This is a genomic window from Pseudomonas sp. VS40 (assembly GCF_018587885.1).
Taxonomy (GTDB): Bacteria; Pseudomonadota; Gammaproteobacteria; order Pseudomonadales; family Pseudomonadaceae; genus Aquipseudomonas; species Aquipseudomonas pergaminensis.
Map to the genome: position 1 here is coordinate 1 of NZ_JAGYWD010000009.1, position 55,198 is coordinate 55,198.

At 60.3% G+C, this 55,198-nt stretch carries 55 protein-coding genes (1 of these 55 cut by a window edge); 27 read left to right on the top strand and 28 right to left on the bottom strand.

Translation table 11 applies throughout. From position 1 onward, the window contains the following. The 3 genes from KHP07_RS23700 to KHP07_RS23710 all read right to left on the bottom strand — a co-directional run. A partial coding sequence (locus KHP07_RS23700; RefSeq protein WP_250883710.1) for a DUF6531 domain-containing protein occupies positions 1–1,411 on the bottom strand: 1,411 nt, incomplete at its 3' end. 198 nt (positions 1,412–1,609) lie between these two features. After that, on the bottom strand, positions 1,610–3,091 hold the full coding sequence (locus KHP07_RS23705) for a methyl-accepting chemotaxis protein (protein WP_214498127.1): 1,482 nt from the start codon (positions 3,089–3,091) through the stop codon (positions 1,610–1,612). A 96-nt stretch (positions 3,092–3,187) separates the two neighbouring features. Continuing rightward, a complete protein-coding gene (locus KHP07_RS23710) occupies positions 3,188–3,994 on the bottom strand; it encodes a TatD family hydrolase (RefSeq protein ID WP_214498128.1) in 807 nt (268 codons plus the stop codon). 237 nt (positions 3,995–4,231) lie between these two features. Here KHP07_RS23710 and KHP07_RS23715 point away from each other — a divergent pair, with 237 nt between their 5' ends. The 3 genes from KHP07_RS23715 to KHP07_RS23725 all read left to right on the top strand — a co-directional run bounded on the left by KHP07_RS23715 (position 4,232) and on the right by KHP07_RS23725 (position 6,750). After that, complete coding sequence (locus KHP07_RS23715; RefSeq protein WP_100491223.1) at positions 4,232–5,653, top strand: MltF family protein; 1,422 nt, start codon at positions 4,232–4,234, stop codon at positions 5,651–5,653. Positions 5,654–5,756: 103 nt separating this feature from the next. After that, entirely contained in the window at positions 5,757–6,191 is a 435-nt protein-coding gene (locus tag KHP07_RS23720; protein ID WP_078047539.1) for a DoxX family protein, read from the top strand. Between the two features lie 250 nt (positions 6,192–6,441). Beyond that, on the top strand, positions 6,442–6,750 hold the full coding sequence (locus KHP07_RS23725) for a hypothetical protein (RefSeq protein ID WP_025859183.1): 309 nt from the start codon (positions 6,442–6,444) through the stop codon (positions 6,748–6,750). A 4-nt stretch (positions 6,751–6,754) separates the two neighbouring features. On the opposite strand, the gene KHP07_RS23730 is transcribed toward KHP07_RS23725, so the two are convergent. Genes KHP07_RS23730 through KHP07_RS23740 form a run of 3 tightly spaced genes read right to left on the bottom strand, consistent with a single transcriptional unit; the run spans position 6,755 to position 10,148 of the window. Further along, positions 6,755–8,485, bottom strand: a complete 1,731-nt coding sequence (locus KHP07_RS23730; RefSeq protein ID WP_214498129.1) for a Gldg family protein — start codon at positions 8,483–8,485, stop codon at positions 6,755–6,757. 14 nt (positions 8,486–8,499) lie between these two features. Continuing rightward, the gene (locus KHP07_RS23735; RefSeq protein WP_214498130.1) at positions 8,500–9,225 is read right to left on the bottom strand and encodes an ABC-2 transporter permease; all 726 of its coding nucleotides are present in this window, start codon (positions 9,223–9,225) and stop codon (positions 8,500–8,502) included. Further along, positions 9,222–10,148, bottom strand: a complete 927-nt coding sequence (locus KHP07_RS23740) for an ABC transporter ATP-binding protein (protein WP_214498181.1) — start codon at positions 10,146–10,148, stop codon at positions 9,222–9,224. The genes KHP07_RS23735 and KHP07_RS23740 overlap by 4 nt, the downstream gene beginning before the upstream one ends. A gap of 220 nt (positions 10,149–10,368) precedes the next feature. Here KHP07_RS23740 and KHP07_RS23745 point away from each other — a divergent pair, with 220 nt between their 5' ends. Then, positions 10,369–11,355 (top strand): hypothetical protein, encoded by a 987-nt coding sequence (locus KHP07_RS23745; protein WP_214498131.1) that lies wholly within the window; start codon positions 10,369–10,371, stop codon positions 11,353–11,355. Between the two features lie 113 nt (positions 11,356–11,468). Beyond that, a complete protein-coding gene (greB, locus tag KHP07_RS23750) occupies positions 11,469–11,942 on the top strand; it encodes a transcription elongation factor GreB (protein WP_078047544.1) in 474 nt (157 codons plus the stop codon). Positions 11,943–11,987: 45 nt separating this feature from the next. Here the strand turns inward: greB and KHP07_RS23755 are convergent, their stop codons facing one another. Both KHP07_RS23755 and KHP07_RS23760 read right to left on the bottom strand, forming a co-directional pair. Continuing rightward, on the bottom strand, positions 11,988–14,498 hold the full coding sequence (locus KHP07_RS23755) for an ABC transporter permease (protein ID WP_099492391.1): 2,511 nt from the start codon (positions 14,496–14,498) through the stop codon (positions 11,988–11,990). Continuing rightward, a complete protein-coding gene (locus KHP07_RS23760) occupies positions 14,498–15,181 on the bottom strand; it encodes an ABC transporter ATP-binding protein (RefSeq protein WP_005786391.1) in 684 nt (227 codons plus the stop codon). Before KHP07_RS23760 ends, KHP07_RS23755 begins: the two co-directional genes overlap by 1 nt. A 10-nt stretch (positions 15,182–15,191) precedes the next feature. Between KHP07_RS23760 and KHP07_RS23765 the strand changes: the two genes are divergently transcribed. The 3 genes from KHP07_RS23765 (at position 15,192) to KHP07_RS23775 (ending at position 17,191) form a co-directional block, all read left to right on the top strand. Continuing rightward, entirely contained in the window at positions 15,192–15,797 is a 606-nt protein-coding gene (locus KHP07_RS23765) for an arylesterase (protein WP_016975368.1), read from the top strand. Between the two features lie 58 nt (positions 15,798–15,855). Beyond that, a complete protein-coding gene (locus tag KHP07_RS23770) occupies positions 15,856–16,149 on the top strand; it encodes a hypothetical protein (protein ID WP_010211879.1) in 294 nt (97 codons plus the stop codon). 73 nt (positions 16,150–16,222) lie between these two features. Continuing rightward, positions 16,223–17,191: a L,D-transpeptidase family protein gene (locus KHP07_RS23775; protein WP_078047546.1), complete on the top strand. Its 969-nt coding sequence runs from the start codon at positions 16,223–16,225 to the stop codon at positions 17,189–17,191. A gap of 122 nt (positions 17,192–17,313) precedes the next feature. On the opposite strand, the gene oprI is transcribed toward KHP07_RS23775, so the two are convergent. After that, positions 17,314–17,565: an outer membrane lipoprotei OprI gene (gene oprI, locus KHP07_RS23780; protein ID WP_003172710.1), complete on the bottom strand. Its 252-nt coding sequence runs from the start codon at positions 17,563–17,565 to the stop codon at positions 17,314–17,316. Between the two features lie 613 nt (positions 17,566–18,178). Here oprI and KHP07_RS23785 point away from each other — a divergent pair. Further along, a complete protein-coding gene (locus tag KHP07_RS23785; protein ID WP_003189869.1) occupies positions 18,179–18,460 on the top strand; it encodes a GNAT family N-acetyltransferase in 282 nt (93 codons plus the stop codon). A gap of 64 nt (positions 18,461–18,524) precedes the next feature. Here the strand turns inward: KHP07_RS23785 and KHP07_RS23790 are convergent, their stop codons facing one another. Then, positions 18,525–19,601 (bottom strand): 3-deoxy-7-phosphoheptulonate synthase, encoded by a 1,077-nt coding sequence (locus tag KHP07_RS23790; protein WP_016975370.1) that lies wholly within the window; start codon positions 19,599–19,601, stop codon positions 18,525–18,527. A gap of 131 nt (positions 19,602–19,732) precedes the next feature. After that, complete coding sequence (locus tag KHP07_RS23795; RefSeq protein ID WP_214498132.1) at positions 19,733–20,167, bottom strand: PilZ domain-containing protein; 435 nt, start codon at positions 20,165–20,167, stop codon at positions 19,733–19,735. Here KHP07_RS23795 and KHP07_RS23800 point away from each other — a divergent pair. The 5 genes from KHP07_RS23800 to cysB all read left to right on the top strand — a co-directional run bounded on the left by KHP07_RS23800 (position 20,166) and on the right by cysB (position 24,080). Further along, complete coding sequence (locus tag KHP07_RS23800) at positions 20,166–20,552, top strand: YbbN family protein (RefSeq protein ID WP_214498133.1); 387 nt, start codon at positions 20,166–20,168, stop codon at positions 20,550–20,552. The two genes, KHP07_RS23795 and KHP07_RS23800, sit on opposite strands and share 2 nt — an antisense overlap. Continuing rightward, a complete protein-coding gene (locus KHP07_RS23805; protein WP_214498134.1) occupies positions 20,549–21,511 on the top strand; it encodes a putative 2-dehydropantoate 2-reductase in 963 nt (320 codons plus the stop codon). Before KHP07_RS23800 ends, KHP07_RS23805 begins: the two co-directional genes overlap by 4 nt. 14 nt (positions 21,512–21,525) lie before the next feature. Next, positions 21,526–22,431: a 5'-nucleotidase gene (locus KHP07_RS23810; RefSeq protein ID WP_099492394.1), complete on the top strand. Its 906-nt coding sequence runs from the start codon at positions 21,526–21,528 to the stop codon at positions 22,429–22,431. Positions 22,432–22,501: 70 nt separating this feature from the next. Continuing rightward, on the top strand, positions 22,502–23,002 hold the full coding sequence (locus KHP07_RS23815) for a universal stress protein (protein WP_214498135.1): 501 nt from the start codon (positions 22,502–22,504) through the stop codon (positions 23,000–23,002). A 103-nt stretch (positions 23,003–23,105) separates the two neighbouring features. Then, entirely contained in the window at positions 23,106–24,080 is a 975-nt protein-coding gene (cysB, locus tag KHP07_RS23820; RefSeq protein WP_012722988.1) for an HTH-type transcriptional regulator CysB, read from the top strand. A 121-nt stretch (positions 24,081–24,201) separates the two neighbouring features. Here the strand turns inward: cysB and KHP07_RS23825 are convergent, their stop codons facing one another. Further along, positions 24,202–24,684, bottom strand: coding sequence for a GreA/GreB family elongation factor (locus KHP07_RS23825; protein WP_214498136.1), 483 nt, complete (start codon positions 24,682–24,684; stop codon positions 24,202–24,204). A gap of 6 nt (positions 24,685–24,690) precedes the next feature. Continuing rightward, entirely contained in the window at positions 24,691–25,059 is a 369-nt protein-coding gene (locus tag KHP07_RS23830; protein ID WP_078047553.1) for a hypothetical protein, read from the bottom strand. Positions 25,060–25,191: 132 nt separating this feature from the next. Here KHP07_RS23830 and earP point away from each other — a divergent pair, with 132 nt between their 5' ends. Further along, complete coding sequence (gene earP / locus KHP07_RS23835) at positions 25,192–26,325, top strand: elongation factor P maturation arginine rhamnosyltransferase EarP (protein ID WP_214498137.1); 1,134 nt, start codon at positions 25,192–25,194, stop codon at positions 26,323–26,325. A 49-nt stretch (positions 26,326–26,374) separates the two neighbouring features. Then, positions 26,375–26,947, top strand: a complete 573-nt coding sequence (locus tag KHP07_RS23840) for an elongation factor P (protein ID WP_003172723.1) — start codon at positions 26,375–26,377, stop codon at positions 26,945–26,947. Positions 26,948–27,012: 65 nt separating this feature from the next. Here KHP07_RS23840 and KHP07_RS23845 read toward each other — a convergent pair whose 3' ends face one another. From KHP07_RS23845 to KHP07_RS23860, 4 genes are all read right to left on the bottom strand, one after another. Next, positions 27,013–28,029: an alpha/beta hydrolase gene (locus tag KHP07_RS23845; protein ID WP_214498138.1), complete on the bottom strand. Its 1,017-nt coding sequence runs from the start codon at positions 28,027–28,029 to the stop codon at positions 27,013–27,015. Between the two features lie 28 nt (positions 28,030–28,057). Continuing rightward, entirely contained in the window at positions 28,058–28,477 is a 420-nt protein-coding gene (locus KHP07_RS23850) for an organic hydroperoxide resistance protein (protein WP_010176159.1), read from the bottom strand. 264 nt (positions 28,478–28,741) lie between these two features. After that, positions 28,742–29,194 carry a MarR family winged helix-turn-helix transcriptional regulator gene (locus KHP07_RS23855; protein ID WP_078047556.1) on the bottom strand — a complete coding sequence of 151 codons (453 nt, stop codon included), beginning with the start codon at positions 29,192–29,194 and terminating at the stop codon, positions 28,742–28,744. Between the two features lie 80 nt (positions 29,195–29,274). Then, positions 29,275–30,225 (bottom strand): LysR family transcriptional regulator, encoded by a 951-nt coding sequence (locus tag KHP07_RS23860; RefSeq protein ID WP_078050885.1) that lies wholly within the window; start codon positions 30,223–30,225, stop codon positions 29,275–29,277. A 108-nt stretch (positions 30,226–30,333) separates the two neighbouring features. On the opposite strand from KHP07_RS23860, the gene KHP07_RS23865 reads away from it, so the two are divergent. Further along, positions 30,334–31,083 carry a sulfite exporter TauE/SafE family protein gene (locus KHP07_RS23865; protein WP_214498139.1) on the top strand — a complete coding sequence of 250 codons (750 nt, stop codon included), beginning with the start codon at positions 30,334–30,336 and terminating at the stop codon, positions 31,081–31,083. Here the strand turns inward: KHP07_RS23865 and KHP07_RS23870 are convergent. Further along, positions 31,073–31,954, bottom strand: coding sequence for a LysR family transcriptional regulator (locus tag KHP07_RS23870; protein ID WP_214498140.1), 882 nt, complete (start codon positions 31,952–31,954; stop codon positions 31,073–31,075). The genes KHP07_RS23865 and KHP07_RS23870 overlap by 11 nt on opposite strands. 70 nt (positions 31,955–32,024) lie before the next feature. On the opposite strand from KHP07_RS23870, the gene KHP07_RS23875 reads away from it, so the two are divergent. Together KHP07_RS23875 and KHP07_RS23880 are read left to right on the top strand one after the other, a co-directional pair. Beyond that, entirely contained in the window at positions 32,025–32,231 is a 207-nt protein-coding gene (locus KHP07_RS23875) for a DUF1127 domain-containing protein (protein ID WP_177409465.1), read from the top strand. A gap of 45 nt (positions 32,232–32,276) precedes the next feature. Further along, the gene (locus tag KHP07_RS23880) at positions 32,277–33,506 is read left to right on the top strand and encodes a winged helix-turn-helix domain-containing protein (protein WP_078047559.1); all 1,230 of its coding nucleotides are present in this window, start codon (positions 32,277–32,279) and stop codon (positions 33,504–33,506) included. Positions 33,507–33,604: 98 nt separating this feature from the next. Here KHP07_RS23880 and KHP07_RS23885 read toward each other — a convergent pair whose 3' ends face one another. Then, positions 33,605–34,951: a class II 3-deoxy-7-phosphoheptulonate synthase gene (locus tag KHP07_RS23885; RefSeq protein WP_078047560.1), complete on the bottom strand. Its 1,347-nt coding sequence runs from the start codon at positions 34,949–34,951 to the stop codon at positions 33,605–33,607. Positions 34,952–35,075: 124 nt separating this feature from the next. Here KHP07_RS23885 and KHP07_RS23890 point away from each other — a divergent pair, with 124 nt between their 5' ends. Then, positions 35,076–35,831, top strand: coding sequence for a spermidine synthase (locus KHP07_RS23890; protein ID WP_078047561.1), 756 nt, complete (start codon positions 35,076–35,078; stop codon positions 35,829–35,831). Positions 35,832–35,932: 101 nt separating this feature from the next. Here the strand turns inward: KHP07_RS23890 and KHP07_RS23895 are convergent, their stop codons facing one another. After that, positions 35,933–36,724 (bottom strand): crotonase/enoyl-CoA hydratase family protein, encoded by a 792-nt coding sequence (locus KHP07_RS23895; protein WP_099492399.1) that lies wholly within the window; start codon positions 36,722–36,724, stop codon positions 35,933–35,935. Positions 36,725–37,147: 423 nt separating this feature from the next. On the opposite strand from KHP07_RS23895, the gene KHP07_RS23900 reads away from it, so the two are divergent. Further along, positions 37,148–38,821, top strand: coding sequence for a DEAD/DEAH box helicase (locus KHP07_RS23900; protein ID WP_078047563.1), 1,674 nt, complete (start codon positions 37,148–37,150; stop codon positions 38,819–38,821). Positions 38,822–38,979: 158 nt separating this feature from the next. Here the strand turns inward: KHP07_RS23900 and KHP07_RS23905 are convergent, their stop codons facing one another. After that, positions 38,980–39,747 (bottom strand): DODA-type extradiol aromatic ring-opening family dioxygenase, encoded by a 768-nt coding sequence (locus tag KHP07_RS23905; RefSeq protein WP_214498141.1) that lies wholly within the window; start codon positions 39,745–39,747, stop codon positions 38,980–38,982. 103 nt (positions 39,748–39,850) lie between these two features. Between KHP07_RS23905 and KHP07_RS23910 the strand changes: the two genes are divergently transcribed. After that, positions 39,851–40,507, top strand: a complete 657-nt coding sequence (locus tag KHP07_RS23910) for a thiopurine S-methyltransferase (RefSeq protein ID WP_100491211.1) — start codon at positions 39,851–39,853, stop codon at positions 40,505–40,507. A gap of 832 nt (positions 40,508–41,339) precedes the next feature. Here KHP07_RS23910 and htpX read toward each other — a convergent pair. Both htpX and KHP07_RS23920 read right to left on the bottom strand, forming a co-directional pair. Then, on the bottom strand, positions 41,340–42,227 hold the full coding sequence (gene htpX, locus KHP07_RS23915; RefSeq protein WP_099492402.1) for a protease HtpX: 888 nt from the start codon (positions 42,225–42,227) through the stop codon (positions 41,340–41,342). A 304-nt stretch (positions 42,228–42,531) separates the two neighbouring features. Continuing rightward, positions 42,532–43,743 (bottom strand): pyridoxal phosphate-dependent aminotransferase, encoded by a 1,212-nt coding sequence (locus KHP07_RS23920; RefSeq protein ID WP_016978462.1) that lies wholly within the window; start codon positions 43,741–43,743, stop codon positions 42,532–42,534. 202 nt (positions 43,744–43,945) lie between these two features. Here KHP07_RS23920 and msrB point away from each other — a divergent pair, with 202 nt between their 5' ends. The 3 genes from msrB (at position 43,946) to KHP07_RS23935 (ending at position 45,486) form a co-directional block, all read left to right on the top strand. After that, complete coding sequence (gene msrB / locus KHP07_RS23925; RefSeq protein ID WP_078047567.1) at positions 43,946–44,338, top strand: peptide-methionine (R)-S-oxide reductase MsrB; 393 nt, start codon at positions 43,946–43,948, stop codon at positions 44,336–44,338. A 186-nt stretch (positions 44,339–44,524) separates the two neighbouring features. After that, positions 44,525–45,010, top strand: a complete 486-nt coding sequence (locus tag KHP07_RS23930; RefSeq protein ID WP_078047568.1) for a glutathione peroxidase — start codon at positions 44,525–44,527, stop codon at positions 45,008–45,010. Further along, the gene (locus KHP07_RS23935) at positions 45,007–45,486 is read left to right on the top strand and encodes a MarR family winged helix-turn-helix transcriptional regulator (protein WP_078047569.1); all 480 of its coding nucleotides are present in this window, start codon (positions 45,007–45,009) and stop codon (positions 45,484–45,486) included. The genes KHP07_RS23930 and KHP07_RS23935 overlap by 4 nt, the downstream gene beginning before the upstream one ends. Here KHP07_RS23935 and KHP07_RS23940 read toward each other — a convergent pair. Beyond that, positions 45,440–47,749 (bottom strand): hybrid sensor histidine kinase/response regulator, encoded by a 2,310-nt coding sequence (locus KHP07_RS23940; RefSeq protein WP_078047570.1) that lies wholly within the window; start codon positions 47,747–47,749, stop codon positions 45,440–45,442. The two genes, KHP07_RS23935 and KHP07_RS23940, sit on opposite strands and share 47 nt — an antisense overlap. Before the next feature lie 163 nt (positions 47,750–47,912). Here KHP07_RS23940 and KHP07_RS23945 point away from each other — a divergent pair, with 163 nt between their 5' ends. After that, complete coding sequence (locus KHP07_RS23945) at positions 47,913–48,803, top strand: ATP-binding protein (RefSeq protein WP_078047571.1); 891 nt, start codon at positions 47,913–47,915, stop codon at positions 48,801–48,803. Continuing rightward, a complete protein-coding gene (gene msrC, locus KHP07_RS23950) occupies positions 48,800–49,282 on the top strand; it encodes a free L-methionine (R)-S-oxide reductase MsrC (RefSeq protein WP_099492405.1) in 483 nt (160 codons plus the stop codon). The genes KHP07_RS23945 and msrC overlap by 4 nt, the downstream gene beginning before the upstream one ends. Positions 49,283–49,307: 25 nt before the next feature. On the opposite strand, the gene KHP07_RS23955 is transcribed toward msrC, so the two are convergent. The 4 genes from KHP07_RS23955 to KHP07_RS23970 form a co-directional block, all read right to left on the bottom strand. Continuing rightward, positions 49,308–52,943 (bottom strand): transporter substrate-binding domain-containing protein, encoded by a 3,636-nt coding sequence (locus KHP07_RS23955; protein WP_100491209.1) that lies wholly within the window; start codon positions 52,941–52,943, stop codon positions 49,308–49,310. Between the two features lie 8 nt (positions 52,944–52,951). Beyond that, a complete protein-coding gene (locus tag KHP07_RS23960) occupies positions 52,952–53,578 on the bottom strand; it encodes a response regulator transcription factor (RefSeq protein ID WP_099492407.1) in 627 nt (208 codons plus the stop codon). 249 nt (positions 53,579–53,827) lie between these two features. Further along, positions 53,828–54,229 carry a response regulator gene (locus KHP07_RS23965; RefSeq protein ID WP_078047574.1) on the bottom strand — a complete coding sequence of 134 codons (402 nt, stop codon included), beginning with the start codon at positions 54,227–54,229 and terminating at the stop codon, positions 53,828–53,830. 172 nt (positions 54,230–54,401) lie between these two features. Next, a protein-coding gene (locus KHP07_RS23970) for a deoxyguanosinetriphosphate triphosphohydrolase (protein ID WP_099492409.1) crosses the window boundary here: on the bottom strand, positions 54,402–55,198 show its 3' portion. 535 nt of this gene lie beyond the right edge of the window; 797 of the gene's 1,332 nt are visible here — the last part of the coding sequence; its start codon lies beyond the right edge, outside the window; its stop codon occupies positions 54,402–54,404.

Below are 55,198 nucleotides of genomic sequence, written 5' to 3' on the forward strand. Positions count from 1 at the left end.
CAAACCCCAACCCGCAATCCATTTCCACCGCACTGGTGCGGTACAACCGGGTCCACTCAAACGGCAAAATCCCGTCCAGTGCACCGTCGGTGAGGGTCAGCAGTTCTTCGCCCGTGACCATCGACACCGGGCAGCCGTTAGTGGCTGTCTTATCAGAAGAGGCGGCCGCATCCCCAGCCGGGTTCTTAGCAACAGCCGGCACGTCATCCACGGGCTCTTGCCGCACCAACACCGTCTGTTGCGTGGCCTTGTCCCGAACCACCGGCACCGGGTTGGAAACCAACTGGTCCCCAGCCTTCAACGGCGCATCCGGAATCATCTTGATCGGTGTCCCCGCGCTCCCCAGCAACAACGGTTTGGCCGCTTCGACATGCGCTTCCAACCGAGGTCCGACCAGTTGATCGGCCAGCCTCTCCAGCCATTTGCGTGCTTGGCCAGACTTGATGGTCCCCAACACCTGCATACCCAGGCGAACCTGAACCCCCATGCCCCGCGTCGCCCAGACCAGGAATAGGTTGATCAGCACCTCGCCGGTAAGCTCGCCCAGCAATTCATACATCTGCGGCGGCGGCAGCATGCGTATCCAGGCGACCATGGCCGACAGATAGATAAACAGCAGCGGCTCATCGCTGAGCACAAGCAGACCCTGGGCGATGGTGTCTTTGCCCAGTTTCAGCAGTTCGGTGAGCTCGGCCTGCGAGAGGTAATGCAACAACTTCTGGCTATTAGCGTTGATATCCGCCAACAGCTCGTACAGTTGGGTGAAGTTGTCCCAAAGGTTGTAGAGCGCCTTGGCAATCCCGTTTGAAAGCGCCAGGCCTTGCATCGCGCTGCGCTCGAACGGCGTAGCGTTGGCGAAGTCGCGCCATTGCGGCTTGAAAGTCTTCTTCCACTCATCACGTAGGCCGACTTCCAGCCCCACGATGACCGACTGATAAGACGCATATAGCGCCTTGACATGATCCTTGGAGACATTGGGGTAGAAGGTGATTTGATAACGTTGATCGCGAGGGCAGTCTTTGATTTCAAGAATGCCGCTCGGCCCAATCGTTCGATGGATGGGCGGGCCCATGTGGCTGCCGTCTGCAGCAATGGCCTGCAGCATCACCGGTGTGTTGCCAATGGGCACAAACCGCGTGCTCTCGAACATGTGCACCAGGGTTAACGAGCCCTGGGCCTTGCAGGTGACAACCGCGCGACTGGGTTTTTTGGACGATGCGGCAGCGACGAGGGAAACCTCTTCCCCGACCTTGAACACCTGCTCGACTTCCAGTACCGAACCACTCCAGAAGTGCTCGGCCCACTCGTTAAAAGTATTCAGGCAATGTCGGAAGTCGTGAAACACGCTATCGACGTCCGGCTTGTTGCCATTCATGGGCGACAGGACGAACTTGGCGATAGCCGGCATCATGAGGCGGGCCCCTTGAGTGGGGCACTGAGTGAGAGGTGCATCGGCGGTCCCTCGCGCTGATTGATCAGGCGAGAGACTTTGGAGAGGTTGGTAGGGGAAAGAAGTCGGCTTTATTCGCTGGGATGGGTAGGAAGCTTCGCCAAAGCCTCGGGCTTACCGAGGCTTTGTTGTAGGAGGTGGATTACAGGTTGAACAGTCCTACAGCTTCAACTGCCCAATCGCCTTGCTCAGTTCCCCGGCCAGCGTTGCCAGTTCATTGCTGGTCGTCGCGGAGTCCACGGTCTGTTGCACGGTGTTCTCGGTAACGTCGCGAATGCTCACGACCGCGCGGTTCATTTCTTCGGCGACGTGGCTTTGCTGTTCGGCGGCGACGGCGATCTGGGTGTTGCTCTCGCGCATCTGCGCCACGGCGCCAGTGATTTCGGCAAGTGCGGCGCCGGCTTCCTGGGCTTGCTGCACGCAGTCGTCAGCCTTGAATGAGCTTTCCTGCATGAAGTCCACCGCGTCGCGGGTACCGGCTTGCAGCGCCGAGACCATGCGGGTGATTTCGTCAGTGGAGCTTTGCACGCGCTTGGCCAGGTTGCGCACTTCGTCGGCGACGACGGCGAACCCCCGGCCCATTTCTCCGGCGCGGGCGGCTTCGATGGCGGCGTTGAGGGCAAGCAGGTTGGTCTGCTCGGCGATGCTGTGGATCACGCTGACCACGCCGTTGATTTTCTGGCTGTCCTCGGCGAGTTTCTGGATCATCTCGGCCGTTTGTTGCACACCGGTGGACAGGCCGGCAATGGAGCGCTGGACGCGGCTGACCACTTCCCGACCGCTGCCGGCGAGGGTGTCGGCGGTCTGGGACAGATCCCGAGTGGCGCCGGCGTGTTGGGCGATGTGGTAGACGGTGGCGGTCATCTCGTTGATGGCGGTGGCCGCCTGGTCGGTTTCGCTCTGCTGGCCGAGCATGCCGTGCTGCACTTCGTTCATGCTGCTGGCCAGCCGCGCCGCGCCTTCATCGAGTTGCCTGGCGGTGTGTGCCACGGTGTTGACGACGCGCTGGTAGCCCGCTTGCATCGCGTTGAAGGCGCTGGCCATCTGGCCGACTTCATCCTTGCACGCCAAGGGGACGCGGGCTGACAGGTCGCCGGTTTTTTCCACGTGCAGCATGACGTCCTTGAGGGTATTGAGTTGGCTGAGCAGGAAGCGAATCAGCAATTGCGAGGCGCCGAGCATCGCCAGCATCAGGATCAACACCGCCACCGCGTAGTTGGCGAAGCGCTCGCCGAATACCTGGGTCAGGCTGGGCGCATAGGCGAGCACGGCGACATATTGGCCGTCTGGACACGCGTTGACTTCGGCCCCCATCAACGGGTTCTCGCCGAACAATGGCATGTGATTGATGTCGACCCAGCCGAGTGTGCTGCCCAGGGCTGACAGATCCTGACCCGCCAGTTGTGGGACTTGGCCGCGCTTGAATGTCAGCCAGTGTTCGCCCTTGGGCAGTGCTTCGCCGGCTGGCCAGGCGCCGAGCAGGTGCGCCTGGGCCTGCGCCGAGGCCCGGGAGGCATCGCTGCGGGCCTGTTGTTCGAGCTGCACGGCGTAGAGCACCAGCAGCAGGGTGGTAATGAAGGCGACCGCGTTGACGGCCCAGAATTTGTACTTCAGCGAGATATTGCTAAGCCAGGCACCCATGGAAGGTTTTCTCTGATAGCGGAAACAGCATTGGCAAGGTGCCATTATTGTGCCGCTATCCCGGAAAACGGTTTTGACATGGGTCAATGCACCGCATTACTCCACGTCGGGCAAGCCAAAAAAGCGCCGAGCGCAGGCGGTGCTGTGATGGGCCAGGTCTTCCAGGCTCTCGTTGCGATGCAGGGCGACTTCGCGCAGCACTTCCGGCAGATACGCAGGCTCGTTGCGGCCATTTTTTGGCTTGGGACGCAGGGTCCGCGGCAGCAGGTAGGGCGCATCGCTTTCCAACATCAGGCGACCACGGGGAATTTCCCTGACGAGCGGATGTAGGTGAGTCCCACGGCGTTCGTCGCAGATCCAGCCGGTAATGCCGATGTGCAAGTCGAGGTCGAGGTAGCTGAACAGCGCCGCTTGTTCGCCGGTGAAGCAATGCACCACAGCGGCCGTGAGGTGGTCGCGGTAGTCCCTGAGGATGTCCAGCAGGCGCTGGTTGGCGTCGCGTTCGTGGAGAAACACCGGCAATTTCAGCTCGACGGCCAGGGCCAGGTGCTGTTCCAGGACTTTTTCCTGCTGTGGGCGCGGTGAAAAGTCCCGGTTGAAATCCAGCCCGCATTCACCCACTGCGCGTACACGGGTTTCATTGAATAAAGCGCGCAAACGCTGGGTGCTGTCGCTATTCCAGTCGCTGGCGGAATGGGGGTGGATGCCGGCGGTGCTGAACAGGCGCTGGCCGCTTTCATCCAGTTTTGCGCACAACTCCAGGGCCTGTTCGCTGCCCTCGACACTGGTGCCGGTGAGCACCAATTGCTGCACGCCGGCGGCGTAGGCGCGCTCGAGTACGGCCTGGTGCTTCTCGTCGAAACTGGGGTTGGTCAGGTTGACGCCGATATCAATGAGTTGCATGGTGCTATCTCCGCCTGCGGCCGGAAAGCATATCAGAGCTGTAGATTTATAAGAAAAACTAAGAACTACAACGAGTTATAGCTGTCTTTGAACGTCGCAAGTGACATTGTGGTCGGCCAGACGCCCTCCACCCTGCCACCGTTGCGCGCCTTGCCAGCGCATAAAGCGCTCTGTTTCTGACACCCACCGCCTCGTTTTTCGCGAGCGCGTTGGCCAGTATTCTTTTCCGGAGAGCGGATGATCCGACCCTCGGCGTTGCTTATGTTGTGCCTGACGTTGCTGCTGCCCATGGCGGCGGTTGCGCGTCTGGACGGGCCGCTGGAAGTGACCAAGCCTGGCAAGGTCCGCGATCTGGCAGAAATTCGCTCCAGCCGTACCCTGCGCGTACTGGTCAACCAGAGCCGTAACAGCTCCGGTGAGGTGCAAGGCCAGGCCATCGGTGTCGAATACCATCGCCTGCGCGCCTTCGAGCAGTACCTTAATGGTCATGCCCGTGATGGCCAGGAAATCAACCTCAAGATCATTCCCAAAGCCAAGGACCAGTTGCTCGGCGCGTTGGCCCGTGGCGAAGGCGACCTGGTGGCGCCGGGTGAACTGCTCGATGTGAAGGCCGTGCACAAGATCAGCACCAGCGACCCGATTGCCAGCGATGTACCGTTGTGGTTGGTGGGGGTGAAGGGCGAACGACGTTTTACCAAGTTGGAGCAGCTGTCGGGCCGTACCCTGGCGCTGACCACCGGCAGTGCGGCGGCGGATGCCATCAGCCAGGTCAACCAGAAGCTGGCCCTGCACAAACAGCCCCCCATCAAAGTGGAGTGGGTGGACCCGACCCTGGCCGTGGAAGACGTGCTGGAGATGGTCCAGGCGGGTATTTTCCACCTGACTATTGTCGAGAAACCGATTGCCGAACGCTGGTCGAAAATCCTGCCCAAGTTGCGCTTCGACAAGCAAGTGGCGATTAGCGAACCGGGCGACGAGTACTGGTTTGTGCGCCAGGACGCGTCGATGCTGCGGGCGAGCATTGACCGATTCCTCAAGACCTATCGAACGCCTTCCGACCAGGATGTGGCGTTCCAGCGCATCTACCGTCGCCTCTATCAAGTGCGCAATCCACTGGCCCGCGTCGACCGCCAGCGCCTGGAGAAACTGCGTCCGGTCTTGCAAAAGCATGCCCGCGAACAGGGCATGGATTGGCTCAACCTGGCCGCCCTGGCCTTCAAGGAATCTGCGCTGGACCCCGGCGCACGCAACAGCGGTGGGCCGACCGGCCTGATGCAGATCACGCCCTCGGCGGCGCAACGAGTAGGGGTCAACAATATCGAGAATCTCGACAGTAATGTGCAGGCCGGTGCGCGTTACCTGGCGATGATCCGCCGCAAGTTTTTCGCCAGCCCCAAGCTTAACGAACGCGAGCGCATGGCCTTTGTGCTGGCGGCTTACAACATGGGTCCGGAACGGGTGCAGGGTATGCGCACCGAAGCCAAGCGCCGGGGGCTCAACCCCAATCAGTGGTTCTTCCAGGTTGAACGCATTGCCATGGAGCAAGTAGGGATGGGCGGCGTCAGCTATGTTAATAGCGTCAATAAGTACTACTTGGCGTTCGACCGGGAACGGGAGTCCCTGGAGCCGCCAGCGCCGAAAGTCGCCTCACGGAAGTAATCGATTATATCGATATTAATCAGGCATTTTTTCGGCTTTTATCATTGCTTAAACTGATTAATATAGCGGCCAACCAACCCCTACTTTGAAAAGGATTATCACCATGAGCCCACTGATCAAAAGCATTCTGTCCACCCGCGCCGGTTACGGCCTGACCATTCTGCGCATCGTTGTCGGCATCATCTTTGCCGCCCACGGTTCGCAAAAGCTCTTCGGCTGGTTTGGCGGCTACGGCTTGGCGGGTACTGCCCAGTGGATGGAAAGCATCGGCCTGGCGCCGGGTACTCTGATGGCGCTGCTGTCGGGCGGTACCGAGTTCTTCGCCGGCCTGGCGCTGATCATTGGCTTGCTGGCTCGCCCTGCGGCATTGGGCCTGACCATTCTGTCGCTGGTGGCGATATTCTCGGTGCACATCCATAACGGTTTGTTCATGGCCAACAACGGTTATGAGTTCGCCCTGGCCTTGCTCGGCGGCTCCCTCGCGGTATTGTTCGAAGGTGCTGGCAAACTCTCCGCTGACCGCGCCATCGCCCACTGATCCTTCTGCCACACCCTGAACAGGCCCGCCATGCGCGGGCCTTTTCGTTGCTCGGGATTCTTGACACCGCCCCACCGGCTTCTCTAGGATGCCGCTCATGCGCCGATTTAAACAGCTAATTGCGGGGCGCCATGGGTGATCGTTATCGGTCCCGACAGAAGCATGCTCCATGCTTCGAAATTCCGCTAAAGCGCTGGTTCGGTGTTGCCTCTCACCTGCCCGCAGACTTTTGAGGCAGAGACACGACACGATGAATGCACTACGCCCCCTGATACGCCTGGCCCCGATCACCGCGGACCTCACGCAACGCAATCCGAAAATCCTTCTTGGCGGCAAGCACCAGCCGACGCTGTTGCGTTACCTGGATGGCTGGCCGCGTCGTACGGGCCGCCCCTCGGCATTCCTGATCCAATTTGTGGAAGATGGCGATTCCCTCGCGCGGTTTGCCAGCAACAGTTTTGACCTCGCGGTGATCCAGGCCCCCAGCGCCAGCGATGCGGATGAGGTCATCCGCCATCTGACCCGCATTGCCCGCCAAGGGCTCATCGCCCGTCGTTGAGCAGTCAGTGAGCTGCGCTGGCCGCGCGCAGCTGACGTCGACGATGGCCCAGAAAGACCATCAAGGCGATCAGGCATAACGTCAGCGGTATCGCAAAGATCATGGTCAGCTTGATGGCCCATTCCAGGCTTCGCACTTGGCCATAAGCTTCGCGCTGCAAAGCATGCAGCTCCATGGGCAGGCGCAGGCGTTCTTTGTTGAGTGCCTGTAGTTGCGTGGTGGTATCCACGGACTGGGTGCCGAGGGTTGTTTCCCATGGACTCAACCGTAGCCATTCCTGCTCCGTCCGATGCAGGCGTCGCTCCAGTTCGCTGGCGTTCAGGCGATAGGCCTTTTTCGCGGCTTCGCGCATACCCTCCAGAAGTGTCGGAGACTTTTGCGGGGGAACGCGAGGGCGAACAGCGGCGAGTGTGTCTGGCGCGGAGAGGTTGTCCAATGTGTTCAGGACGAACAGCGCGTTGCCGTCAGGCGCCGAGGTACTGATCTTGTCCGTGAGCATGTCCGTGTCTGCAACGACCACCACGTGAATGTGCGCTGCGTCCTGCAAACCGGGCGGCTGTCCCTTGATGCCGTCGGGAAACACCGAATGGCTCGGTCCTTCGATGCGCGCGGCGATGACATGACGGTGCTCCTGTTTCGAAGCTGCATCTATCAAGGTGTCCAGCGTGGTGGTGGGTGGCAGGTGGTTGGCATCCAGCAGCAAGGATTGCTCAGAACTTTGCAGCAAAGGGGTGAAGGCTGTGCGACTTTTATTAAGCTGCAGGAGGGCACCACTGCTCGATACCGTCACCGTGTTGAGGTTCCAGGTGCTGACGTCGTTCGTGGTCATCGCCTGTCGGGGCAGGTTCAACCTGGCTCGATTGGGGGCGCTCGCTGTATCCCAAGGCGTGTAGAGGTAATCGACCAGCAGCTTGTCCGCCGGCATCTGAATACCCCAGGCTGCCAGCAACTCGTCCAGTCGCGTATTGGCAGGGGGGGCGTTTGCGCGTTGCTCGCTCAAGGGATCGAGAAACATCATCAACTTACCCCTCTTCAGTACAAATTGTTCAATCCCATACAGCGTTCGTTCCGATAACAGGCGTGGGTGCACAACCATCAACGCTTTTACGTGTTCGGGGACCTGCGTGGCAGTCGATTCGAGAGTGACCAGATCGAACTCTCGCTGCAGTTCCTGCATCAGTCGCCCCGCGGATTCGTTTATCGCCAACCCTGACAGCAGCGCGACAGTCGGCTTCGCTGGGGACTGCAACTTATAGAGCAGATGGCCGATTTCGTACTCGAGCAGGGGCGCTTGTTCGAGCCTGAAGGACCCGATACGGCGTACCCCGTGACCAGCACGAGTGCCGATGAGCCCGATGAACCCTGTGCTGTCATCTAGGCCCGATAGCTTGGCTTTGTACGCGTCTTCCGAAAAAGGGGTTGGCTCGATAAGGTGCAGGTTGATCATGCCTGCGGCCGCGTCTTCGCACTCTCTGAGCAGGTCCTCGATGCGTTTGCCATAGCGCTTTTCGGCGTAGCTTCTTTTCGGGTGGTTATTTGAATTGAAGTAGTACAAGTCCACCGGGCTTTCCAGGGATGAGAGCAGTTGTTGAGCGGCTGGCGATAAAGTATGAATTTCTTGCTCGGAAACATCCCACCGTACATTAGGAAGTTTAGCGGTCCACACCAAATTGAAAGCCAGGAACGTCAACAGTATTACGATGAGTGTCATGCCGGTGCGCAGAGTGGGCCGCATTAAGAACTCCCTTCTCAGCTGTGTTTGTAGTTGAGCGTGACTGTCGTCGCAGAGAGAAAGGCGAAGATCATGCTAATAAAGTAAAGCGTGTCGCGAAGGGTGAGCTTTCCATCGTCGATACTGTTGAATCGCAACGCAGGACTAAGTGAGGCCAGCGTGTCTAGCAGCCCTATAGGGGCTTGGTGTTCAAGGGCATCCAATAAAGAAGAAAGTCCACTGGCAATCAGCAATAACCCCAGCGTCAGTAGGAAAATGACGGTGCGTTGATGAGCCAGTACGCAAATAAAGCAGCCGACCGACAAGTAACTGCCCGCCAACAACCAGCTCGCTAGAAATTGCGAGGCGATGACAGTGTTGTCTGCTTCACCCAGATAGTTCGCAATGACCACGAGCGGCAATGTCATCAGCAAGGCAGTGCTTGCAACGAACCAGGCAGCGAGGAATTTTCCGACAACCCAATCAAATGCTGTAACGGGCAGGGTTTTCATCAGACCCAGAAACCCTTTATTGGCTTCATCGGACCATAATTGCGTCGCCAGGGCGGGGATCAGTAGCAAGTATAGCCAGGGGTGGAACTGGAAAAATACGTGCAGGTCACTGTTGTTTTTTTCCAGCCAGGGGCTTGTGTACAGCCCCAAGGCCACTGACAGCATCAAGAAAATTGCAATGTTCAAGTAGGTACTGGGTGTGCGGGCGTAACTGGCGAGCTGGCGTATCAGAACGATCGGCAACAGTTTCAAGCGGACGCCTCCTGGCTAAGATGGTGGACCACATCATTCAGGCGACCCGGTTCCAGGTTCAGGGAATTGATTTTCCAGCGGCGACTGGCAATCAGCGTGTTGATATGGGGATAAATGGTGTGCCCGGGCATGGCGAGGACAGTCACCGTACCGGGCGCATGCCGATGCTCTTCAATGCCTGCCACTCCTGGCAGCACGGCCAGAGCCAGCAAATCCAGTGGGCTCTCTGCGGTGAGGGTGACTGCCTGGAAGTGTCGTGAGTCGCGCTGCAGGTCGGGCAGGGCGGTATCGGCCACCAGGCGACCGCCTGCAATGACCAGTGCACGCGTGCACAAATCGGATAACTCATCGCAATGACGAGAGGCGACGATCACCGTCATTTCCTGCGTCAATGCTTGGATAAGTGCCCTGAACGCGGGTTTTTGCTCAGGCGAGAGTCCGTCCGTGGGTTCATCCAGCAGTAATAGTGCGGGCCCATGCAGAATGGCCTGGGCAATTGCGACTTTACGTTTCCAGTCGATGGAGAGGGTGTCGAGGGGGGCATCGAGCACCGCAAACAACTCCAGTCGTGCTACAGCATGCTCCAACCGCGTGCGTTTATCGGCGCCGTGGAAGCCGCGTAGGGCGGCGATGAACCCGAGGAATGTCTTGACGGACATAGTTGGGTGACCGGGATCGTTGGCAAGTTGATAGCCGATAAGTTGCTTTGCTTTCAATGGGTGGGTTTGCATGTTGAAACCCTGGATGCTTATTACGCCGCTGGAGGGCGGTGTCGAACCCGCTATGACATCGAGTAGTGTTGTTTTGACGGTAGCGTCTTGCCCAAACAGTCCCAGGCATTCCTGTTGGTTGGCGCTGAAAGAAAAGTCGCTGAGGATGATCGAGTTGCCCGCGTGTTTTGTCAGATTGCTTATTTCGATCATTTTTTTACCGAATAAGTTTGGCATGACGTAAGGGAATTTAAAAAAGGGTACGGGTAATGGTCGTTTTTGGGAACGTCGATCAATATTTATAAGAGAAGTCCTACGTGTGCGGCACGTGGGTCACTGAAACAATGTGTTGTGTTTTTGAATGTCAAATTCCTGAATGTTTATTGGGCTGTTTATATAAACTTTCTGTCCTGCACGATGAGGCCTGATTGCCATGATGTTGCTACGTACTCTTGTTCTTGAACGCGACGGTCAGGATGCTCCGGTTAACGGCGCATTGCTCTGTGGTTTTGCTGTAGGTCAGGCTGCCTCAAACTTTCTTGTCTACAGCCTGGATGAAGAAGTAGAGCCGGGAAGTTCCAGGGTCTATATCGCTGCCCTGCGTAAGAAAGCCGACCGCTACTTTCTTGGAGAGGTTGAGTCCAGGGACGATCTGCAGACGGCCTTACATGTTTTCAAACAAATACTGACAGTGGCTGCTTCGGGCGTTAAAGCGGGAGGCGTTACCGAAACCCAAGTGGCCTATCATTTTATCGATTTAAAGGGCTGCAAGTTGCCGCCTGCGCGGCCTGAGGAACATCATTCGGTAATTATCAAGAAAGCGCTGGTCATGAAAGTGATCACGCTGGGCATGTCCGCGCCGACGCTGCCGGCGATCGAAAGCGCCTCAGTGATCGTGCCGTCCATTCGTTTTTCGTCGCAAATGGTCGCCCCACCGAAAGAGCCAGGCCCAGCCGAGCTGCCTCGGTTGCCTGTACAGGAAGATCCCGTTGAAGAGCCCCGACAGGCACCCGTCGCACCACCGGTCATCGCGGTTCAGGCCATGCCCACTGTCTCGGCTGAGCCGAGTACGCCGACGCAGTTGACCCCCCCGGCATCCACTGACCACAGTACATTGTTCGAAGTCGACAGCACGTTGACCAACCTTGCCCGCGTCGCACAGGAGCTGACCCAGCAGAAACTCGCTGCAACCGAGCGGGAGACAGCGCTTGAGCAGTGGCAGGCGCGACTGCAACAGGAACAAAGCCAGTTGGATGAAAAAGCTCGAGCGCTGGAGCAACGCACCGCTCAATTGCATGATCAGTCGCTTGCGGTCAGCCAGAGAAGCGAAGCCCTCAAGGCGATGATGTCGAAGATGTCGGGCTTGCGTCAGAACCTGCGAGGCATGCTGATTGAGTTGGATCAATCACTGGACAGCTAGACTGGTCTGGCTACTTTCACGGGTTCATTTATGATCAACGCCAGCCAGTCGAGGCTCGGGTGTTAAACCCGGGTGTATCGGCAATTATGGATATTGCCTGGGGATGCGAGCGTTTGAGTACCAAGCTGATTACCAAAGAAGGCCATGAAGCGCTGAAGAAGGAGCTGGATTACCTGTGGCGTGAAAAGCGCCCGGACACCACGCGCAAAGTGACCTGGGCCGCTTCGCTGGGGGATCGCAGCGAAAACGCCGATTACCAGTACAACAAGAAACTACTGCGTGAGATCGACCGTCGCGTGCGTTACCTGCGCAAGCGCCTGGAGGATATGCGTGTGGTGGAGTACATGCCCGAGCAGGAGGGCAAGGTGTTTTTCGGCGCCTGGGTGGATATCGAGAACGAGCAGGGCGAAACCAAGCGTTTTCGTATTGTCGGTTATGACGAGATTTATGACCGGATGGACTACATCTCCATCGATTCCCCCATGGCCCGTGCACTGTTGCGCAAGGAAGTGGACGACGAAGCCATGGTGCAGACCCCGAGTGGTGAAGTGTGCTGGTGGATCACCGGGATCGAATATGTGAAGTGAGCGAAATGGGCCCGCATTCTGTGAGGAATGCGGGCCCATCGCGTTTTACCCTTCGCGCAATACCGTCAGGGGGCTGGCATTCAGTGCGCGGCGGGTGCCGAACACACCGGCACCGCCGATCAGCACCGCACCGATTACCGGCAGCAGCAACAGCCATGGGTGAGGGTGCCAGGCCAGGTCGAACGCGTAACGGTACAGCACGAAGGTCACAAGCTCCGTGCCCAACGCCGCGAGCAGGCCACTGACCGCACCCAGCAAGCCGAACTCGATACGCCTGGCCTTGACCAGCAACTTGCGTTCGGCGCCCAGTGCACGCAGCAGTGCCCCTTGGCGAATGCGTTCATCCAGGGTGGCTTGCAGGCCGGAGAACAGCACCGCCATCCCTGCCGCCAGCACAAACAGCAGCACATATTCCACCGCCAGGGTCACCTGGGCGAGGATGCTGCGCAACTGCTCCAACAGCGCCTCGACCTGCAGGATGGTCACCGCCGGGAACGCCCGGGACAGGTCGACGATCTGCTGGTCATGCCCAGGTGCCAGGTAGAAGCTGGTCAGGTAGGTGGCCGGCAGGTCCTTCAAGGTGCCCGGCTGGAAAATCATGAAGAAGTTGGGCTGGAAGTTATCCCAGTTGATGGTCCGCAGGCTGGTCACCCGCGCTTCACGGTTTTCACCGCCCACCGTGAACACCAGGTGGTCGTTGAGCTTGAGCTTGAGGCTTTGCGCCACCTTGGCTTCGACAGAGACGCCAGGGATTTCATCGGTGGGTTGTTGTGACCACCACGAGCCCGCGGTCAGGGCGTTGCCCGGCGGCAGGTCGGCGGCCCAGGTCAGGCTCAGGTCGCGTTGCACCGCGCGATCACCGCTGGAATCCTTGCTGACAATTTCCTGTACGGGTTCACCGTTGATACTGATCAAACGCCCCGGCACTACCGGATACAGCGGTGCGGATTGCGCTTGCAGTTCCAGCAGGCGGGCGCCAAAGGCATCCTTGTCGGCTGGCAGGATATTCAAGGCGAAATAGTTGGGCGCATCCTTGGGCAACTGGTTTTGCCAGGTGTCGAGCAACTCACCCCGCAGCAGGGCGATCAAGCCCATGGACAGCAGGATCAAGCCAAATGCCAGGGATTGGCCGGCCGCTGCCAGCGGGTGACGCAACAGTTGCCCCAGGCCCAGACGCCAGGGCAGGGACGCGCGAGCCAGCAGGCGACGCAGGCTTTGCAACAACAGCAGGAGCAAGCCGCCGAGTACCAGCGCGGCGACCACGCCGCCGCCGAGCAGGGCGAAGGTCAGCACCAGGTCGAGGCTCAGGCGCCACATGATCAGGCCCAGTGCGAACAATGCTGCGCCATAGACCATCCAGGTGCTGGAAGGGATCGGCAGCAGGTCGCGGCGCAGCACCCGTAGCGGTGGTACGCGCCCCAGTGCCGCCAGCGGCGGCAGGGCGAAACCGGCGAGGGCGACCAGCCCGGTACCGATCCCGGCAATTGCCGGTAGCAGCCCGCCGGGTGGAACATCCGCCGGCAGCAGGTCGTGGAGGAAATAGAACAGGCCAAACTGCGCCAGCCAGCCAAGCACGGCGCCGGTCAGGCTCGCCAGCAGCCCCAGGACGCTCAGTTGCAGGCTGAACAACAACATGGCTTCACGCCGTGACAAGCCCAGGCAACGCAGCAATGCGCTGGCATCGAAACGTCGGGTGGCGAAGCGGTTGGCCGACAGCGCCACGGCCACACCGGCCAGCAGTACCGCGACCAGGCTGGCCATGTTCAGGTAGCGCTCGGCCTTACCCAGGGCGCCGCCGATCTGCTGGTTGCCGTCCCGTGAATCCTGCAACCGCTGGTTGGCGGCGAGCCCCGGTTTGACCAGGTCGCGATAGGTCTGCAACACGGTGCTGCCCTGCGGCCCGCGCCACAACTCGCGGTAACTGACGCGGCTGCCGGGCTGCACCACACCGGTGGCGTCCAGGTCTGCCAGGTTGATCATCACCCTGGGCGTGAGGCTGTAGAAATTACCCGCGCGATCCGGCTCGTAGGTCAGCACGCGGGCCAGGCGCAGCGTCTTCATGCCTACGTCGATGCTGTCGCCGACTTTCAGGTCCAGCGCGGTCAGCAGTCGGGCTTCCACCCAGGCTTCACCGGGTTTCGGGCCGCCACCGGCGGTTTCATCGCCAAAAGGCGCGGCAGCGCTTTTCAGTTCACCGCGCAGGGGGTATTGCTCGTTGACGGCCTTGATGCTGGACAGCTGGATGCCGTTATCGGTGGCAATGACGCTGGAAAATTCCACCACCCGGGCGTGATCCAGGCCCAGCTCGGTGCCCGACTGGATTTGTTCGGGGCGAGCGGGCGAGCTGCCCTCGAGTACCAGGTCGGCGCCGAGGAACTCGGTCGCGCGCAACAGCATCGCGCCGTTGAGGCGCGCACCGAAGTAGCCGATGGCAGTACTGGCGGCCACAGCCACCAACAGGGCAAAGAACAGTACGCGCAATTCGCCGGCGCGGGCATCGCGCAGCAATTGGCGCATGGCAAGGCTGAACAGGCGCAACAGCGGCAAACGTGCCATCAAGGCTCCAGGGGCGCGACCATCAGGCCGGCTTCAAGGCGGATCAGGCGTCGGCAACGGTGGGCCAGGCGCTCGTCGTGGGTGACCAGCACCAGGGTCGTGCCGCTTTCTTTGTTGAGTTCGAACAGCAGGTCGCTGATGCGCTCGCCGGTGTGGCTGTCGAGGTTGCCGGTGGGTTCATCGGCAAACAGCACGTCCGGTTCTGCGGCAAAGGCGCGGGCAATCGCCACCCGTTGCTGCTCGCCACCAGAGAGTTGGCGTGGCGAGTGGGTGAGGCGTTGGCCCAGGCCTACGCGTTCCAGCAGGTGCCGGGCGCGCTCACGGGCGTCTTTGCGGCCGTCCAGTTCCAGCGGCAGCATGACGTTTTCCAGCGCGTTGAGGCTGTCGAGCAGTTGGAACGACTGGAACACGAAGCCCACATGCTCGGCACGAATGCGCGCGCGCTGGTCTTCGTCAAGGGTACTGAGGGCTTGCCCGGCGAGGGTGACTTCGCCGCTGCTGGGCAGGTCGAGGCCGGCCAGCAGGCCCAGGAGGGTGGATTTGCCGGAACCGGAGCTGCCGACGATAGCCAGGCTATCGCCCTTGTTCAGTTCCAGGCTCAGTTCGTGCAGGATAGTCAGTTCACCTTCCGCGCTGGGAACCACTTTGCTAAGGTTCCGCGCGGTGAGAATGCTTGCGCCCATGGAGAATCCGATGCGAATGTGGTTTTTGAGTGCTGGCCTGGCCTTGATGTGCATGGCCCAGAACGCAGCGGCGGGTACAGTCCTGATCGTTGGCGATAGTATCAGTGCCGGTTTCGGCCTGGATACCAGCAAAGGGTGGGTTGCCCTGCTGCAGCAACGGCTCAAGCAGGAAGGTTTCGACGATAAAGTGGTCAATGCCTCCATCAGTGGCGACACCAGTGCCGGAGGCTTGGCGCGGCTGCCGGCGGCGCTTGCAGAGCATAAGCCGGACGTGGTGGTGATCGAGCTGGGCGGTAACGATGGCCTGCGCGGGCAGCCGCCTGCGCAATTGCAACAAAATCTTGCGTCGATGATTGACCAGTCCAAGGCCGGCGGGGCCAAGGTGTTGTTGTTGGGGATGCAGTTGCCACCCAATTATGGCCCGCGATACACCACTGCATTTGCCGAAGTCTATGGTGTGCTGGCCAAGGAAAAAAACGTCCCGCTGGTGCCGTTTTTTCTCGATGGCGTGGGTGGTCATCCGGAGCTGATGCAGGCCGATCAACTTCACCCGGCGGTCGGCGCCCAGGGCAAGTTGCTGGAAAATGTCTGGCCGACGCTAAAACCGCTGCTATGACGCTTTTCTACCGGCAGGCTTTCGGCTAAGGTGGCGCCCCCCCGATTTGGAGCCCCTGATGTCGCGTCCTGCCTGGTCCCTGTTTAACTACCAACTGATCGAGCCGGACGAGCAGCTGGATCTGTTCGCCTGCCAGGAAGTGCGGGTGCATCTGGTGGCGCGTCAACTGGAACTGGGCGGCTCCATCGATCGCACGTTGTGCGGCACCCTATTGCCGGCGCAACCGCGTTGGTCGCGGGTCGATCGTTCGATCTTCCAGGACCAGCGCCTGTGCCCGCTGTGCCGGGCCATCCTGGAGTCGCAGAAACGTGGCACGCCGCCGATCTGGCCGGAGCTGCGTTTCGAGCTGTAGGGGGCAGCTAGAAGCGCGCTTCACGTATACAATCGTCTTTTACCTACCCGTCGTTCTGCGAAGGATTTTCCGGATGTTGTCGCGCCTTTCCGTCGTCACCTGCTGCCTGTCCCTTGCTGCACTCTGTGCCGCCGGTTCTGCTTCAGCCTTGCAGTTGCCCTTGCCGCCACCAGGTGAGGACATCGTCGGTCAGGTCCAGGTGATCAAGGCCAAGTACGAAGACACCTTCGCCGACCTGGGCACCACCTATGACCTGGGGTACTCGGAGATGGTCGCGGCCAACCCCGGCGTGGATGCCTGGTTGCCGGGCGCGGGTACCGAGATCGTGCTGCCGACGCGTTTCATCCTGCCACCCGGTCCTCGGGAAGGCATTGTGATCAACCTGGCGGAATACCGGCTCTATTACTTCCCCAAGGGCCAGAACGTGGTCTACACCTTCCCGCTGGGAATCGGTCGTGAGGGCTGGGGGTCGCCCATCGCCCACACCAGCATCATTGCCAAGACGCCCAACCCGACCTGGACACCGCCAGCCTCGATCAAGGCCGAGCACGCCGCCAATGGTGACCCACTGCCCAACGTGGTGCCAGCCGGCCCGGACAACCCCTTGGGCCCGTTCAAGTTCACCCTGGGCACGCCGGGTTACCTGATCCACGGTTCCAACATGAAATTTGGTATCGGCACGCGTACAAGCCACGGCTGTTTCCGCATGTTCAACAATAACGTGCTGGAGATGGCCGGCATGGTGCCGGTGGGGACGTCGGTGCGCATCATCAACGATGCCTACAAGTTCGGTCGCAGTGGCGGCAAGGTCTACCTTGAAGCGCATACGCCGTTGAATGATGACGGGACCCCGTCGGTGGTCGACAAACACACCGCCGTCATCAACGCTTTGCTCAAGCGTGAAGACTTGGCCAACCAATTGCGCGTGAACTGGGACCAGGTGCGTGACGTGGTTGCGGCGGAAGACGGCTTGCCGACGGAAATCGGCGTGCCTGGCGCAGCCTCGGTGGCCGCCAGTGCGCCGATCGATCTGCAGCAGTAACGCTGTTTGATCAACAGCCCGCTACGGCGGGCTTTTTATTGCCCGCGATTCGGGCACAAACCCCAGGCAATAAAAAAGCCGACCCATAAATGGATCGGCTTGATAACAACCCCGAGGGATTATTACTTGCGGCTAGCTTTTTCAAGCATACGCAGAGCGCGCTCGTTAGCTTCGTCAGCAGTCTGTTGTGCTTTTTGAGCAGCAGCCAGAGCTTCATCAGCTTTACGGTAGGCTTCGTCTGCACGAGCCTGGGAGCGAGCTGCTGCGTCTTCAGTTGCAGTCAGACGTGCTTCGGTTTCTTTGGAGACGCTGCTGCAACCGGTAGCCAGAACTGCGGCCAGAGCCAGTGCAGAGAATTTCAGAACGTTGTTCATCGTGTTCCCCTTCAAGGACTTTCTATTAGATGGCTAGTTCGCCCAGAGTGAGCCAATAGCCGGCGTACATACTACCCATTACTTGTAGTAAGTAAACTGACGTAGCGCAAGAAGCAAAAAAAATTCTCGCGTCGAATCTATTTTGGCTAATCTTTTGGAGGTTTGTATAAAAACCGTCCAATTTTTTTCATACAGGCGAAAATTGGATCCAGGCTGAAAGGGCCGGCCCGCATGTGTTAAGCCCTGTAAACAGATGAAAATTTATATATCCGTGCTGACACTTACGTTCAGCATGGCTTTGCGTTGTCCTGCATCTTTTACGCATGTAGAGGTGACTTTAAGAGCGCCTGTTCGTCTTAAGGTTCAACTGCCGGCAATGTTCAGGCTTTCGATCATCGGTTGATCGGAGCCCTTTCTATATCCACCAGCGGCAGGGGATGACGAGTGCGCCTTGAGCAATTGCAGGATTGGTGCCTACTATTCCCTACGTGCTGGTTGTGAGCGCTCAGGGTTTTCTCGTTGTCGAAACCGGCACGGGGTGGCGTAGATGTTCCTTCGCCGGAAAAACATCGGTAAGGTAGGGGTCAGAAACCAAGACCCGCGAGGAGTAGTGATGAGCGAGGCGTTGTCCATCCACCATGACCAGGCTGGTCATCAGTTCGAGACCAATGTGGACGGTCATCGTGCCTATCTGACCTATATGGACCTCGGCAAACAGACCCTGGATATCTATCGGACCTTCGTGCCCAACGCACTGCGGGGCCGGGGGATTGCGGCGGCACTGACCGAGGAAGCCTTGAAGTTCGCCGAAGAGGCTGGCTACACGGTGATCCCGTCCTGCTCCTACGTCGAACGCTACATGGAGCGCCACCAGCGCCATGCCGCGAAGCTGTAAACCGTAAACAACACCATGAAAAACGCCGGGCTTAGCCCGGCGTTTTTGTGTGCGCAGTTTAAAGTCAGGTGCGTTTGCGTTTAGGCAGAACGTCCTTGAGCTTGGCATGCATGCTGCGCAGGGTGTTTTCGGTGGCGGCCCAGTCGATGCAGGCATCGGTGATCGATACGCCGTACTGCAAGTCGGCCAGGTCTTTTGGAATCGCCTGGCAACCCCAATTCAGGTGGCTCTCGACCATCAGGCCGATGATCGACTGGTTGCCTTCCAGGATCTGGTTGGCCACGTTTTCCATCACCAGCGGCTGCAGGGCCGGGTCCTTGTTGGAGTTGGCGTGGCTGCAGTCGACCATGATGTTCGGCTTGATCTTGGCCTTGTTCAGCGCCTGTTCGCACAGGGCAACGCTGACCGAATCATAGTTGGGCTTGCCATTGCCGCCGCGCAACACCACGTGACCGTAGGCGTTGCCCTTGGTGGTGACGATGGACACGCCACCTTCTTGGTTGATACCCAGGAAACGGTGCGGGCTGGACACCGACTGCAGCGCGTTGATCGCCACGGTCAGGCCGCCATCGGTGCCGTTCTTGAAGCCCACTGCCGAAGACAGGCCGGACGCCATTTCGCGGTGGGTCTGGGATTCGGTGGTGCGTGCGCCGATGGCCGACCAGCTGATCAGGTCCTGCAGGTACTGCGGGGAGATCGGGTCCAGGGCTTCGGTGGCGGTGGGCAGGCCCATCTCCGCCAGGTCCAGCAACAACTGACGACCAATGTGCAGGCCGTCCTGGATCTTGAACGAGTCGTCCAGGTACGGGTCGTTGATCAAGCCTTTCCAGCCGACGGTGGTGCGCGGTTTTTCGAAATAGACGCGCATCACCAGGTAGAGGGTGTCGGACACTTCCGCCGCCAGCACTTTCAGGCGCTCGGCGTACTCGTGGGCAGCCTTGAGGTCGTGGATCGAGCAAGGCCCGATGACGACGAACAGGCGGTGGTCGGTGCCGTCGAGAATGTCACGGATGACTTCGCGGCCCTTGGTGACGGTCTGCAGGGCAGCGTCGCTCAGAGGGATTTCGCGCTTGAGCTGATCGGGCGTGATCAGGGTCTCGTTGGATTCGACGTTTAGGTCATTGATCGGTAAATCAGCCATCGTGTTACTCGTCAGGGTCACGGGTGCCGGCCGCCAGCCATCCCCGTGCGGCGGAGCACAGCATGATTTGAATGCAGGGGGGAGGAACCTTAGCGCGTAACACGGGCCCGCGACAATGGGCAAAGCCCGCTTTAATCCAGCGCTGGCGCCACAAAGGCTTCATGGGAGAACTCGTTGGCATGGCGCGATACCCACTCGCGGGCCAGGGCTTCGAGTTGCTGGGGTGTCGGTTCGGCATCTTCGTGCTGGCGGCAGTAGCGCTCTATCCGGCATGCTTGCTCACCCATGCGTGCACCGAACAAGGCATGTTCGTCGGTAAACGAGATACCGACGCGGTAGCCGGTTTCCACCTTGCGGCACCACGCCACGTAGCCAGGATAACGCGCGCTGGCACCCAGGGAAGGAATGTGCAGATCAACCGCAGTGCCTTCGCGCCAGGCACGTGGCCAATGGCAGGCGATGCCGCCCAGGCCGCTGATGTGCAGGCGTTGGCGGGGGATAGCAGGAGAGGGGCGTTGGATTAACTCGACAGCGACATCATCAGGGTGAGGTAAAAAACGACCCATGTACACGGACTCCGAGCACCGTCCAATTGACGGCGGTGGCAGCAGTATAGTGAAGGAACTGGAATTGACCGACCTGGATATTGACCAGCGATTGCTGGGATTGCCAGGTATTTCGCTCGTTGTGTTTACGAGCCATGGGTGTTCCAGTTGCCGGTGGGCGCGCCAGCAGTTGCCGGGTTGGCCGTTGCCAGTGGATCGGCTGTGTTGGGTGGACGCCGGGCATAACGGTGGGGCGGTTGAACGCTACCAGATCTTTCATTTGCCGGCGCTGTTCGTGGTGTGCGAGGGTCAATTCCTTGGGCAAATACAGACACGTCTTACGCGTGACGACATTTCTGATGCAGTAAAACAGGCACTCACCCGTCCACCTGAGGATTTGCCATGACAGCAGTTACACCCCAGTCGCCACGGATCGGCATTATCGGCACCGGTGCCATCGGTGGTTTCTACGGCTTGATGCTGGCACGCGCCGGTTTCGATGTGCACTTCCTGTTGCGCAGTGAATACGCGGCCGTCAGTGAGCACGGCCTGCACTTGAACAGCACGGTGCATGGCCCGTTGCACCTGCACCCGGTGCAGGCTTACGCCCGTGCTGCCGATATGCCGCCGTGCGACTGGCTGCTGGTGGGCACCAAGTCGACCGGCAACGTCGAGCTGGCCCCGACCCTCGCCCAGGTGGCCGCGCCGGGTGCCAAGGTTGTGTTGCTGCAAAATGGCCTCGATGTCGAAGACAGCCTGCGTGAACACCTGCCAGCGTCGCTGCACCTGCTCGGTGGCCTGTGCTACATCGGCGTGCACCGTTCGGCCCCCGGCGTTATCGAGCATCAGGCGTTGGGCCGGGTCAACCTGGGTTATCACAGTGGCACGGCGGCCAATGACGAAGCCCTTCAAAAGGCCATTGTCGAAGCCGGTGCCGCGCTGTTTCACCAGGCCGGCATCGAGTCCCAGGCCATGGCCAACGTGCATCAGGCCCGTTGGCACAAACTGGTGTGGAACGTGCCCTACAATGGCCTCTCGGTATTACTGGGCACCGGCACCACGGCCATGATGGCGGACGAGTCCAGCCGCGAACTGATCCAGGCGCTGATGGCCGAAGTGGTGCAGGGCGCCCACGCTTGTGGTCATGACATCCCCCAAAGCTACGCCGAGCAGATGTTTACCATGACCGAAACCATGGACGACTACCTGCCGAGCATGTACCACGACCATGTGCACAAACGCCCGCTGGAACTGGCGGCGATCTATGCCCGGCCACTGGCAGCTGCCAAGGCTGCCGGTTGCGAACTGCCGCGAATGCAGGCGCTGTACCAGGCCTTGAGTTTTATTGATCGGCGTAACCGCTGAGTAGGGGAGGCACCATGGCAAAAGGCTTGGGCGACAAACTGGTGCTGGCGATCTCGTCGCGGGCACTCTTCGACTTGAGTGAAAGCCACAAGGTCTACCTGGCCGAAGGGGTCGAGACCTACCGCCAGTACCAGATCGAACACGAGGAGGAAATCCTCGAGCCCGGTGACGCCTTCCCGCTGGTCAAGAAGCTGCTCAGCCTCAATGCCAGCCTCGGCCGCGCCCGGGTCGAAGTGGTGCTGGTGTCGCGCAACAGTGCCGACACCGGCCTGCGCGTGTTCAATTCAATCCAGCATTACGGCCTGGATATTTCCCGCGCCGCTTTCGTAGGCGGGCGTAGTCCTTATCCTTATTTGGCGGCCTTTGGCTGCCATCTGTTTCTGTCGACCCACGCCGAGGATGTGCGCAGTGCCCTCGATGCGGGGTTTGCGGCGGCGACGATTCTGTCGGGCGGCCCGAACCGCGCCTCCAGTGAAGAACTGCGCATTGCCTTCGACGGCGACGCGGTGTTGTTTTCCGATGAGTCGGAGCGTGTGTACCAGGCCGGTGGCCTGGCAGCGTTCCAGGCCAATGAGCGGGAGGCGGCGCGCCAGCCGTTGCACGGCGGTCCTTTCAAGGGGTTTCTGGCGGCACTCAACTTATTGCAGCGCGAGTTTCCCGATGAGGCCTGCCCGATCCGCACCGCCCTGGTCACTGCCCGTTCGGCGCCGTCACACGAGCGGGTAATTCGCACGTTGCGTGAATGGGATATCCGCCTGGACGAGTCGTTGTTCCTGGGCGGCCTGGAGAAATCCGCGTTCCTGGAGGCGTTTGCCGCCGATGTGTTTTTCGATGACCAGGCCGGGCATTGCGAGAAAGCCATGGAGTTTGTCGCCACCGGGCACGTGCCCCATGGCATCAGTAACGAGGTGAAGATCTAAGTCAATCCAAGACGCCCGGGCGCTGCTAAGCTGATTTCATCTCCGCCATCCTGGCCGTCCAGGAGGTCTTATGATTCGTTCGATGCTGTACGCCACGGACCTCGGCCTGTATGCGCCTTATGTGATGCAGCATGCGCTGGCGCTGGCGCGGACGTTCAAGGCGGACCTGTATGTGATTCACGTGGTCGAGCCCATCGGGCTGTTCGCCGAATCGGTGTTACAGAGCTACCTTGATGAGAAGGCCCTGAGTGAATGGCAAAGCCAGGGGGTAACCACGGTAATGGCGACGATCGAACAGCGGGTGCTGGACAGTTTTCGCGAGGAGTTGGGGGACGGGGAGCAAGACCTGAAGTTGATTCGCTCGGTACGGGTGATCCAGGGGGACCCGTGTGAGGTGATACTCGACCAACTGCGCAAACTTTCCGTCGACCTGTTGATCGTAGGAAGTCATAGCCATGCAACTGCGGCGGCCACCCCGTTGGGGCGCACGGCTGCACGGGTGCTGCAGTTGTCTACGGTGCCGGTTTACCTGGTGCCTTCGATGCAACGTCGACGCAGTGATGACGTGTGATGGGTAAAAACGATAAAAAGTTCTAGATTTATCCATCGAACCTTTAATATAGTTATATACCGTCGCTGATACCCGTGGCGTCTATCTGCTTTGAGGGACACATATGAAGCTTCAACAACTGCGCTACATCTGGGAAGTGGCGCACCACGACCTCAACGTTTCCGCTACCGCTCAAAGCCTCTACACCTCGCAACCCGGTATCAGCAAGCAGATCCGCCTGCTCGAAGACGAGCTGGGCGTAGAAGTGTTCGCGCGCAGCGGCAAGCACCTCACCCGCGTCACTCCGGCCGGTGAGCGCATCATCACCACCGCTGGCGAGATCCTGCGCAAAGTCGAAAGCATCAAGCAGATCGCCCAGGAATTCTCCAACGAGAAGAAGGGCACCCTGTCCATCGCCACCACCCACACCCAGGCGCGTTATGCGTTGCCGCCGGTGATCCGCGACTTCATCAAGCAATACCCCGACGTTGCCCTTCACATGCACCAGGGTTCGCCGATGCAGATCGCCGAGATGGCCGCTGACGGCACCGTCGATTTCGCCATCGCCACCGAGGCCCTGGAGCTGTTCGGTGACCTGGTCATGATGCCGTGCTACCGCTGGAACCGTTGCGTGGTTGTGCCGCAAGGTCACCCATTGGCCAAGCTGCCGAAGCTGACCCTGGAAGCCCTGGCTGAATACCCGATCGTGACCTACGTGTTCGGTTTCACCGGCCGTTCCAAACTTGACGAAGCCTTCAGCCATCGCGGCCTGACGCCAAAAGTGGTGTTCACCGCTGCCGATGCCGACGTGATCAAGACTTACGTGCGCCTGGGCCTGGGCGTGGGTATCGTCGCCAAGATGGCGGTCGACACTGCCCTCGACAAAGACTTGGTGGTGCTCGATGCCAGCGAACTCTTCGAGTCCAGCGTGACCAAGATCGGCTTCCGTCGTGGCACGTTCCTGCGTGGCTTTATGTGCGATTTCATCGAGAAGTTTGCGCCGCACCTGACCCGCGAAGTCATGGCCAAAGCGATCCAGTGCCACAACAAGCAGGAACTGGAAGAGTTGTTTGATGGCGTTGAGCTGCCCGTCCATTAAGTGAATGAATGCGATCCACTGTAGGAGCGAGCTTGCTCGCGAAAATCGTCAACGATAACGCAGGGGGCCAGGATTCACCCGGCGTGCTTGCGTTCTTCGCGAGGACGCTCGCTCCTACAGGTTATTTGGCGTCGGTAACCGTGAAGTATTGCCGGGCGCCTGCCACCAGAATCTCCACCTCATCGCCTTCGAACTTGCCCAGCAGGCTCTTGCCCAGCGGCGAGCGCGGGGTGATGACAGTCACCGGTTGCCCGACCACGTCCACTTTCAAGCCCGCCGCATCCGGCGCCAGGAACAGCCATTGCTGGCGACCGTTCTCATCCTCCAGGCCCAGTAGCGTACCGATCTCTATGCCCCGCTGATCGTCGTAGGGCCGCAGTGTCAGGTTCTGGCACAGCGCGAGCGACTGCTTGATCTCCTCGACACGCTTGGCTTGCCCGGCCGCCAGGTAGGACGCTTCCAGCCCTAGGGTGTCGTACTTGTTCTCGGCGATGTTTTCTTCGTGGGTCGCGGTTTCGTAGGCGGTCTGCGCGGCACGTTGGGCGATGTCGAGATCGACGCTGAGCTTTTCCAGGATCAACAGGTGGACGGCGTGTTTATTCATTGGTCATCAATCGCAGAATTGCAGGACATTGGCCCGGGTCTTTTCGTTGGGGGCGTTCTGGTCCTGTTGCAGCCAGAACTGGCATTTGGGGTTGGACAGGTTGCGCGCATTGTTGCGAGCCTGGTCCAGGCGTTGTTGCTGCTCCTGCTTTTGCAGGTTCTGCTGGTATTGCTCGAACAGGCGATTAGGCGGTTCAGGCGCCACAACCTCAGGCTTGCCCAATTGCTGCACCGCCTGGGCCACCGGCGCCAGGCTCTGCGGGAACAGATAGCGCGACGCCAGCCAGGTGGTCAGCACAATAGCGATAAACCCCAGCCACACGCCAAACGCGATAGCGGCACTGAGCTTGAACAGCGACAACGGACGATCAGACATGATGGCCTCCTGGCAGGCATTGACGGCGTGGCGGCGATTGTCGCACAGCCGCTGCGCAGAATAATCGCGATCAAGCCTTCTGCATCCGTGCATTTATGCGGACAATCGAGCCTTTGAGCGTTGGAGCCCGGAATGAAAGCCCGCTGGGATATTTTTTGCAGCGTCGTCGACAACTACGGCGACATCGGCGTGACCTGGCGCCTGGCCCGGCAATTGGTGGCGGAGCATGCCTGTGATGTGCGCTTGTGGGTCGACGACCTGCGCGCCTTCGAACGCATGTGCCCGGACATTGATGTGCAGCAAGACCTGCAATGGCAGGAAGGCGTCGAAGTGCGGCATTGGCCGTCAGAGTGGGTACAGGCGTCTGCGGCGGATGTGGTGATTGCCGCGTTCGCCTGCCAGTTGCCGCCGGACTACATGGAAGCCATGGCTGCACGTGAACGCACGCCATTGTGGATGAACCTGGATTACCTCAGTGCCGAAGAGTGGGTGGTGGGTTGTCACAGGTTGCCGTCGGTGAAGTTCAAGGGCGTGCAGAAGTACTTCTTCTTCCCAGGGTTCCGAGCCGGCACCGGTGGCCTGCTGCGCGAAGCGGGGTTGCTGGAGCAGCGTCGGGCGTTTCAGCAGGATGCCAGTGCGCAGCAAAGCTTCCTGCATGCCTTGGGCGTGTCTCCTACAATGGGTGCGCGGCTGATCTCACTGTTTGCCTATGAAAATGCCGGGCTGGCCAGTTGGCTCGAGGTGTTATCGACGGACGGACGTGCCACTCATCTGCTGGTGCCCGAGGGGCGCATCCTTGGCGATGTGCAGCGCTGGCTCGGCGTGGATCGGTTGGCGGCGGGGGATCTCCACGAGCGCGGATCGCTGACCGTGCAGGTCATCGCATTCGTGCGCCAAGAGCAATATGACCGCCTGTTGTGGTGCTGCGACTTCAATGCCGTGCGCGGCGAAGACTCCTTCGTGCGCGCCCAGTGGGCCGGCCGGCCGCTGCTGTGGCACATCTATCGGCAGGACGAAGACATCCATCTCGACAAGCTTGATGCCTTCCTTGAGCTGTACACCGCCGACTTGTCGCCGGCGGCAAGGGCGGCCTTGATCGGGCTCTGGCAAGCGTGGAACACCGAGGCCGATATGGCTCAAGCGTGGAAAATGCTGCTGGAGCACTGGCCGGAGGTGAGCCAGTGCGCCGAAACATGGTGTCTGGAACAGGGCTTGCAGGCCGATCTTGCGACGGCGCTGGTGAAGTTTTATGAAAGTTGGATATGATACGCCACCTTGAATTTTGTAAATCCCATCCAAATTTCGGATATATGCAATGAAAACTGGTAAAGAACTGAAACCCGGTACAGTGATCCGTCTCGAAAACGACCCTTGGCTGGTTCAGAAAGCTGAGTTCACCAAGTCTGGTCGTAACAGCGCAATCATGAAGACCAAGCTGAAGAACCTGCTGACCGGTTACAAGACCGAGATCGTCTACAGCGCCGATGACAAACTGGACGACGTGATCCTCGACCGCAAAGAAGCGACCCTGTCCTTCATCAGCGGCGACACCTACACGTTCATGGACACCACCGACTACACCATGTACGAGCTGAACGCTGAAGATATCGAAGCTGTTCTGCCGTTCATCGAAGAAGGCATGGAAGACGTCTGCGAAGCTATTTTCTTCGAAGAGCGCCTGGTTTCCGTAGAGCTGCCGACCACCATCGTGCGTAAAGTGGCCTACACCGAAGGTTCCGCTCGTGGCGACACGTCGGGCAAGGTGATGAAGCCTGCCAAGCTGAGCAACGGTACCGAACTGCAAGTGGCCGATTTCATCGAAATCGACGACCTGATCGAGATCGATACCCGCGAAGGTGGTTCGTACAAAGGTCGCGCCAAGAAGTAATTCTGGCCCTGCCGATACGAAAAAAAGCCCGACCTTGAGTCGGGCTTTTTTGTGGGCGTTACGTTTTACTTCAGGTGTTGCTTCAGCTCATCCGAGGCCTGGAGCAAGGCTGAGCGCACGGCTGGCACCTGGCTGATCACGTTGAGCAAACCGTAGTCGTGGATCATGCCGTTGTAGCGCACGGCGGTCACCGGCACACCGGCGGCATCCAGCTGGCGGGCATAGGCCTCGCCTTCATCACGCAGCACGTCGGCACCAGCCGTCTGGATCAGCGCGGGCGGCAAGCCCTTGAGCTGGTCCGTCGTTGCCCGCAGCGGCGAGGCGTAGATCTCGGCGCGCTGGTTGGCGTCGGTGGTGTAGTTGTCCCAGAACCACTTCATCATGTTCTTGGTGAGGAAGTGCCCTTCGGCGTACTGGTTGTAGGACCCGGTGTCGAAGTTGGCATCGGTCACCGGCCACAACAGCAGCTGGAACTTGATCGCCGGCGTGCCCTTGTCCTTGGCCATCAGGCTGACCACCGCCGCCATGTTGCCGCCGACACTGTTGCCGGCTACCGCCAGGCGCTTGCCATCGACGTTGATCTCTTGACCGTGCTCGGCCACCCATTTGGTTGCGCCGTAGGCCTGGTTGATGGCCACCGGGTAGTGCGCTTCCGGCGAAGGTGTGTAGTTGACGAACACCGCCACCGCCCCCGAACCCACGACCAGATCCCGCACCAGGCGTTCATGGGTCGGGTAGTCCCCGAGCACCCAGCCGCCGCCGTGGAAGAACATGAACACAGGCAAGGTGCCCTTGACTCCGGCCGGACGCACGATGGTCAGGTCGAGCGGCTTGCCATCGACCTGGATGGTCTTCTGGCTCACGTCCGCCTTGGGCAGCGTCAGCTTCACACCGGCCTGGGCGCCGGTCAGTACGGCACGGGCATCCTTGGGCGTCAGCTGTTCCATCGGTTTGCCGGTGCCTGCGTTCAACACATCCAGGAACGCCTGGGTGTTGTGCTCGACTTCACCGGTCGCCGCAAAGGCGTTGCTGATGGACAGGGCGAGCAGGGTGCCGGTGAGCGCTTTACCAATTGTGTTCATTTCGTTCTCCAGGGGCGGCCAAGGTCATTTAGACGGTCACGTGCAGGCGTACATCGACGTTGCCACGGGTGGCGTTGGAGTACGGGCAGACTTGGTGAGCGGCGTCGACCAGGCTTTGCGCGTCGTCCTGGGCCAGGCCCGGCAGGCTGATGTGCAGGTCGATGTCCAGGCCGAAACCACCGGGGATCTGGCCGATGCCGACGTGGGCAGTGATCGAGGCGTCATCCGGGATTTTGCGTTTGGTCTGGCTGGCGACGAATTTCAGGGCGCCGATAAAGCAGGCCGAGTAGCCGGCAGCGAACAGTTGTTCAGGGTTGGTGGCCTGGCCCCCGGCACCGCCCAATTCTTTAGGGGTGGACAGTTTGACGTCGAGGATGTTGTCGCTGGAAACAGCACGACCATCACGGCCGCCGGTGGCGGTAGCTACTGCGGTATAGAGCGTTTGCATGGTGTTTTCCTCTTGGGTTTTTAGCGCTAAATGTTTGCGCGCTAAGTAGTTGGTGAGATGAATGTATAGCGCTAATGTTTAGCGCGCAAGATAAATTTTAAAATTTTTATGAAGAAAATGAATTCCGAAAACACCGCTTAACGAAAGTGGGAGCTGGCTTGCCTGCGATTGCGGTGTATCAATCAGCGCATGGATGACTGATCTATCGCGATCGCAGGCAAGCCAGCTCCCACAGTTTAGACAGGCGGTGTCTGGTTTAACGTGTCAAACGCTGGCTTGCAGGTTGGCGCGCAAGGCAATCAGGTCGCCTTGCAACTTGCGCAATTGCTCCAGCTCCAGGCCGCTGGCGCCGAGGATGCACTGCGGGATACCCATGGCCTTGTCTTGCAGGGCACGGCCGGCGGCCGTCAATTCAACGACCACCACCCGTTCATCCTCGCGGCTACGGGTACGGCTGAGCAGGCCTTCGGCTTCCAGGCGCTTGAGCAGGGGGGTGAGCGAGCCCGGATCGGTCAGCAAGCGGCTGCTGATTTCGCCGACGGTCAAACCATCCTCTTCCCACAGCACCATCATGGCCAGGTACTGCGGATAGGTCAGGCCGAGTGCTTGCAACAGCGGCTTGTAGACCTTGGTCATCAGCAGCGAGGTGGAGTGCAGGGCGAAGCACAGCTGGTTGTCCAGCATCAGCGATTCGCAGGGATCAGGGTTCTTGCTCATGGCGGTACCTCGAAAAAGCGTGTCTGGGCTGGAATCTAGCGGGCAAATCTTTAATGCGCCAGATAATTCTGTCCGAGCGGTCAGGCCAAGCCACTTTGCAGGGCCAGGTCCCACGGCGGCACGGGGCTGAACCGGGTTTTCAGGTATTCCAGCAACAAGCGGCTGCGCGCATTGGGCTGCTGTTCCAGGCGCAGCGCATAGATCCCGGTGGTCTCCGGGCTGGGCAGGCCGTTTTCGCAAAACAGCGGCAGCAGTTCACCGCGCACCAGGTACTCACTGGCAAGCCACGTGGGCAAGTGCGCGATGCCCAACCCCGCCAGGGCACCCGACAGCAAGGCTTCGGCATTGTTGGCGCTCATGCGGATGCGTCGCGGCCGATAGGTAGCACGGCGCCCATCCAGCTCGAAGCGCCAGGCGAACATCGGCGCCAGGCCGTCCCAGTCCAGCCCGTCGTGCTCGCTCAGCTCCAGAGGATGGGTGGGCGTGCCTCGGCTTTTCAGATACGCCGGGCTGGCGCAGGCGATGCGCACGATGCTCGCCAAGGGCGTGGCGATCAACCGCGTGTCGACGATATGCCCGGCGCGCAGCACCAGGTCCACCTTGCCCAGGTGCGCGCCCTGCATGTCCACAAAGCTGTCGATCAAATGCAGGTGCACATCCAGGCCGGGGTACACGTTGAGGAAGTCCGCTATCACCGGCGCCAGGTGCCGTCGACCAAAGGCCGCGGGCGCGTCCACTCGAATCAGGCCCTCCGGTGCGTGGCTGAGGGATACCGCCTCGGCCCTCGCTAATTGCAACTCGCTGACAATCCGTCGCGCCCGTTCGGCAAACGCCAAACCTGCCGGGGTCGGCACCACCGCGTGGGTGCTGCGCTGGAACAGGCGGCTGCCCACTGAATTTTCCAGGCTGTCGATGCGCCGAGCCACTGCAGAGGGCGTCAGCGGATGGCGGCGGGCGGCGGCAGAAAAGCTGCCGGTTTCCAAGACATCGAGAAACAGGCCCAGTTGATCAGTCAGGGTATTGGGGTTCATCAAACGCTGCTTATGCAAGATTGGCACAGCCATTGTGCGTTGCTGTGCGTTTCCGCGCCAGAGCCGACTGCGTAGCATGCAAGGCCTGGGATTGCGGAGAAACAAGCGGTGTTGGATTTAGCGATGTACCTGGTGTTGGGCGCGGCCCTTGGCACGGTGGGCGGCCTGTTTGGCATTGGCGGCGGGCTGATTGCAATCCCGGTGCTGGGTGTGTTGTTCGGCTTGGACCAGCAACTGGCCCAAGGCACGGCGCTGGTGATGGTGGTGCCGAATGTGATGCTGGCGCTGTGGCGCTATCACCAACGCAACCGCATTGAACTGCGGCATGCGCTGCCGTTGGGCGTCATGGGGTTCACCTTTGCCTGGCTCGGTTCGATCTGGGCGGTGGGCCTGGACGCGGGGGCGATGCGCATCGGCTTTATCGCTTTTTTGCTGACGCTTTCAGCCTACAACCTGCTGCGCATGTTCACCCGCAACGCGCCGCCGACCGCCCACATGCGTTATTCCTGGCCGTGGCTCGGGGTACTCGGTGCCGCCTCCGGCTCCATGGGGGGGCTGTTTGGCGTCGGCGGCGCGGTGGTCGCAACGCCAGTGCTGACCAGTCTGTTCGGCACCACCCAAGTGGTTGCCCAAGGCTTGTCCCTGGCCTTGGCATTGCCCAGCACGGGCGTGACATTGGTGACCTACGCCTGGCACCAGGAGGTGGACTGGATGATCGGCGTGCCGCTGGCCGTCGGCGGTTTGCTCAGTATCAGCTGGGGCGTGAAGGTCGCCCACGCGCTGCCGGAGCGCGTGCTGCGTGGCCTGTTCTGCGGCTTCCTGGTGGTGTGCGCGGTGATGCTGACCTTTAAAGTCTGAAGCCTTCGAGGATGTATTCCGCCAGGCATTCGGTGATGGGCGAGGTCATCGCCGGGTTGCGCAGCAAGCGCAGATTCATCGACGGCAGCGGGGGGAAACCTTCTTCGCTGCCGAGGATGCGCAGGTCTTCGGTAACCAGGCTTTCCATGCTGACCATCACCGCCAGGCCGGAACTCACCACGGCCTGGATCGCCGCCACATTGGAGCTGTGGTAAGCCAGCCGGTAGTCGCGCCCGGCAGCGTCCAGGGCTGCGCGGGTCCACTGGGTGCAAAAGCTGTCGACGCCGGAAATCGCCAACGGTAATGCATCGTGCTCGTCCACACAGAAGCACGGCGCCGCCACCCAGACCATGCGCTCGGTGCGCAGCAATTCGCCGATCTCGTTGCCGGGCTCACGGCTGATCACGGTCAGCGCCAGGTCGCGGCGCTGCATCAATACGTTCGACGCCTCGCAGTGCATCTCGATCTGGATCAGCGGATACGCCTTGGAAAACCGTTTGAGAATCCCCGGCAGGAAACGCATCACGTAGTCGTCCGGCGTGCCGATGCGCACCAACCCGATCATGTGCGGTTCACGCAGGGTATTGAACACTTCGCTGTGCAGTTTCAGGATGCGCCGCGCGTACCCCAGCAGCACCTGGCCTTCGGGCGTCAGCCTTACCTGGCGACCATCACGCTCGAACAGCTTGCGCTGCAACACGTCTTCTTCCAGGCGTTTCATCTGCATGCTCACCGCCGACTGGGTGCGGTTGACCAGCTCGCCAGCTCGGGTGAAACCGCCTTGGTCGGCGATGGCGACGAAGGTGCGCAGCACTTCAGTGTCGATACTCGGGTAGCCGGACAATTGATCAATCTCCGAGATGTATTGCATAAGAAACATTCGTTGGATTGATCTTAAGCCCAGGCACACACTTGCGTCATCCCCACTGGAGGGCGAGAAGATGAAAGGTCAAAGAGGTTTTGTGTTGATGGCGAAACGTCCGTTTGCCGGGCTGTTTCACAAGATTGCCCGTTGGCAGGCGCTGCATGAGGAGCGCCAGATGCTGGCGACCTTGAGTGATGATGCGCTCAAGGACATCGGTCTCAACCGTGGCGATGTGGAGCAGGAGCGCCACCTGCATTTCTGGCAAGACCCGCTGCGAAAATGACCCAGGATGCAGTAGGGTAGTCGGCGAGCATCCACGGAGAACCCCATGCCCGCCGACCTGTCGTTTTCACTCAAACAAGCTCGACGCATGGCACTGGCGGCCCAGGGTTTTTCCGGGCGCCAGGCGCCTGCCCTGATCAAGGCTGCGCACCTTAATCGCATGATCGAACGCCTGGGCGTGTTGCAGATCGATTCGGTCAATGCCGTGGTGCGCTCCCATTACCTGCCGCTGTTTTCCCGCCTGGGCCACTACTCCCCGCTGATACTTGAACAAGCCGCCTGGAGCCAGGGGCGGCGGCGTTCGCTGTTCGAATATTGGGGGCATGAGGCGTCGCTGTTGCCAATGGCGCTGTACCCGCTGATGCGCTGGCGCATGGAGCGGGCCAAGCAGGGCCAGGGCATTTATTCGCAAATGGCGCGCTTTGGGCGTGAGCAACAGGCGACGATTCAGCGCGTACTGCAGACGGTTGAGCAACAAGGTGCGCTGGGTGCCGGCAGCTTGTCGACCCGCGAGGAACGCGCCGGCCCGTGGTGGGACTGGAGCGACGAGAAACACGCGCTGGAATGGCTGTTTGCCGCCGGCCTCGTCACGGTTGCGGGGCGGCGTGGGTTTGAGCGGCTCTATGATTTGCCGGAGCGGGTCATTCCCGGCGATATCCTGCATGCCACTGTCACAGAGGCCGAGGCCCAGCGCGGTCTGCTGCTGCACAGCGCGACGGCCTTAGGCGTGGCGACCGAGAAAGACCTGCGCGACTACTTCCGCCTCGATCCGGCCGACAGCCGCCACCGCCTGGCCGAACTGGTGGAGGACGGGCAGTTGCAGGTCTGCCAGGTGCAAGGCTGGAAACAACCGGCGTATTGCCTGCCCGAGCCGAAAGTGCCACGCAACGTGCCGGCCAGCGCATTGCTGTCGCCGTTTGATTCGCTGGTCTGGGAGCGTGCGCGTACCGAGCGCCTGTTCGATTTCCGTTACCGCCTGGAGATCTATACGCCACAAGACAAAAGGGTTTACGGCTACTACGTGCTGCCGTTTCTGCACAACGAACGTATCGCGGCGCGCATCGACCTGCGTGCCGAACGCGCCAATGGACGCCTGGCGGTGCATGCGGTGCACGAAGAAGAGCCGGGGCTGGATGAGCACGGGATGCAGGCGCTGGCGCAGAACCTGTTGCAAATGGCCGACTGGCTGGGGCTGGAACAGGTACAGCTCAATTGCCAGCGGCCGAGTGGCGACCGGTTGCGGGTGGCGATGATCACTCGGGGCAGTGCTCTCTAGGACGCCATCGCGGGCAAGCCCGGCTCCCACAGGGGGACGCGGGCAGCGGTGGGAGCCGGGCTTGCCCGCGATGGCGTCAGAGCAGGCGACTTAACGTCTTAGCGTTTGACTTGTTTCAACGTCTCGGCAATCAGGAACGCCAATTCCAGCGACTGATCGGCATTCATCCGTGGGTCGCAGTGGGTGTGGTAGCGGTCCGACAAGCCATCCTCGGTGATCGGCCGCGCGCCGCCAATGCATTCGGTGACGTTCTGCCCGGTCATCTCGATGTGAATCCCGCCGGCATAGCTGCCCTCGGCCTGGTGCACCTGGAAGAACTCCTTTACCTCGCCCAGGATCTGCGCAAAGTCGCGGGTCTTGTAGCCGCTGCTGGCCTTGATGGTGTTGCCGTGCATCGGGTCGGAGCTCCACAGCACCTGCTTGCCCTCGCGCTGCACCGCGCGAATCAGGTTGGGCAGGTGGTCGCCGACCTTGCCGGCGCCCATGCGCGCGATCAAATTGAGGCGGCCCGGGTCGTTGTCCGGGTTGAGGATGTCGATAAGGCGGATCAGGTCATCCGGGTTCATGCTCGGGCCGACCTTGACCCCGATCGGGTTGTTCACCCCGCGCAGGAACTCGACGTGGGCACCGTCCAACTGACGGGTACGGTCGCCGATCCACAGCATGTGCGCCGAGCAGTCGTAGTAGTCGTTGGTCAGGCTGTCACGGCGCACGAAGGCTTGTTCGTAGTTGAGCAGCAGCGCTTCGTGGGCGGTGAAGAAGCTGGTTTCGCGCAGTTGCGGCGAGCTGTCCATGCCGCAGGCGCGCATGAAAGCCAGGGTTTCGTCGATGCGGTCGGCCAGTTGGCTGTACTTTTCGGCCAGGGCGGAGTTGGCGATGAAGTCCAGGTTCCACTTGTGCACCTGATGCAGGTCGGCAAACCCGCCCTGTGCGAAGGCACGCAACAGGTTCAGGGTGGCGGTGGACTGGTGGTAGGACTGCAGCAGGCGGTCGGGGTCCGGCACGCGGCTTTTTTCGTCGAAACCGATGCCATTGACGATATCGCCACGGTAGGCGGGCAGGGTGACGCCGTCGATGGTTTCATCGTTGGCCGACCGCGGCTTGGCAAATTGGCCGGCCATACGCCCCACTTTGACCACCGGGCAGCCGGCGGCGAAGGTCATCACGATCGCCATCTGCAGCAGCACCTTGAAGGTGTCGCGGATCTTCGCGGCGGAGAACTCGGCGAAGCTCTCGGCGCAATCGCCGCCTTGCAGCAGGAACGCGCGCCCCTGGGTCACCTCGGCAAACTGGCGGCGCAACTCGCGGGCTTCACCGGCAAACACCAGTGGCGGGTAGCTGGCCAGGTTCTGCTCCACTTGCAACAAGTGCGCAGCGTCCGGGTACTGGGGTTGTTGCTGGATCGGCAGGGCGCGCCAGCTGTCGGGGCTCCAGGGTTGGCTCATCATGAACTCGATTGGCTGATTGACGGTCGGGCGCCAATGTTATCAGCAATTAGTGCGTGACCTGTTGCCGCCGGTTGGCCGACAATCGCGCCTTTGCCGTGCGGTAAACCCCTTAGGAGTAGTGATGACCGAGGAGCGTGTCGAGCGCCTGCTCGCCGAAGTCCATGATGATTTCGGCATGATCCGTGTGCTCGAAGTGGCCGATTACCGTTTTCTCGAGTTTGGCGACGCCATCGAGCAAAGCTGCGTGTTCACCGCTGACCCTAGCTGGCTGGAGTACGACTACACCCGTGCGATGCTGATTGGCGCGTTGTGCCATGCGCAACCGGAGAGCGCGCTGTTCCTCGGCCTGGGCGCCGGCACGCTGACCCAGGCGTGCCTGAAGTTCCTGCCGCTGGAAGATGTGGAAGCCATCGAACTGCGCCCCGATGTGCCGCGCCTGGCCATCGAATACCTGGGGCTCGACGACGATCCGCGGCTGTACATCCGCATCGGTGACGCCCTGCAATTGCTCGACAGCGCCGAGCCGGCCGACCTGATTTTCGTCGACCTCTACACCGACGTCGGCCCAGGCGTCGGCCATCTGGCGTGGACCTTCCTGGAAAACTGCCAGAAAAAGCTCAACCCCGGCGGCTGGCTGGTGATCAACCAGTGGGCCACCGACGATGGCAAGCCCCTGGGGGCGGCGTTGTTACGTGGGCTGTACCACCGGCATTACTGGGAGTTGCCGGTGAAGGAGGGCAATGTGATTCTGCTGGTGCCGTCCGAACTGGACCAGGAACTGGAAATGGATGCGCTCTCGGCCCGTGCCGAAGCGTTAGCGCCGAGGTTGGGGTACTCGTTGCAGCCGTTGATCAAGGCGATTCGGCCCGCAACCTAGTTGCTAGTTCGGACGCCTTCGCGGGCGAGCCCGCTCCCACAGGGGCATGCACTTCAAACTGTGGGAGCCGGCTTGCCCGCGAAGCGGCCGCTACTGCCAATTCAAATGCCCTTGAACACCCCAGGCCGCTTCTCGATCATCGCCCGCACACCTTCCTTGGCATCTTCACTGTTAAGCAGCTTATCCACCATCGGCGGCAACGCGGCCGCCGCCACGGTTTCACCCTCCATGCGCGCCAGGCGTGCCGACATCAACGTCGCCTGCACACCCAGCGGTGCCTGGCGGGCAATGCGGTTGGCCAGTTCGACGGCGCGGGGCAGCAGGTCTTCGCTGGCCATCACTTCTTGCACCAGGCCCAGGCGCAAGGCGTCATGGGCATCGAACTCATCGCCAGTGAGCAGCCAGCGCATCGCGTTGCCCCAGCCGGCGATCTGGTGAAAGCGCAACGTCGCGCCGCCGAACGGAAAGATCCCGCGCTGGACTTCCATCTGCGCAAAGCGCGTGTTGCTGGCGCATAGATTGATATCTGCGGCCAGCATCAGCTCGATGCCGATGGTGAGGCAGTAGCCCTGGGCCGCGACGATCACCGGTTTGCTTACCCGCGGGCCGGCGAACACGCCCCAAGGGTCGCAGCCCCCCAGCGGCGGTTGCCAGCCGCCTGCCATCACACTACTGACATTGGCCAGGTCCAGCCCGGCCGTGAAGTGATCGCCGTGGGCAAACACCACGGCCACCCGTGCGTCGTCATTTCGATCAAATTCGCCATAGGCCAGGCTCAGTTCATTGAGCAGATCCAGGTCGAAAGCGTTGCGCTTGGCCACCCGGTCCAGGCCCAGCATCAGGACATGGCCCTGGAGTTCACGGCTGACGCGGCTGCTGCTGGCTTGATTCATGGGGTGTGCCCTCGGGCGCGGGGAAGGGTTTCGGACCAAAGGGTCGGAAAGGTCAGGTGAACCGTTTAAGCTTTGCGACCAACAGGGCCGGGCCTTTGAAAAATAGACCCTGGCGCAGTTATCTGCAAAGGCTGTGACGCAGCGCGGTTTATCGGCGCCTGGCGATAAAAAAAGCTCCCTTTTTCAGCTATTTCCGGTATAGTGCGCGCCGGCCTTTAACCGGGCCGCGTTTAGGTAGCGCAATTCCCCGAAGTCAGCTTCGGCTGCACGTCCGCACAGCGGACTCTCCCTTGACGAATCTTTTTCATTCATTCGTTTTCGCAAATCCCCGCCGACAAAGCAGCCAGGGCGACTCTTGAGTCTCAACACGGCATGCGCAGCTTTGGAGCATGGGTCTTTGCGGATGCACTTAGAGGCAGACCCATGACCCAGGAAACCGGCGGCTTCGCCGCTTTTAATCTTAACCCGAATATTCTTGCAGCCGTCGCAGCGACCGGCTACGAAGAGCCTTCGGCGATTCAGCAGCAATCGATCCCGATCATCATGGCCGGCCAGGACATGATTGGCCAGGCGCAAACCGGTACCGGCAAAACCGCCGCGTTCGCCCTGCCTATCCTGCACTGCATCGATCCTGCCAAGCGCGAACCGCAAGCCCTGATCCTGGCGCCAACCCGTGAGTTGGCGCTGCAAGTAGCAACCGCTTTTGAAACCTACGCCAAGCAAATGCCAGGCGTAACTGTTGTGGCCGTTTACGGCGGCGCGCCTATGGGCCCGCAACTCAAAGCAATCCGTAACGGCGCACAGATCGTTGTCGCCACCCCGGGCCGTCTGTGCGACCACCTGCGTCGTGACGAGAAAGTCCTGTCGACCGTGAACCACCTGGTTCTGGACGAAGCCGACGAAATGTTGAAGCTGGGCTTCATGGATGACCTGGAAGTCATCTTCAAGGCACTGCCACCCACCCGTCAGACCGTACTGTTCTCGGCCACCTTGCCACAGTCGATCCGTGCCATTGCCGAACGCCACCTGCGCGATCCGCAACACGTGAAGATCCAGACCAAGACCCAGACCGTTACCGCGATCGAACAGGCTCACCTGTTGGTTCACGCTGACCAGAAGACCTCGGCTGTATTGAGCCTGCTGGAAGTCGAAGACTTCGACGCCCTGATCATGTTCGTGCGCACCAAGCAAGCGACCCTGGACCTGGCAAGCGCCCTGGAAGCCAAAGGCTACAAGGCCGCCGCGCTGAACGGCGACATCGCCCAGAACCAGCGTGAGCGCGTCATCGACTCCCTCAAGGATGGCCGCCTGGACATCGTTGTGGCGACCGACGTTGCTGCCCGTGGTCTTGACGTTCCACGTATCACCCACGTGTTCAACGTTGACATGCCGTACGACCCAGAGTCCTACGTTCACCGTATCGGCCGTACTGGCCGTGCCGGTCGCGAAGGTCGCGCTCTGCTGCTGGTCACTCCACGTGAGCGCCGCATGCTGCAAGTGATCGAGCGTGTTACCGGCCAGAAAGTCGCTGAAGTGCGCCTGCCGGATGCCCAGGCAGTCCTCGATGCCCGCATCAAGAAACTGACCAACAGCCTGGCGCCATTGGTGGCTGACGCTGAATCGACCCACGGCGAACTGCTGGACCGCCTGACCGCCGATATCGGTTGCACCCCGCGTGCCCTGGCCGCAGCCTTGCTGCGCAAAGCTACCAACGGTCAAGCCCTGACCCTGGCAGCCATCGAGAAAGAACGTCCACTGGTTCCGAACAGCGCGCCACGCGGTGATCGTCCAGAGCGTTCCGGCGACCGTCCAGACCGTGGTGATCGTGAGCGTCGCGCTCCGGTGCCATTGGCTGAAGGCCGTGCTCGTTGCCGTACCGCGCTGGGCGCGCGTGATGGTATCGCTGCCAAGAACCTGCTGGGCGCTATCCTCAACGAGGGTGGCCTGGCACGTGAAGCCATCGGTCGTATCCAGGTCCGTGACAGCTTCTCCCTGGTGGAGCTGCCGGAAGACGGTCTGGAAAAACTGCTGGCCAAGCTCAAAGACACTCGCGTTGCCGGTAAGCAACTGAAGCTGCGTCGCTACCGCGAAGATTGATCCGCCCTTGGGCTGATTGATCGCACCTAAAAAATCCCCGACTCGGTCGGGGATTTTTTTTGGCTGATATTTTGACACGGCTATGCAGCAACTGTAGGGCCCGGCTGTCAGTGCCAAGTGTGTGGGCTGGAGCGCCGCACTCGCCGGCAAGGGGGGCGTCAGCCGAAGCGGTAGATGTCCATGCCCAGCGCGCCCAAGGTGAAGCCCTGGTGGGCCACGCTGAAATCGCCACCGGCGCCACGCGCGAAATATAGCGGCAGTAGATGCTCATCACTGGGGTGGCTGCGTACGGCATTCGGCGCCTGGCGGCGATAGTCGTGCAAGGCGGTTTCATCGTTGGCCGCCAGCTTGTCGACGACCCAGTCGCGGAACGCCTGCGCCCATGGCGTGATGGTCTCCGGCCCGGCGCGCCAGTCAAGCTCACCGAGGTTATGGGTGATGCTGCCCGAGCCGATCAGCAACACACCTTGCCCGCGCAGGCTGGCCAGGGCATGCCCGACGCGGGTCTGCAGGGCAGGGCCCATGCGGCTGGGCAGGGACACCTGCACCACCGGAATATCCGCCGCCGGGTACATCAGCGACAGTGGCACCCAGGTACCGTGGTCGAAGGGGCGCCGGTCATCAATGCGGGCATTGAGGCCATCGGCGTGCAGCAATTGGACGATCTCGCTGGCCAACTGCGGGTCACCCGGCGCCGGGTATTGCACGGCGAACAATTCGCGCGGGAAACCGCCGAAGTCGTGCCAGGTTTCGGGCGCTGCGCTACCGCTGACCAAGAGTTCTTGGCTCTCCCAGTGTGCCGACACCACCACGATCGCCTTGGGCCGTGGCAGCTCGGCTGCCAGGCGCTGCAACGCGGGGCCGCTGGCGCCGGGTTGCAGGGCGAGCATGGGCGAACCGTGGGAGATAAACAGGCTGGGGAACATAAGGGGGGTCCTGAGCGTTAACATGGGCCCATCTTTAATCAGATCATTGATCTAAATCTAATATAAGTTTTAGTGCCTTTTGATCGAGTTTTCGGGAGGATCCATGGAGCCTAAGTTTTGGCAGGAGCGCTGGGCGCGCAACCAGATCGGTTTTCATTTGCCCGAGGTCAATCCCTACCTGCAACGGCACTGGCCACCGTTGGCGCTCGCCCGAGACGCCCAGGTGCTGGTGCCCCTGTGTGGCAAGAGCCTGGATTTGATGTGGCTGGCCAGCCATGGGCTGCGAGTCATGGGCGTGGAGCTGTCGGAACAGGCCGTGGAGGCGTTTTTCAGTGAGCAGAGCCTTGTGCCACGCATTACACGGCGGGGGGCGTTCACGGTGTATCAGGCTGATCTGATCGAGGTATGGTGCGGCGATTTCTTTGCCCTGGACGCCGAGGCACTGGCTGATTGCACCGGGCTGTATGACCGAGCCGCACTGATAGCCTTGCCGCCGTTGATGCGTGCGCGGTATGCGGAGCACCTGAACCATCTGCTGCGTCCCGGCTGCCAGGGGCTGCTGGTCACTCTTGATTACGACCAGACCCAAAAAGCCGGGCCGCCGTTTGCGGTGACGGATGATGAAGTGAAGGTGTTGTTTGGGGCGGAATGGACGTTGGGGGTGCTTGAGGAGCAAGACATCCTGGGTGAGAGTTGGAAGTTTGTGCAGGACGGTGTTACGCGGCTTGATGAGCGGGTTTATCAGCTGACTATGCGTTGATCAGGGCAGTGCGATTGCGGCATGGGTATTTATACGACTCCGGGTAGGGCGTCGGACTTGGGGTGAGGGCGCTACCTAACTATTACCCTGGGATCCAAATGTGTATGGCTTGCCTGCGAACGCGGCCTAACTGCCGACCACAATCTAACGATCACCCCGCGATCCAACTGTAGGAGCTGGCTTGCCAGCGATGGCGGCCTAACTGCCGACCACGCTCTAACTGTCACCCGCGATCCAATTGTGGGAGCTGACTTGCCTGAGAAGGCGGCCTGACAGCCGACCACAATCTAACTGTCACCCCGCGATCCAACTGTAGGAGCTGGCTTGCCTGCGAAGGCGGCCTGACAGCCGACCAAAATCTAACTGTCACCCCGCGATCCAACTGTGGGAGCTGGCTTGCCTGCGAAGACGGCCTGACAGCCGACCACAATCTAACTGTCACCCCGCGATCCAACTGTGGGAGCTGGCTTGCCTGCGAAGGCGGCCTGACAGCCGACCTGGATGTTGGATCTGGCTGGGTACATATCCGTTATTCAGGTAACGGCTGCATGGGTTCCGCCCTTACGGCGGCTAAACCGGCATCCCTGCCGGTTTACCCCAAAATCCCTGTCGAATTCCGGCCAGCGTGTTTGACGGGGCGCCTAAGATCAAAAGCAACATCAAGTTCAAGAGCGGCTCGCTTCGCATCGTGGTTAGGGATGGCCATCGCGAGCACGCCCGGCTTCTGCATGTGCCCACGTACGGCTGTAGGAGCCGGGCTTGCCCGCGATGACGATATTCGCGCCCACAAAAAAGGGGCGATCAGATCGCCCCTCGTTGCGTCACCTTGTACTTAGCCCCGACGGCGCAGTGCGTCGATGCGCTCTTCCAGTGGCGGGTGGCTCATGAACAGGCGAGCCATGCCCTGTTTGATGCCGCCGTTGATGCCGAAGGCTGTCAGGCTGTCTGGCATATGCACCGGCAGGCCCTGTTCGGAGCGCAGGTGTTGCAGCGCTGCAATCATCGCCCCGGTACCGGCCAGGCGAGCACCGGCTTCGTCTGCACGGAATTCGCGTTTGCGCGAGAACCACATGGTGATCGCGCTGGCCAGGAAGCCCAGCACCAGTTCAGCGAAGATGGTCGCCACGAAGTAGGCAATGCCGCGACCGCCTTCGTTCTTGAAGATCACCTTGTCGACAAAGTTGCCGATGATCCGCGCGAAGAACATCACGAAGGTGTTCACCACGCCCTGGACCAGCGCCAGTGTGACCATGTCACCGTTGGCCACGTGGCCGATCTCGTGGGCCAGCACCGCCTTCACTTCATCGTACGAGAAGCGTTCCAGCATGCCCTGGCTGACGGCAACGAGTGCGTCGTTCTTGTTCCAGCCGGTGGCAAACGCGTTGGCTTCATAGGCCGGGAAGATCCCGACCTCAGGCATCTTGATACCCGCCTCGCGGGACAACTGCTCAACGGTCTGCAGCAACCATTGCTCATGCCGGGTACGTGGCTGGGTGATCACCTGGGTGCTGGTGCTCATCTTTGCCATCCATTTGGAGATGAAGAGCGAGAACAGCGAGCCGGCAAAACCAAAGACCGCACAGAAAATCAGCAGCTGATTGAGGTTCAGGTCAACCCCGTTGGCCGCCATGAACCCGTTGAAGCCGAAAAGGCTCAAGGTGATGCTGGCAATCAGCACGACCGCAAGGTTAGTGGCCAAGAACAGCAGGATGCGCATCATGGTTGTAGAATTCTCCTCATGCTTAATATGTCGCGTACTGCGGGGTATATAAGGTGCGGCATGGGGTGATTCAACCGAGCGACTATTTCAAACTGTGTCCTACAGCATGAATGTAGGGCCGTGAAGGGATTTTCCGAGGTTCAAAAGGCGTCTTGACCGGTTCGCCGTTACCTTTGCGCCCTGTAATCATAGGGGGTAGGTGGCAGTTTCGCCGCCAGCGAAGTGCTGGAATGGAGAAGGGGCAGAGAAGTGTTGCCAGATACTCGCTGTACGACCGATTGTCGGTCGTACAGCGCAGTTTGCATTACTGGCGATAGGACTTGAGGAAGTTGCCGATGCGACCAATGGCCATGTCCAGGTCATCCACGCGCGGCAGCGTCACCACGCGGAAATGATCCGGCCACGGCCAGTTGAATGCGGTGCCTTGCACCACCAGCAGCTTTTCCGACAGCAACAGGTCGAGCACAAACTTCTCGTCGTTGAGAATCGGGCACACTTTCGGGTCGATTCGCGGGAAGGCGTACAACGCACCCATGGGTTTGACGCAGCTCACGCCCGGGATCGCGTTGAGCAGCTCCCAGGTGCGGTTGCGTTGCTCCAGCAGGCGGCCTTGGGGCAACACCAGGTCGTTGATGCTCTGGTAGCCGCCCAGGGCGGTCTGGATCGCGTGCTGGCTCGGCACGTTGGCGCACAGGCGCATATTGGCCAGCATGTCGATGCCTTCGATGTAGCTCTGGGCGTTGTGCTTGGGACCGGAAATGGCGATCCAGCCGGAACGGAACCCCGCCACGCGGTAGGACTTGGACAGGCCGTTGAAGGTCAGGCACAGCAGGTCCGGCGCCAGGGAAGCGGTGCACACGTGCACGGCGTCGTCGTAGAGGATCTTGTCGTAGATCTCGTCGGAGAACACCACCAGGTTGTGCTGGCGCGCCAGTTCGAGCATGCCCAGCAACACTTCCTTGGAGTACACCGCGCCCGTCGGGTTGTTTGGGTTGATGATCACCAGGGCCTTGGTGTTCGGGGTGATCTTGGCCTTGATGTCGGCCAGGTCGGGGAACCAGTCGGCGCCTTCGTCACACAGGTAGTGCACCGGGTGGCCACCTGCCAGGGTCACGGCGGCGGTCCACAACGGGTAATCCGGCGCCGGCACCAGCACTTCGTCGCCGTTGTTGAGCAGGGCCTGCATGGACATCACGATCAGCTCGGACACGCCATTGCCCAGGTAGATGTCTTCAATACCGACACCTTCGACCTGCTTCTGCTGGTAGTACTGCATCACCGCCTTGCGCGCGCTGAACAGGCCCTTGGAGTCACTGTAGCCCTGGGCGGTGGGCAGGTTGCGGATCACGTCCTGGAGGATCTCGTCCGGCGCTTCGAAACCAAACGGCGCCGGGTTGCCAATGTTCAGCTTGAGGATGCGATGGCCTTCCTCTTCCAGGCGTTTGGCGTGCTTGAGCACTGGGCCGCGAATGTCGTAGCAGACGTTGGCGAGCTTGTTCGATTTGCTGACCTGCATGGCGATGTGATCCTGAAAATGAACGATCCAGACGGTGTGGACACTACCGTACTGCGAATCCTGCGGGGCCCGCACCCATAAATACGTTTGAATGCCGGTAGCGCGGGTGCCAGACTGGCGTTTTGAAGAGGCGCAATCATACGTGCCGCCTGATCCATGGAAAAGACACAGATCAGGCTTTTTCAGTTGCCGAGGTGTACCGATGGAAAAGTTGCAGAAAACCGTTGATGAGTGGAAGGCGATGCTCGATCCAGAGCAGTACAACGTATGCCGTCTCAAGGGCACCGAGCGTCCTTTCAGCGGCAAGTACAATGACACCAAGACCGACGGCGTGTATCACTGCATCTGCTGCAATGAGCCACTGTTCGATTCGGCTACCAAGTTTGATTCCGGCTGCGGCTGGCCGAGCTTCTACGCACCGATCGCCGACAGCGCGATGGTCGAGATCCGTGACGTCAGCCACGGCATGATCCGCACGGAAGTCACCTGCGCCAAATGCGATGCACACCTGGGGCACGTGTTTCCGGACGGCCCGCCGCCGACCGGCCTGCGTTATTGCATCAATTCGGTGTGCCTGGACCTCGTCCCGCGCTGAATTGACCGACGCGGCATCCTGTAGGCGCCCGGCTTGCCGGCGATGGCGATCTCACGGACGCCATCGCCGGCAAGCCGGGCGCCTACGGGGGAGGGGTGATAGTGAGGTATCAATTTGGTCAATTAAATTGCATGCAATTTAATTGCCTACTATGTTTACCCCTCTTTTCCCCAACGAGGCACTGCCATGAGTGACAACCTGCTGAGCATCCCTTGCACCACCATCAAGGGTGAGCAAAAGACCTTGGCCGATTTCGCCGGCAAGGCCATCCTCGTGGTCAATACCGCCAGCAAGTGTGGCTTCACTCCGCAGTACAAGGGCCTGGAGCAGCTCTGGCAACAGTACAAGGACCAGGGGTTGGTGGTGCTGGGTTTCCCTTGCAACCAGTTCGGCAAGCAAGAGCCCGGTAACGAAGGTGCGATTTCCGAATTCTGCGAGCTGAATTTCGGCGTCAGCTTCCCGCTGTTCAAGAAGATTGACGTGAATGGCAGCGAGGCCCATCCCTTATTCGTGCAGCTGAAAAAGCAGGCGCCAGGCCTGCTGGGTTCCAAAGGCATCAAGTGGAACTTCACCAAGTTCCTTATTGGCCATGACGGCCAGGTGGTCAAGCGCTTTGCCCCGACCACCAAGCCGCAGGACCTGACCCAAGAGATCGAAGCCCTGCTCAAATGACCGTCTCCCTGGCCCTCGACCATCAACTGTGTTTCAAGCTCTACGCCGCCTCCCGGGCGGTGACCCGCGCCTACAAGCCAATGCTCGATGAGTTGGGCCTGACCTACCCGCAATACCTGGTGATGCTGGTGCTGTGGGAATGGCACGAAGCAGCGCCGGCGCAGCCCACGGTCAAGGCCTTGGGTGAGCGCTTGATGCTCGACTCGGGCACGCTGACGCCGTTGCTCAAGCGTCTTGAGCAGCTCAAATGGGTCCGGCGCCAGCGCAGTAGCAAGGATGAGCGGGAAGTGCACTTGAGCCTGAGCGAAGCCGGTGTGCACTTGCGCGATCAGACCCAGGGCCTCAAGACCCGACTGCTGTGCGACAGCGGCATCGACCTGAACCAGGCCGACACGTTGCGCGATGGCCTGGACAAGCTGCTCGGGCAGATCAGAGACGTGTCGTCTTCGGCACCCACAGCTCCAGCAAACCGCTGAGTTCTTCGCGACGAAACGGTTTGGCCAGGTAGTCATTCATGCCTGCGGCCCTGCACCGCTCGCGTTCTTCTGACAAGGCATTGGCCGTTAACGCGACAATGGGCAGGTCCGGCCAGCGCCCGCTGCGGCGAATCTGCCGGCTGGCCTCATAGCCATCCATCACCGGCATATTGCAGTCCATCAACACCATGTCGAAGGGCTGCTCCTCCAGAAACTTCAGCGCCTCGCCGCCGTGAGCCGCGACGACCACCTCGCACCCCAGCTTGCTGAGCATGCCCTTGGCCACCAGTTGGTTGACCGGGTTGTCCTCCACCAGCAGGATGCGCGCGCGATGGGCCAGGGGCGCGGCTTCCATCTGGATCGGGTCGAGGATCAGTTGCGCATCGCTGCGCAGGTTTCGTTGCAGGATCTGATACAGCGCATTGCGGCTCAGCGGGCGTGCTTGTTGCTGCAAGGGCGCGAGTGCCGCGACTTCTTCACTGGGCATGAAATTGCCATAGGCGGTCACCAGCAGGATCGGCGCGCTGATGGACGGCCGCAGGCGGAACAGGCATTCCGGGCAGTCGGTGATCAACAGGTCCGGGCTGTGCCCGCTCAAGTCTTCATCACGCGGGTAGCAATGCGGTGTCAGCCCCCAATGGGGCAGCAGGGTGGTGAGCAGTTCGGTCAGGCCGCTGCCGGCGCTGGTGATGGCGATCACTTCACCCGTGAGCGGTGTCGGTTGCACCGCAGGCAAATGGATCGGCAGCGGCAGGTCGGCGCAGAATTGGCTACCGAAGCCCACCTCCGAGCTGATGCTCAAACGGCCCTTCATGGCTTCACACAGGTTATGCGTCAGGGCCAGCCCCAGGCCTGTGCCACCAAACTGGCGGGTGATACCGGCGCCAGCCTGGGTGAACGGCTGGAAGATCTTCACCTGGGCTTCCTGGGCAATGCCGATACCGGTGTCGCACACCTCGATGCGTACCCGGCCCTCCAACGCACTGAGGCGCACGTCCACCCGGCCGAAGCGCGTGAATTTCAAGGCGTTGGACAGCAGGTTACTGACGATTTGCCGCACCCGGGTCGGGTCGCCCAGGACTTGGGCGGGAAATTGCGGGTCGATCAGGCAGGTCAGTTCAACGCTCGGCGCGGCGTTCTGCGACAACAGGTTGGCGGTGTCTTCCACCAGTGAGCCCAGGTCGAACGGTATGCGCTCCAGCTCCAGCTGACCGGCGTCGAACTTGGACAGGTCGAGAATATCGTTGAGCAGCTCCACCAGCACTTTGCCCGAATCATGGGCGATGGACAGTTGCTGGCGCTGCTCAGCGTTGAGCGGGCTGTCCAGCGACAGCGCGATCATGCCCAGCAGGCCGTTGAGCGGGGTGCGGATTTCGTGGCTCATGTTGGCCAGGAACGCGGCCCGCGCCTGGGCCATGCCGAGTGCATGCATCTTCGCCGCTTCCAGTTCATCGTTGGACTGGCTCAGGCGCTGGTTGCTGGCCTTGAGCTCCAGGGTGCGGGCGGAGACGATGTCTTCCAGTTGCCCCAGGTATTCAGTCAGCCGATCTTCGGCGTGACGGCGTTGCTGGATCTCCGTCTCCATGTTTTCGAACTGTTGGTTGGCGACGTTCACCAGTACGCCGATTTCGTCATGTTCGTGGCCGGGCGGGCAGTCCAGGCGGGCCTGTCTGCGGTTGCTCAGCTCACGGATAATGCGCACCAGCGGCTGGGTCAACATCACGTAGAACAAGCCCAGCAGGATGCCGGTGAGCAACAGGCTGCGGACAAAGCCATTGAGCAGGGTGATTTCGGCACGGTGCAGAAAGCGGCTGCCAAAGGCATAGGTATCGACGTCCAGGCGCAGCACGCCGAGGGATTCGTTGGGCATATGGCTGAGGAATAAGCGGTCTTCAAAATGGCGGTTGGCGCCGAACATGAAGTCGCTCAGGGGGCGGTAGGTGCCCTCCTTGCGTGGCCGGTCGACATCGGCCAGCACCACGCCGTTGTTGTCGATCAACTGGGCGTGAATGATGGCGGGGGAGTGCAGCAGGCCCAGGGTCAGTTCCTGGGCCAGTTCGGCGTCGATGTTGTAGGCGATGCGTGACGCGGGGTTATGGCTGATTTCGATCAGTGAGCGAATTTCACGGTTGATGGATGCGTCTTCGCTGGCATAATCAATGCCGATTTGGATCAGGCTGAGCAAGGTTCCCAAGACGAAACCGACCAGCACAGTCAATCTGGCTTGTTTATAAGACAAGCGGTGGGCGAACTTGATATCCATTGAGTGTTGAACCACTTCACGTTTCCCTTCGCCCGGCAAGCATAGCTGAACATCCACAGGCTCTGGCTTACCCGGCATGAATCGTTTTTTACGCAGCCTCGTGCGGTCTGCCGCAGGGTTGCCAATACGCCATCTTTTGCAAGAACTTGCCAGAGGAATAATCGTGGATTCTCGATTGAACGCCTTTCTTGAGCGGGCCGACGCAGTGCTCGCCCGCCTGGAACCCTTGTTGCCCGCGCCGCGCCAAACCATCGATTGGAACCAGTGCCTGGCTGCCCGCTGGCAGCGTGAAGGCCGCAGTGGTTTCCTGTTGCCCCTGGACGTGAGCCTGGAGATGCGCCTGTCTGACCTGATCGGCGTGGACAAGCAACGTGAAACACTGGCGCGCAACACCCAGCAATTCATCGACGGCCTGCCCGCCAACCATGCACTGCTGTGGGGGTCGCGTGGCACTGGTAAATCGTCCATGGTGCGTGCCTTGCTGGCGCAGCACGCCAAGGCCGGCTTGCGCCTGATCGAAATCGAGCGCGACCACCTGGCGGACCTGCCACGAGTGGTCGAGCAACTGGTCAAGCTGCCGCAGCGGTTTATCCTGTTCTGCGACGACCTGTCGTTCGAGGCCGGCGAGGGTGATTACCGCGTGCTCAAAAGTGTGCTCGACGGCTCCCTCGAACAAGCCCCGGAAAACGTACTGTTGTACGCCACCTCCAACCGCCGCCACCTGGTGCCGGAAAACCAGAGCGACAACGACAACTGGAAACGCGTGGATGGCGAACTGCACCCAAGCGAAGCCGTGGAGGACAAGATCGCCTTGTCCGACCGTTTCGGCTTGTGGCTGTCGTTCTACCCGTTCACCCAGGAGCATTTCCTGGATGTGGTGGAGCACTGGATCGGCGAGCTGGCGAACAAGGCCGGTTTGCAGTGGCAGCGCGATGAAGCCCTCGACATCCTTGCCGTGCGCTGGGCCACCGGTCGCGGCAACCGTAACGGCCGTTGTGCCTATCAATTCGCCCGCTACTGGGTGGGCCTCAAATTGTTGGAGCGTCAACCATGATCGATCTAACCAGCGCCGGTACTGGCCTTGATGGCTACGCCATGCTCTGCGCGCAACTGGAGTCGCTGCTGGCCGATGAACGTGACTTCATTGCCAACAGCGCGCAGTTCTCGGCGTTCCTGTTCAACCAATTGGATGACTTGAACTGGGCCGGCTTCTACCTCAACCGCAACGAAGAACTGGTGCTCGGACCATTCCAGGGCCAGATTGCCTGTGTGCGTATTCCGTTTGGCCGTGGAGTATGCGGTGCGGCGGCGGCGTCGCGGCAAACCCAGCGAGTGGAGGATGTTCACGCGTTTGCTGGGCACATTGCCTGTGACAGTGCATCGAACAGCGAACTGGTGGTACCCCTGGTCAAGGACGGCAAACTGATTGGCGTCCTTGACCTCGACAGCCCATCACTCGCGCGTTTTACCGTCCAGGACCAGGTAGGTATCGAACAGTTGGCGGCGATTTTCCTGCGCTTGACCGACTGCTGATCAGGTGAGGGGCGGCAACCGCCCCTTACACGCTATCCAGGCTGTGAAGCTGCACTTTAAGCAACCTCTCGAGTTCCAGCATGAGCTTTTCCAGGGCTTTCACATCTGTTTCTATCTGTGCCCATTCAGCGCCGCGGGCACACGCCTGCTCCAGGGTCTCGCAGTGCGCAGCCAGTGAGGTGGCCTGAACGATACGCGCCGCGCCCTTGATCTTGTGCGCCTGCTCGATGATGTCCTGGAGTGGGGCGTGCGCAGCGGCCAGCGCCTTCAGCTCCTGGCGATCTTGCCGACTGCTGCTCAACAGCTCCTCCAGCAAACGCCAGCTCAACTGTGGATCTCCGCCGGTCAGGGCCTCGAAGTTGCCAAGGTCCAGGTGCAGGTGGGTAGGTGGGGGGGCGATCTGCGCCAGTTGCCGCTCCAGTGCCGTGAGGCTGATGGGTTTGAACAGGCAATCGTTCATGCCTGCCTGGGCGCAGCGTTGCTTCTCCTCGGGCTGGGCGTTGGCGGTGAACCCCAACACTACGCACGGCACCAGTTGCTCGCGCTGTTCGTACTCGCGGATCGAGCGGCTCAACTCGTAGCCATTCATGATCGGCATGTTGCAGTCAGCGATGACCAGGTCGAAACGTTCTTGGCGCCAGGCTTGGAAACCAGTGGCGCCGTTCTGCGCGGCGGTGAACTGATGACCCAGGTAACCCAACTGCTGGCACATCAGCAGGCGGTTGGCCGGATGGTCATCCACCACCAGCACATTGAGTACCGGAGCGGTGGTAGGCGCCTCGGGCTTGAGTTCATGCGTTGCCTGTTCCGGCTGCAGACGCGTCATTTTCAGGCTGACATGCACCTGGGTACCCACCATGGGCACGCTGCTCAGGCTCAGTTGCCCACCCATCATCGCGCACAGGCTACGGCAGATCACCAGCCCCAGGCCGGCGCCGCTCCTGGCAAGCTGGCCGGAATTGTCCGCTTGGGCAAACGGTTCGAACAGGCGCAACTGATCATCCCGGCTGATGCCAATCCCGGTGTCCTCGACCACCAGTTTCATCTCGACCTGCTGCGCCAGTTCGGTGGGCACCACCTCCACCTTGATTTTTACCTGGCCCATCTCAGTGAACTTGATGGCATTGCTGACCAGGTTGGACAGCACCTGCTTGAAGCGCAGCGGGTCGATCAGCACTTCGGTGTCGTCGTGGTCTGGCTTGAACTCAAGGGACAGGCTCAGGGTTTTCTGGCGCGCCAGGCCGTCGAAGACACGTACCACCGACTCGATCACCTCACGCAGGTTGACCCGCTCCGGCGCCAGGCTCAGGCGGCCGGATTCGATGCGTGCAATGTCGAGGATATCGCCGATCAGCTCCAGCAGGTCCTTGGCCGAGTTGTACGCGACTTCGATGGCAGGACGATCGAGGTGACCCTGGTCAGCGCGTTTGAGGGTCAGCTCCAGCATGCCGATCACCGCATTCATCGGCGTGCGTATTTCATGGCTCATGGTCGCGAGGAACGTGCTCTTGGCCCGATTGGCTTCATCGGCGCGCTCTTTGGCCGCACGGATTTCATCGAACAGTTGGCGTCGCTCGCTGATGTCGATCCAGCCACCGATGATCCCCTGTACTTCCCCGGTAGAGTCGCGGTACGGCAGGATCCAGTGGTAGATCGTCAGCTTCTTGCCATGAATATGCAGGGTACGGTCCAGGATCAGCGGATTGCCTTCGGCCATCACCCGCTGGTAATCGGCGTGGTACTGCGTCGCGTCGGTTTCGAGGGCGGTGCTCATCTGGATGGCGTTTTTGCCGATCACGTCTTCGCGCTTGACGTCGAATACCTGCAAGTAGCTGTCATTGCAGGTCTGCAGCATGCCTTTACGATCACGTACGTAGATGGGGTGCGGGGTTTCATTGACCAATGCCCGCATGAACTCGAACTGGTCATTAAGGGCCCGCTCGGCCATCTGGCGATGTTTGATCTGGCGACGCATGTAGGCGTTCCAGCTCAGGGAGACCAACAGTAAAAGCCCGGTGCCGATGATGATGCGAGCGATCAATTGGTGATAATTGCGCCAGTAGCTGTCGGAGGCGGCCGTGTAGCCACGCCAGCGACTGTTGATCACGCCCAGCTCATCCGGGGCGATGCTCAGTAATGCCTTATCGAGAATCGAGCTGAGTTCGTTGGCACTGCGTGATGTAGCCAGTGCAAACGTCGCGGGTAAGGTGCCGATACTGGTGCTGATCTGAAGTTTGTCCTGAAATACCTGGGACGACAGGAAGTAGTTGGCGACCACCAGCGAGTTGACCGCGCCTTCCACATGCCCTTGGGCCAGTAGCTCCGAGGCCTTGAAGGTGTCGCTGGCCTTTACCAGTTGGATCTCGGGAAAATCGCGGCGCAAGATCGATTCCAAAGGATTGCCCTGGGTGATTGCCAGGCGCTTGCCGGCCAACTGCTCCAGGCTCGAGGGCGCGTCGGGCTCCTTGCGTGTCAGCATCACATAGGAGTTTTCCAGGTAGGGTCGACTGAAGTTCAGTTGTGTTTCGCGTTCAGCGCTCGGCACGATTGCGCCGATGATGTCAGCCTTGCCGTCGTCTACCTGTTGGATCATTGCATTCACGTCACGCCCGCGCTGGATCTCGAAACGCAACCCGGTACGCAGGCGGACCAGTTCCAGCAGGTCGGCGGTGATGCCACGGAAGTTGCCGTCAGCGTCGAAGAACGTCAGGGGGGCGAAGGTTTCATTCACGATCACCTTGACCACCGGGTGCTCGTTCAGCCAGCGCTCCTCGCGTTGCGTCAGTTGCAGCTTCTGGTCGGTCAGCAAAATATCGCTGCCGGCGCTCCAGCGTTTGGTGATCGTTTCCCGTTCATTGGTGGGCACGGCCGACAGTACCGCATCGACGATACTCAAGAGCATCCCTTGATGCTGGGGCATGGCAAAGCTGAACCCATAGGCCTCGTGTTTACCGAAGTTGGCCATGTGGATGTTTTTCAGGTAGCCCTTGTTGATCATGTAATGGGTGGAAATGGTATCGCCGAGGAACACATCGGCCTGGTCGAATGCCACCGCGTTCAAGGCATTCTGATAAGAGGGATAGGCACGAATGATCGCCTCGGGGTACAGCTTTTCCACCTCGGCCAGCGGCAGGTAGTGGTAGACCAGGGCCAGCCGCATCCCGGCCATGCCATCCGTCAGGCTGCGGGTTTCTCCTTCGCGGGTGACCAGTACCGGCTGGTCGACGGCATAGGGTTCGGACAACGTGAGGTTGGGGTTTGCCGCCTCGAAGCCGTTCGAGGTGCCCAATAAATCAATATCGCCCGTTTCGAGGGCGCGGATGGCGGCCTCTCGGGTTGGGTAGCGCAAGACCTTTACCGGCAAGCCCACTGCCTTGGCCAACAGGCCGGCGTAGTCGGCTGTGAGCCCCTCATAGTCGCGACCACTGGAAGTCAGGTCGAACGGGGGGTAGTCAGGGGACGCGGCACCCAGCACCAGTTCGCGTTTGTTCTGCAGCCATTGGCGTTGAGCCTTGTTCAGGTGGGTTTCCAGTTGAACCGAGCCTGCGCGGCTCAACAAGGTGAGGTGTTCCGGGCCCGTTTGCTGGTTTGCGAGCACGGCGGTGCTGAAGCACAAACCGGCACTCAATGTAATCAGATAGTCCTTTATACGCCTGGGCATCCGCTTTCTCACACTAGCGCGTTTCGTTTTGCCATCTCGATAAGTTCTACCAAGGATTTGGCTTGAAGTTTCTGCATTAGCCTTTTTTTGTAAGTGCTTACTGTTTTGTTGCTCAAGAACATACCTTTGGCAATTTCCTTGTTGGTGCGACCTTGTGCAAAAAGTTGCAATACCATGAGTTCCCGGTCGTTGACGGTCTTGAATAATTCAAGTTCCTGGGATTCCGCGCCATCGGCACCATTGGCGGTCAATGCCTGGCTGGGAAAGTAGTTATAACCGGATAAAACTGCGCGGATAGCACTCAGCAATTCGCTGAGATCACCTTCCTTGCACACGTAGCCATCGGCGCCCGAGCGCATGCAGCGTGTGGCGAATAGCGTAGGAGACTGGGCTGTCAGGATCAGGGTTTTCATCTGTGTGTTCATTGCGTTGAATCGGCAGAGCACTTCCAGCCCGTCCAGCTTGGGGATGCTGATATCGAGGATAATCAGGTCCGGCAAGCACTCGCGGACCATTTGTATGGCGTCGCAACCGTTGTCCGTTTCACCCACCACTTTGTAGCCTTCGTGCTCCAACAGCATTCGGATGGCAAGCCGTATAACCGGGTGGTCATCGATAATAAAAACTGAGTTCATGATCACATTCCGTGCAAGTGCAAATAAAGCGGGCACATTAGCTCAGAAGAGAAGGCAGGAGCATGAGCTTGGGCAGGAGTAGATATAAAACAGGAAAATTCCTACATTAAAAAAGGCAAAGGCCTACCAGTTGCTAAGGCATTGTGAAGCGATACAGCAGTGGATTTAAATTGAATGAGTTAAAAGCAGGTGGCCTGGAACTAACTGGCACTGCATAGGCAACTTTTCCAAGTGGTGATGTTTAAAGTCCTACATCTTCAGCCTGAGTAATGGGCAGATCAAGCGCGCAAGTTCGTCCTTGTTCAACGGCTTGGATAAATAGCCAAGCAGCGGCAGACCGCGCTCCGCGGCTTGGGCGATCAGGCTGGCGAGTTCTGCCGCAGGCAATCCGCTCAGTAGGATGGCGGTGGTGGTGAAGCGTCGGCGATTGGCGATGTCAATCAGCTCGAGGCCCGGCAGGTCGGGCAGGCATTGGTCGCACAGGATGATGTCGAAGGGCGCCTCGGCCTTGGACATCAGGCAGATGGCCTGCTCGGCGTTTTCGGCGGTGGTCAGCCGTGCGAAGCCGAAGCTCCTGAGCAGGCACTGGGTGGCGAGGAGTTGAAAGGGATGATCCTCTACCAACAGGATACGGAGCGGGTAACTGGGCATTGGCTGCACACGATGAGTCAAGCGTCAATGGGGGGGCGCGTAGGAACAGTTCGCCTGGGTCGCCCTGAGCGTGCGTGATTATTCATCGGGTGTTTGTGCGAATTCGATCAGGCCACTCTGTTCCCTTCGTAGGTCTATTCCTTTCAGGCAACAGGCAGCTTGATCGTGTTCGTTATTGAGGGCTGGAACGCCCGGTCATTTCCCGCGCCATTTCGGTGGCATAGCTGTCGGTCATGCCCGCGATAAAGTCGATCATGCGCAGGAACGAGGCGTGCAGCGGCCACTGAGGGTTCGGTGCGTTGTTGCCCAGCAGGTCGAGAATGCGCCGGTTCTTGAACGACGGCGTACGCCCGCCGTGCTGCTCAAGGGCCGCACCGCAAAAGGCATTCAACAGGATTTCCAGGGTGGTGTAGGCGCCGATCTCATGCAGGGTCTTGCGCTTGTCCTGGAAGATCTTTTTGCGCGCCATGTCCTTGGCATCCAGGACGCAGCGTTTGGCCGGGCCATGCATGTGCTCCACCAGATCGCCGGGCAGGGTGCCGGCCAGCAGGGCGTCCTGTTGCTCGACGAAGGCGCTTGCCGCCGCGTTGGTCAAATGCTCGATCGCCTTGCCGCGCAGGATCGCCAGTTTGCGTCGACGCGAGTCCTGGGCACCGAGTTGGCGATAGGTCTGGGGCAGGTCATCGCCCACCAGGTTAAGCAGCAGCGACTCGACTTCGGCGTACTCCAGCAACTCCATTTCCAGGCCATCTTCCAGGTCGATCAGGGCATAGCAGATGTCGTCCGCCGCTTCCATCAGGTACACCAGCGGATGCCGCGCCCAGCGCTGTTCTTCGAGTTGCGGCAGGCCAAGCTTGTGGGCGATCTGCTCAAGGATCGGCAACTCGCTCTGGTAACAGCCGAACTTGTGTTTCTTATAGCCCAGGGAGTCCGCGTGGCGAGCGGTCCAAGGGTATTTCAGGTAAGTGC

What these genes read in the sequence shown, in the direction of transcription:
- KHP07_RS23705 (WP_214498127.1), bottom strand. Translation starts at nt 3,091, where the DNA reads ATGGGTGCCTGGCTTAGCAATATCTCGCTGAAGTACAAATTCTGGGCC.
- KHP07_RS23710 (WP_214498128.1), bottom strand. Translation starts at nt 3,994, where the DNA reads ATGCAACTCATTGATATCGGCGTCAACCTGACCAACCCCAGTTTCGAC.
- KHP07_RS23715 (WP_100491223.1), top strand. Translation starts at nt 4,232, where the DNA reads ATGATCCGACCCTCGGCGTTGCTTATGTTGTGCCTGACGTTGCTGCTG.
- KHP07_RS23720 (WP_078047539.1), top strand. Translation starts at nt 5,757, where the DNA reads ATGAGCCCACTGATCAAAAGCATTCTGTCCACCCGCGCCGGTTACGGC.
- KHP07_RS23725 (WP_025859183.1), top strand. Translation starts at nt 6,442, where the DNA reads ATGAATGCACTACGCCCCCTGATACGCCTGGCCCCGATCACCGCGGAC.
- KHP07_RS23730 (WP_214498129.1), bottom strand. Translation starts at nt 8,485, where the DNA reads ATGCGGCCCACTCTGCGCACCGGCATGACACTCATCGTAATACTGTTG.
- KHP07_RS23740 (WP_214498181.1), bottom strand. Translation starts at nt 10,148, where the DNA reads ATGATCGAAATAAGCAATCTGACAAAACACGCGGGCAACTCGATCATC.
- KHP07_RS23745 (WP_214498131.1), top strand. Translation starts at nt 10,369, where the DNA reads ATGATGTTGCTACGTACTCTTGTTCTTGAACGCGACGGTCAGGATGCT.
- KHP07_RS23755 (WP_099492391.1), bottom strand. Translation starts at nt 14,498, where the DNA reads ATGGCACGTTTGCCGCTGTTGCGCCTGTTCAGCCTTGCCATGCGCCAA.
- KHP07_RS23760 (WP_005786391.1), bottom strand. Translation starts at nt 15,181, where the DNA reads ATGGGCGCAAGCATTCTCACCGCGCGGAACCTTAGCAAAGTGGTTCCC.
- KHP07_RS23765 (WP_016975368.1), top strand. Translation starts at nt 15,192, where the DNA reads ATGCGAATGTGGTTTTTGAGTGCTGGCCTGGCCTTGATGTGCATGGCC.
- KHP07_RS23770 (WP_010211879.1), top strand. Translation starts at nt 15,856, where the DNA reads ATGTCGCGTCCTGCCTGGTCCCTGTTTAACTACCAACTGATCGAGCCG.
- KHP07_RS23775 (WP_078047546.1), top strand. Translation starts at nt 16,223, where the DNA reads ATGTTGTCGCGCCTTTCCGTCGTCACCTGCTGCCTGTCCCTTGCTGCA.
- oprI (WP_003172710.1), bottom strand. Translation starts at nt 17,565, where the DNA reads ATGAACAACGTTCTGAAATTCTCTGCACTGGCTCTGGCCGCAGTTCTG.
- KHP07_RS23785 (WP_003189869.1), top strand. Translation starts at nt 18,179, where the DNA reads ATGAGCGAGGCGTTGTCCATCCACCATGACCAGGCTGGTCATCAGTTC.
- KHP07_RS23790 (WP_016975370.1), bottom strand. Translation starts at nt 19,601, where the DNA reads ATGGCTGATTTACCGATCAATGACCTAAACGTCGAATCCAACGAGACC.
- KHP07_RS23800 (WP_214498133.1), top strand. Translation starts at nt 20,166, where the DNA reads ATGTACACGGACTCCGAGCACCGTCCAATTGACGGCGGTGGCAGCAGT.
- KHP07_RS23795 (WP_214498132.1), bottom strand. Translation starts at nt 20,167, where the DNA reads ATGGGTCGTTTTTTACCTCACCCTGATGATGTCGCTGTCGAGTTAATC.
- KHP07_RS23805 (WP_214498134.1), top strand. Translation starts at nt 20,549, where the DNA reads ATGACAGCAGTTACACCCCAGTCGCCACGGATCGGCATTATCGGCACC.
- KHP07_RS23810 (WP_099492394.1), top strand. Translation starts at nt 21,526, where the DNA reads ATGGCAAAAGGCTTGGGCGACAAACTGGTGCTGGCGATCTCGTCGCGG.
- KHP07_RS23815 (WP_214498135.1), top strand. Translation starts at nt 22,502, where the DNA reads ATGATTCGTTCGATGCTGTACGCCACGGACCTCGGCCTGTATGCGCCT.
- cysB (WP_012722988.1), top strand. Translation starts at nt 23,106, where the DNA reads ATGAAGCTTCAACAACTGCGCTACATCTGGGAAGTGGCGCACCACGAC.
- KHP07_RS23825 (WP_214498136.1), bottom strand. Translation starts at nt 24,684, where the DNA reads ATGAATAAACACGCCGTCCACCTGTTGATCCTGGAAAAGCTCAGCGTC.
- KHP07_RS23830 (WP_078047553.1), bottom strand. Translation starts at nt 25,059, where the DNA reads ATGTCTGATCGTCCGTTGTCGCTGTTCAAGCTCAGTGCCGCTATCGCG.
- earP (WP_214498137.1), top strand. Translation starts at nt 25,192, where the DNA reads ATGAAAGCCCGCTGGGATATTTTTTGCAGCGTCGTCGACAACTACGGC.
- KHP07_RS23840 (WP_003172723.1), top strand. Translation starts at nt 26,375, where the DNA reads ATGAAAACTGGTAAAGAACTGAAACCCGGTACAGTGATCCGTCTCGAA.
- KHP07_RS23845 (WP_214498138.1), bottom strand. Translation starts at nt 28,029, where the DNA reads ATGAACACAATTGGTAAAGCGCTCACCGGCACCCTGCTCGCCCTGTCC.
- KHP07_RS23850 (WP_010176159.1), bottom strand. Translation starts at nt 28,477, where the DNA reads ATGCAAACGCTCTATACCGCAGTAGCTACCGCCACCGGCGGCCGTGAT.
- KHP07_RS23855 (WP_078047556.1), bottom strand. Translation starts at nt 29,194, where the DNA reads ATGAGCAAGAACCCTGATCCCTGCGAATCGCTGATGCTGGACAACCAG.
- KHP07_RS23860 (WP_078050885.1), bottom strand. Translation starts at nt 30,225, where the DNA reads ATGAACCCCAATACCCTGACTGATCAACTGGGCCTGTTTCTCGATGTC.
- KHP07_RS23870 (WP_214498140.1), bottom strand. Translation starts at nt 31,954, where the DNA reads ATGCAATACATCTCGGAGATTGATCAATTGTCCGGCTACCCGAGTATC.
- KHP07_RS23875 (WP_177409465.1), top strand. Translation starts at nt 32,025, where the DNA reads ATGAAAGGTCAAAGAGGTTTTGTGTTGATGGCGAAACGTCCGTTTGCC.
- KHP07_RS23880 (WP_078047559.1), top strand. Translation starts at nt 32,277, where the DNA reads ATGCCCGCCGACCTGTCGTTTTCACTCAAACAAGCTCGACGCATGGCA.
- KHP07_RS23885 (WP_078047560.1), bottom strand. Translation starts at nt 34,951, where the DNA reads ATGAGCCAACCCTGGAGCCCCGACAGCTGGCGCGCCCTGCCGATCCAG.
- KHP07_RS23890 (WP_078047561.1), top strand. Translation starts at nt 35,076, where the DNA reads ATGACCGAGGAGCGTGTCGAGCGCCTGCTCGCCGAAGTCCATGATGAT.
- KHP07_RS23895 (WP_099492399.1), bottom strand. Translation starts at nt 36,724, where the DNA reads ATGAATCAAGCCAGCAGCAGCCGCGTCAGCCGTGAACTCCAGGGCCAT.
- KHP07_RS23900 (WP_078047563.1), top strand. Translation starts at nt 37,148, where the DNA reads ATGACCCAGGAAACCGGCGGCTTCGCCGCTTTTAATCTTAACCCGAAT.
- KHP07_RS23905 (WP_214498141.1), bottom strand. Translation starts at nt 39,747, where the DNA reads ATGTTCCCCAGCCTGTTTATCTCCCACGGTTCGCCCATGCTCGCCCTG.
- KHP07_RS23910 (WP_100491211.1), top strand. Translation starts at nt 39,851, where the DNA reads ATGGAGCCTAAGTTTTGGCAGGAGCGCTGGGCGCGCAACCAGATCGGT.
- htpX (WP_099492402.1), bottom strand. Translation starts at nt 42,227, where the DNA reads ATGATGCGCATCCTGCTGTTCTTGGCCACTAACCTTGCGGTCGTGCTG.
- KHP07_RS23920 (WP_016978462.1), bottom strand. Translation starts at nt 43,743, where the DNA reads ATGCAGGTCAGCAAATCGAACAAGCTCGCCAACGTCTGCTACGACATT.
- msrB (WP_078047567.1), top strand. Translation starts at nt 43,946, where the DNA reads ATGGAAAAGTTGCAGAAAACCGTTGATGAGTGGAAGGCGATGCTCGAT.
- KHP07_RS23930 (WP_078047568.1), top strand. Translation starts at nt 44,525, where the DNA reads ATGAGTGACAACCTGCTGAGCATCCCTTGCACCACCATCAAGGGTGAG.
- KHP07_RS23935 (WP_078047569.1), top strand. Translation starts at nt 45,007, where the DNA reads ATGACCGTCTCCCTGGCCCTCGACCATCAACTGTGTTTCAAGCTCTAC.
- KHP07_RS23940 (WP_078047570.1), bottom strand. Translation starts at nt 47,749, where the DNA reads ATGGATATCAAGTTCGCCCACCGCTTGTCTTATAAACAAGCCAGATTG.
- msrC (WP_099492405.1), top strand. Translation starts at nt 48,800, where the DNA reads ATGATCGATCTAACCAGCGCCGGTACTGGCCTTGATGGCTACGCCATG.
- KHP07_RS23955 (WP_100491209.1), bottom strand. Translation starts at nt 52,943, where the DNA reads ATGCCCAGGCGTATAAAGGACTATCTGATTACATTGAGTGCCGGTTTG.
- KHP07_RS23960 (WP_099492407.1), bottom strand. Translation starts at nt 53,578, where the DNA reads ATGAACTCAGTTTTTATTATCGATGACCACCCGGTTATACGGCTTGCC.
- KHP07_RS23965 (WP_078047574.1), bottom strand. Translation starts at nt 54,229, where the DNA reads ATGCCCAGTTACCCGCTCCGTATCCTGTTGGTAGAGGATCATCCCTTT.